Here is a 57,671-nt window from a genome sequence, read left to right as displayed (position 1 = left end):
GCAACGCGATATTCACCAACGTGCCATTGAGGGATGTTGTAGAAATTCCACTGCAATACTCGGTCTAGTGAACGACCTAAAGTAAGAAGCTTTTCTGGATTCTGTTGGTTACTCGCGATTTGTTCTGTTAACGCGTCAACCACTGGATCCATCACACCTGCAGTATTGTAAGTAGAATCAATGTAGTTAGAGTTCCAAACAATCATTAAGTTCGGGCTAGGATAAGGGTTTGCTGAAAATGACGAAGACACCATGTCGAAATCACGATCACGAAGACGCTTGATGTACTGAGTCGTATCGATGGTACGGATCTTCATCTCGATACCCATGCGCTTCAAGTTCTTCTGAACAGGCGTTGCAATACGCTCCGTGGTTGGGCTGTAAATCAACAACTCAAATGATAGCGGCTTGCCGGTCTTTTCGTTGGTCATCACTTTGTCTTTCAGAACCCAACCCGCCTCTTTCAGCAATTTGAAAGCTGTGCGCATTTGGCTACGAATACGACCGCTACCATCGGTGACTGGTGGTTGGAATTCTTCCGTAAACACTCTCGGTGGAATTTGATCTTTGTACTGAGACAGCAACTCAACTTCAGCTTCGCTTGGCAAGCCTTTCGCTTCATAGTCGGTGTTCTGGAAGTAACTGCGAGTGCGCTTGTACTGTCCGTAGAACATGTTCTTGTTCATCCACTCAAAGTCCATCGCGTAGGTTAACGCTTCACGAACCTTGGGATCTGAGAACACAGGAGATTGAATGTTGAAGACAAAACCTTGAGTCGTTTCTGGCTTCTCATGATTAATCTCTTCTTTGATGATATAGCCTTTATCGAAGTTCGCGCCTGTGTATGAGTTGGCCCAGAACTTAGCCGAGTTTTCCGTTCGAAGGTCGAACTCCCCTGCTTTAAAGGCTTCCAGCATTACTGTGTCGTCACGGTAGTAATCGTATTGTACTTCTTTGAAGTTATTACGACCGACGTTAACAGGCAGGTCGGCTGCCCAGTAATTTTCATCTAAACCGTAAGTCACGCTTTGACCCGATTTATAGCTGATGATCTTATAAGGGCCACTGCCTACCGGCGGCTCACTTAGAGGTTCAGACAGCTTCTTGTCTTTCCAATAATGCTCTGGCAGTACTCGAGTGCTTTGGGCAAAGCTAAACAACTTCTCGCGGTTTGGCTTCTCCATCTCAATACGAACCACTAAATCAGAAACCGCGGTGACTGACTTAATTTCTTTATAATAGACACGATATTGAGGCACACCCTCGGTCGAAAACTTGTTAAAGGTGAAGGCAACATCGTGAGCTGTGATTGGCTTGCCGTCTTGGAATTTAGCTTTTGGATTGATATCGATTTCCATCCAAGTGAAATCACTGGCGTAGCGAACCTTAGAGGCGATCAACGGATAATACGCATCAATCTCGTCGCTCGGAGAAAACATCAAGGTATCGTAAATCTCTCCGGTATAACTTGCAGCAACGCCGCGAGAACCGAATCGATTAAAGCTATCGTAGGTACCAATGCTGCCATAGGTTACTTTACCCAGTTTTGGCGCATCAGGATTAACGTAATCAAAGTGAGTAAAATCGACTGGATATTTCGCTTCACCAAAACCAACCAGTTGAGTGGTTTCAATAACGGTGACAGCAGGAGTTGATTCGGTATCAGAAGCGTGTGTAACAGAGGGATATAGAGCAATAAGCGGCAGCATGACTGCACATGAAGTTAAATTTAACCTGAAAAACTGAGTGCGCTGCGAGGCTTTGCTTCGGAAAACTGTTCCCATTTGACTCTCCCTTCAAATGTTATGGATTCGATATTCAACTTGATTAATCGGCTTTGAATGCACACCGCTAAAACAAGTATAGGTTCAAATCTAACATCATGTAATAACTAATAAAACCATCAGCACTCTATCTCTTACCGTTTATTTACAATTAACTCGTCACAGCTCGAAGTTATTAGATGCAGTTCGCTTTGATTGTTTTGATTAGTTTGGTGGCGTTGGAAAGTACGGGGTAAGGCAGAAGCACTAAGATTGCTCTCGCGTAAATGACATAAGCCTCCACGGCTTAGATTCCCTTTGATTCGCTTCTAAAGTGAAATTTAGGTTCTAAATAATCAACAAACTATACTTTTACTGGAGTATCCTTGCAGCCTAGGTCTAAATGGAATGACACTTTGAACAAACCAAACCAAATAACATTCGCAACGTTCAACCTTCTGAACTATCTCGAGCCACCGAATGCTTATTATGATTTTGAGAACATCTACAGCTTCGAGGAGTGGCAGAAGAAACAAGGCTGGATGGCTGAAGCGATTGGTTCATTAGATTGTGATGTGATTGGCTTCCAAGAGATATTTAGCCCGCAGTCTTTAGAGCAATTGATGAAGGAGCTTGGTTACCCGTACTTTGCTGTCGTCGATAGCGCGCATGTTGAAGATGATTACCTGTATACCTCGCCTGTCGTTGGTATTGCTTCCCGCTACCCGATTGAAAACGTGCAGCCTGTTACGCCAGATTCGAAGTTACTGACTGCATTCAACCTTGGCGACAAATTCTCATTCAACAGAACACCTGTTCACGCGACGATTACGTTACCTCATTTAGGTTCGACCGACTGTTATGTAGTGCACTTCAAATCACAACGTCCGACAGAACCAAAGGTTGAACCTGTCGATGCGGCCAACGCTCTGCAAGGTAAAAAACCATCAAGTGACACGCTCACCCGCTTCCACCAAGAACAGCTTGGCTCTTGGCTATCGAGTGTTCAACGCGGTCTAGAAGCTCAGATGCTGCATCAATACATTACCCATCAACGTTATCAGACCGATCAACCTGTCGTGTTGATGGGTGATTTTAATAAGCCTCTGTTTAATGATGAATTTAAAGGGCTGTTGAGTTACTCAATCAACCGAGACGAAAACAGCAAGCATTGGCTATCCCACTTTCGCTTAAAAGACAGCTGGGATCTTTACCATCAGCTACATGAAGAAGACTTGCTTCAACAGCGTAAGCCAACCCATTACTACGGCGCTTCTGGATCTGTACTGGACTACATTTTGATGTCGAATGAGTTTGATTGTCAGAACTCGTCTAGTTTGATGGAGATCTCTAGCTACACAGTGTTAGACCATCACCTCATCAATCCAAGCTTTGAACACGACCAATTCAGTACGGACCATGCCATCGTGTCTGTCACCGCTCATATTCGTGAAGCCTAGAGTTGAACATAAAAAAGCCGCAGTCAAAAACTGCGGCCTTCCACTTTAGCCAAACGGGTTGAGCCAACCGACGCCCCATTTAGAAACCGATTTACCGTTTAGCAAAGTGTGAAACTTAGAATGTGTACATTGCGCCTAAGTAAAAAGAATCCAGAACAACAGTATCTTCTGTCTTGTGTCCGTTTTCGTAATCTTCGATATCAAAAGCATCAGCTTCGTATGCTAGGCGAAAGCTCAACGAAGACATTGTAGGTGGCGTATATTCCACACCAACACCCATACGGATGCCATCTCCCGAATCATCAAAACCATCTCCTGAAGGGCGAGAGCCATCAGCAAACTTCATGTCTAGATCAATAGTCGATAGACCGATAGTGCCAAATGGACGAATGCCATTATCAAACGTGTAACCAAGGTTAGCCGTTACCGAAAAGATTTGAGGTGTCCAAGTGAAAACCTTATTACCAGATTTCGTTTTCAGGGCTATATCACCAAAATCTGTGTATTGAGCTTCAACCGAAACAATACGGTTAAATTTGTAACCAGCAATTAATCGGTAAGTATTGTCTTCGGCTTTAAAAGTAATAGGCTCATTGATCGTGTCAGTTAGCCCGCCATCATCAATACCAGATGTGCCGATTGCGCCGCCTAGGTAAAATCCACTGTCTGCTGCCATTACATTGCTTGCTGCCACTACTGACATCATCGCGATACTTAGAATAAATTTGTTGTTCATTACTGCTTGACCTTACTTATAGCAATCAAGATTGTTCCGCCTTCCTCTGCTGCACAATCTTGTTAGAGTTATCCAACACCCCGTCGAATTCGCAAGCAGGTTAATCTCACAGAAAACAAAAAAATAAATAGAAATATAATCACTTTGTAACTTCAGCCAACATAATCAGTAAAAACCTAATAAACCATTGAATAAGCTAGAAATAAAAAACTGTCATTTGTTCAGAATAATCTTCTTTCTATTTTTCAAACCATCCCATTTTTAGATTTTATTCTCATGAGCTTACGCAGGCTTACTTTCAAGCGTGGTGTGATTTTGCATAATCTGCGCGCTTTAACCATTAGTACACTTAAATAAGAACACTTAAATAGTTACCCGCTCCAAAAGCAGGCCAGTTCTGCTCAATCTCCACAATTCAGAATAAGACGAACAGAAAACACGATGACCCACACCATAGACCTCAACGGCTTAATCATTGATACCGACTCTCGAACCATTACTAATCAGCAGGGAAACAAAATCACCTTGCGCCCTCACCTATTAGCAGTGCTCTGTTTGTTATTGGATAATGTGGGAAGACCGATTTCAAGAGAGCATATTGTTGATGTGTGTTGGAACGGACAACTCTCGTCACCACATGTTCTTGCAAACGTCGTCTATAACCTACGCAATGTCTTCGCGCGATTGAGAGCACCCAACGTACAGATCATTACCATCAGTAAATTCGGATATGCGCTATCGATTGAACCCACATAAAAGGATTTATGCAATCAATGGCGGTGACTAAGATCACCAAAAAACGCCCCATCGAAACGTTTCGATGATCGTTATCACACTCTAAAACAAACAAACGTGCAAATGATAAATCAGACACTATTATCACTATCGAAACGTTTCGATGGCTTTTTCTTGAGTTGTTCTCAACCCATCAAACGTTATTTTTCGATAGGTCGTGATATGAAAAAAAGTACTCTAATAAACTCTGAACTCTCTTACCTAGTGGCGACTCTTGGCCACACAGATGAAATTACGATTTGTGACGCAGGCTTACCGATTCCAGACCACGTAACTCGTATTGATCTTGCTCTGACTCATGGTGTACCAAGCTTTCAGCAAACGGTAAAAACCATGCTGGATGAATCTCAAATCGAAGGCGTTGTGATTGCAGAAGAGTTTGCGAAAGTAAGCCCAGAGCACCACGCCGCGCTGATTGATTTGATCAAGACAGAAGAAGCACGTTGTGGCAAATCGCTTTCGATTACTTACATTACTCATGAAGAATTCAAAGAGCGCACGCATGAAAGCCGCGCGGTAATTCGCACGGGTGAATGCACACCATACGCAAATGTTATTTTTCAAGCTGGCGTAACGTTTTAGCTCAAGCGGAACGCAACGACAGTCCAGTGTCATCACTGAACCAAAAACAGTACATATACAGAACAATCAAATACAACTGGCCCCGAGTAAAGGAACCGACATGACTCAAGCCATTTTAGAACTTAGCTCAATTGAGAAAGCCTTCCCTGGTGTGAAAGCACTGGATAAGGCAAGCCTCAACGTTTACCCAGGACGCGTAATGGCGTTAATGGGTGAAAACGGTGCAGGTAAATCAACGCTCATGAAAGTGCTTACCGGCATTTACCACTTGGATGGCGGCACTATCGCCTACCAAGGTAAACCAGCAGCATTTAAAGGACCTCGTGATTCACAACAAGCTGGTATTAGTATCATTCACCAAGAATTGAACCTAATTCCAGAGCTAACCATCGCCGAGAACATCTTCTTAGGTCGTGAAATCACAGGGACTATGGGTCGCATCTTGTGGAACGAAATGTACCAAGAAGCGGACAAGCTACTTAAACGTCTTAATGTAAAACACAGCTCGAAAACACTTTTAGGTCAGTTAAGCCTTGGTGAGCAACAAATGGTAGAGATCGCGAAAGCCCTATCGTTTGAATCTAAGGTCATCATCATGGATGAGCCAACGGACGCACTAACCGATACCGAAACTGAGTCGCTATTTAAGGTGATTAACGAGCTGCGTTCTGAAGGCTGCGGCATTGTTTACATCTCTCACCGCTTGAAAGAGATCTTCGAGATTTGTGATGACATCACCGTGCTTCGTGACGGTAAATTCATTGGCCAGTGTGAAGTAAAAGACACCGATGAAGATGGCCTAATCGAAATGATGGTTGGCCGTAAGTTGGACGAACAATATCCACGTATCGGCCAAAGCCACGGTGAAACCTGCCTTGAAGTGATTGGCCTGACGGGTTCTGGTGTTCACGACGTGAGCTTTACCCTAAAGCGCGGCGAAATCCTGGGTGTATCTGGCTTGATGGGTGCAGGTCGTACTGAATTGATGAAAGTGATTTACGGTGCCCTTCCGAGTGAGCGCGGTGTCATCAACTTAGAAAACAAAACCATTAACCCTGTTAGTCCAAAAGATGGCCTTGCCAATGGCATTGCATACATCTCTGAAGACCGTAAAGGCGATGGCTTGGTTCTAGGGCTTTCAGTAAAAGAAAACATGTCTTTATGTTCACTTGACCTACTGACTAAGAAAGGTCAAATCCAACACAAAGACGAAGTAATGGCGGTTGATGACTTCATCAAGCTGTTCAACATCAAGACCCCGACTCGCGAACAAATCATTGGCAACCTTTCTGGTGGTAACCAACAGAAAGTGGCTATCGCTAAAGGCTTGATGACCAAACCCAAAGTACTGATTCTCGATGAACCCACTCGTGGTGTCGATGTCGGTGCTAAGAAAGAAATTTACCAACTCATTAATAAATTTAAAGCCGACGGCATGAGCATTATTTTAGTCTCATCTGAAATGCCAGAAGTGTTAGGAATGAGTGACCGCATCATGGTGATGCATGAAGGCCGTGTAAGCGGTGAATTTGATGCTAAAGAAGCAAACCAAGAATTATTACTGGCGTGTGCGGTCGGTAAAAAGATCAACGAGGACGCAGCATGAGTACTAAAACCATGAGCAAAACAACTGAAGCTCCAAAGAAAAAACCGTTAATCAGCAAAGAGTGGCTGATTGATCAAAAGTCATTGATTGCTTTGATCTTCCTGATTGTTGTCGTTTCTTTCTTAAACCCGAACTTCTTTACTGTCGACAACATCCTGAACATTCTGCGCCAAACCTCGGTTAACGCAATTATCGCTGTGGGTATGACGCTGGTTATCTTAACCGCGGGTATCGACTTGAGTGTCGGCTCTGTACTTGCACTTTGTGGTGCGTTCGCAGCCAGCATGATTGGTCTAGAGATCCCAGTGATGATCGCAGTGCCAACCGCTCTTGTAGCAGGTGCAGCATTAGGAGCTATCAGTGGTGTGATTATCGCTAAAGGTAAGGTTCAAGCCTTCATCGCAACACTTGTGACTATGACCCTACTTCGCGGCGTAACCATGGTTTACACAGATGGTCGTCCTATCTCAACTGGCTTCACAGACACAGCAGACGCATTCGCTTGGTTCGGTACAGGCTACGCAATGGGCATCCCAGTTCCAGTATGGATCATGGTCGTGGTATTCGCAGCGGTATGGTACCTACTTAACCACACTCGCTTTGGTCGCTACGTTTACGCTCTTGGTGGCAACGAATCAGCAACTCGCCTATCAGGCATCGACGTAGACAAAGTGAAAATCGGCGTTTACGCAATCTGTGGTCTACTAGCAGCAGTAGCTGGCACCATCGTGGCATCTCGTTTGTCATCAGCTCAACCTACTGCAGGTATGGGTTATGAATTAGACGCCATCGCAGCCGTAGTTCTTGGCGGCACAAGCTTAGCCGGCGGTCGTGGTCGCATCATGGGCACATTGATTGGTGCTCTGATTATCGGCTTCCTAAACAACGCCCTAAACCTATTAGACGTATCTTCTTACTACCAGATGATTGCAAAAGCAGTGGTTATTCTTCTGGCGGTATTGGTCGACAACAAAAACAAATAAAACCTATTCACACTCTAGGTTAATACAAGTAACACCCTGTTTTACCTTTAAATATTAGAATCTATAAATAATGTAACTACGAGCTAGGACTCACCTCCTAGCTCACCCTACACAAAGGACTTACACCATGAAAAAATTAGCGACTCTTATTTCTGCTGCTCTTCTTTCTACAACGGTATCTGTGTCTGCACAGGCGCAAGATACAATGGCAATCGTTCTGTCTACATTGAACAACCCATTCTTCGTAACCATGAAAGATGGCGCAGAAGCGAAAGCGGAAGAGCTAGGCTACAAGCTTATCGTTCTTGATTCTCAAAACGACCCAAGCAAAGAGCTTTCGAACATTGAAGATCTAACCATTCGTGGTGTTAAAGCAATCCTGATTAACCCAACGGATTCAGACGCTGTGTCTAACGCTATTCGTATTGCTAACCGCTCAGACATCCCAGTATTAACACTAGACCGTGGTGCAAGCCGTGGTGACGTAGTGAGCCACATTGCTTCTGATAACGTAATCGGCGGTGAAATGGCGGGTCACTACATCATGGAAAAAGTGGGCGAAAAAGCGAAAGTAATCCAACTGGAAGGTATCGCCGGTACTTCAGCAGCTCGTGAACGTGGTGAAGGCTTCATGAATGCAGTAAACGGCAGCGACCTTGAACTTCTTGCAAGCCAACCAGCTGATTTCGACCGTACTAAAGGTCTGAACGTAATGGAAAACTTGCTTGCAGCTAACCCAGACGTACAAGCAGTATTCGCTCAGAACGATGAAATGGCACTGGGTGCACTTCGCGCAGTTCAAGCTTCAGGTAAAGACGTAATGATCGTTGGCTTTGATGGCACTGACGATGGTATTGCTGCTGTTAATCGTGGTCTACTTGGTGCAACGGTTGCACAACAGCCTGACCTAATCGGTTCTCTAGGTATCGAAATGGCAGACAAAGTACTGAAAGGCGAAACAGTAGACGAGTACGTACCAGTACCTCTAAAAATTGTTGCTAAATAATTGAATCCAACATCGATTAAATAAAGAAAAAATAGAGCGACACATAGGCAGGGATTCCCCTATCCCTGCCTTATTTACCCAACCCAGACAGTGCATCGCTGTTTCTCAATAAGTCGTCTAAAAAGGCGTGTAATTAACGTAATGAGAAAGACCCATGCATTTTCAAATACGATATATCATAAGGCTCGTATCATGACTCAACTGATTGTTTTAGGCAGCGTTAACGCTGACCACGTACTGCAAGTTCCTTCGTTCCCTCGTCCGGGTGAAACCTTGATTGGCGGTAACTATCAGGTCATCCCTGGCGGAAAGGGCGCAAACCAAGCGGTAGCTGCAGCGCGATTAAACGCAGATATTGGCTTTATCGCGTGTGTTGGTGACGACCCATTTGGCATCAACATTCGTCAAGACTTTGCTAAAGATGGCATCAACATCGATGGTGTTATTGTTGCAGACAACACCCCTACCGGCATCGCTATGATTCAAGTATCGGCAACGGGTGAAAACAGTATTTGTCTATCGGCTGAAGCAAACAACAAATTGACTTGCGACCAAATAGAACCGCATTTGGCTAAAATTCGCGACGCTAAGTATTTGTTAACTCAACTTGAAACGCCAATCGAAGGCATTGAATACGCAGCGAAAATTGCAAAAGAAAATGGCACTAAAGTTATCTTAAATCCAGCCCCGGCTCGTCCACTCTCAGATGCGTTATTGGCTTGTGTTGATGTGATTACACCCAACGAAACAGAAGCGGAAGTGCTAACTGGTATTACAGTAACGGACAACGAATCGGCTCATACTGCAGCATTGGCTTTACATGCGAAAGGCATTGAAACGGTGATGATCACACTAGGCGCCAAAGGCGTTTGGGTGAGTAAAAATGGGGAGGGAGAGTTAATCGCTGGCTTCCAAGTTAAAGCGACAGACACAACCGCTGCGGGTGATACCTTCAATGGCGCATTAGTGACAGGCTTGCTTGAAGATATGCCACTAGAGCGTGCGATTAAGTTTGCTCACGCTGCGGCTGCAATTTCAGTGACTCGCTTTGGTGCTCAAACATCCATTCCAAGCCGTTCTGAAACCGATGTGTTTTTGGCAGAGCAACTGCCTGTTTAGCTTGATACCTATTTGAAGGCTTAACTCCTGAGCTAAACCGTGGTTAACGGATTTTGCCCTTCAAATTCGCTAACAACAAATAACAAGCATAAGCCCCTGTTTTCAGGCAGAATATCGCGCAACGTGGCAAGTTACTCCCACAAGGATTTTTTATGGCAACAATGAAAGACGTCGCACGGCTCGCAAAGGTTTCAACTTCAACCGTTAGCCATGTGATCAACAAGTCACGTTTTGTCAGTGAAGAGATAGCTGAGCGTGTTAACAGTGCGGCTAAAGAACTCAACTACGCGCCTTCTGCACTAGCTCGTAGCTTGAAAATGAAACAAACCAAAACCTTGGGAATGCTAGTGACCACATCCACCAACCCATTCTTTGGTGAAGTCGTAAAAGGTGTGGAACGTCGTTGCTATGAGAAAGGCTATAACCTTATCTTATGTAACACCGAAGGTGATAGCGAACGCATGAAGTCCTCTATCGATACTTTGCTACAAAAACGTGTCGATGGCTTAATGCTGATGTGCTCTACCCTTGAAGGCGAACATATCGATGTATTCGAGCGCTACCCAGAACTGCCTGTTGTGGCAATGGACTGGGGCCCTATGTTGTTTGCGAGTGATAAGATCCAAGACAACTCGCATCAAGGTGGCTACATGGCGACCAAGCATTTGATAGACAACGGTCACTCTCAGATTGGTTGTATCACCGGCCCTCTGCATCGCAATCAAGCTTCGTCTCGTTATCAAGGCTTCAAGCAAGCAATGGAAGAAGCGAATTTAGAGATCAACCCTAAGTGGATTGTTGAATCCAACTTTGAATGTGACGGTGGATTTGACTCTTATCAGGCTCTGAAAACTCGAGGCGAAATGCCGTCTGCCTTATTCGTCAGTAACGATATGATGGCAATGGGCGTGATTCACGCTGCGGCTCAAGATGGTACTTCGATTCCGAATGACCTATCTATCATTGGCTACGATGACATCCATCTGTCGAAGTACATGACACCCGCATTAAGCACTGTCCACCAGCCAAAACACCGTTTGGGTAAAGCGGCTGTGGATACACTTTTGAGCAGGTTACAAACGCCAGACGCTTACCCGCAGGTGGTTGAGCTGGAACCGACTCTTGTTGAACGAAGCAGCGTAAAAGCGATTTAGCGGCAATAAACATTTCCACACAGAAGCTAGCTGAACCAGTTAGCTTTTTTGTTCTCAAGATATCTGCCCTCTACACTTATGCTTTCAGAACAAAAATCTCGCATTTAAGAACATTGATCGCCTCTTTTTAACTGCACTCACTCGCAAAAATACGCATTCACGCGCTTAGCAACTACTTACACACGTAATGACTAATTATCATCTACACTAATAATAAACGGCACAGGCATGGAGAGCGTAGTTGTATGATCGTGGGTTGGTTTGACAATATATCCCTACAAAAAAAGCTATTGGTGAGTTTTTTAATTCCCATAACTTTGATGGTCATCGTCTCTTTCTCTGTGTATGAAAACACTCAATCTATTGTGAAAGATAACCATTGGGTTGTTCACACTCACAAAGCCATAGCCCGAGCTCAGGAACTACTCAACCTAGTTGTGGATATGGAAACCGGACAACGTGGCTATCTAATCACTGGCGATTCCGTATTTTTAGAGCCCTATCATCTAGCACTAGATGTTTGGCGCCAAAAAATGCAAAACCTCGCAACTCAAGTAAGTGACAGCCCCTCTCAAGTTGAACGCCTCAAAAAAATCGATGATATTCATAAGACATGGCTAAAGGAATCGGGTGAGAAAGAGATCATGCAACGCAACCTCGTCAATAAAGGCGAAGCGGACATGCAAAGTGTCGTCTACCTCACTCAACAGCAAACCGGAAAACAACTGATCGATAAAATCCGTAAAGAGATAGCTCAATTTATCGATATTGAACAGCAACTGATCAGAGTCAGAGTCGATAAATCCGTTAACTCCGCCAACCAAACTACTTACGTACTGGTTATCGGTACCCTGTTTTCAGCATTTATCTCATTGCTTGTGGCAGCATGGTCATCAAACCGTATTAAACGAAGAATAGACATACTGCTCGCAGCCGCAAACAAAGTTGCTGCCGGCCATTTAAAAGAAGGGGCATCGACCCTCAAACTTAGCTCAAACATTAACGCTCAAGACGAAGTTGCTCACCTTAGTCATAGCTTTCAAACAATGGCAACAAACCTGGTAAAAAACGACAATGAAATGCGAGCGAAAAACCAGGAGCTAATCGCTGAACGAACCAAAGCAGAAGCCGCAGTAAAAGCTAAGGGCGATTTTCTGTCTACCATGAGCCACGAGATCAGAACACCAATGAACGGCGTTCTTGGTATATCTCAGATCATTGCAAGCCAAACCCAAGAACCAGAGACAAAAGAGAACATCAACATCATTCTCGATTCTGGTCACCACTTAATGACGATACTCAACGACATTCTGGACTTCTCAAAAGTCGAAGAAAACAAGCTTGAGCTTGACGTGGCACCTTTTAATTTTGTTCAAGTCATGCAACCTGTATGCAGCGCACTAAAACCCTTAGCAGATGAAAAAGGCATTCGCTTGTTGATCGAAAATAACTTACCAAAAAACATCCAACTCGTCGGTGACTGTGCAAGGCTACGCCAAATCATGTTCAACTTAGGCGGCAATGCGACCAAGTTCACCAAAGAAGGTCATGTCTCCATACAAGCTGACCTCAACCGCCCCAACAACCAGCTGATTCTCACCGTAACAGACACCGGAGTTGGCATTCCTAAAGATAAGCACGAGCAAGTATTCAATTCGTTCGAACAAGCAGACACTTCGACAACAAGAAAGTTTGGCGGAACAGGGCTTGGCCTCGCAATCGTCAAGAACTTAGTCAAACTCATGAATGGGGATATCACATTAACCAGTGCTGTCGGGCTTGGCACAAAATTCCAAGTATCTCTACCTATGACATGGCAAGAAAGCAAAGCTAAGGACATCGCTATCCATGTAGTTGATGTAGAAACTCTCAGTTGTGACTCTTTAAACATCCTTTTGGTGGAAGATAACCGTATTAATGCAATTGTTGCACAAGGCTTCTGTGAAAAACTTGGCCATAGAGTCGATCATGCGGAGAACGGAAAATTGGCGATTGAACGTCTCAAAACCACTCAATATGACCTTATCTTGATGGACAATCATATGCCTGAAATGAACGGGGTCGAGACAACTAAGTACATCCGCGAAAAACTGAAACTCGATACCTTGATCTTCGCTTACACGGCCGATGTATTCCGCGAGGCTCATGACAACTTTATTCAGGCAGGTGTCGACCATATTCTGACTAAACCTCTACAGCAAGAGAGTTTTTTCGACGCCCTACAACAGTTCTCAAGTCGATTACCAAAACAAACAGCAGCCGAAGGTTCGAGTGAGAATGAAAATATTGTCGAGCTTCATCGTAAGCCTATTGAAACATTAAGGTTAACGGAAGAAGAGATCAGCCATTCAGAAGTGATACAAATACTCAAAGACGATACGGAAGGGTTCAGCTTACTCATTGACTCAACCATTATTGAGTTCGAACAGTCGGTTGACCGCGTCATCGAATACTATTTAGCGAAGGAGTTGGAGCCACTTTGCCGCACCCTGCACTCCATTAAAGGCATGTCGCTAAACTTAGGCCTTAACATGCTCTCTAAACAGGCATTGGAGCTAGAGGTACAGGCAAAAAATCAACAACTGCCTGATATTGAGTTACTCCAAAAACTGCTCAATCGCCTTATGGTCAATATCCATCAAGCTCAACGTATGAAAAACGCCCATTCAGTCGAGCATCGTAATCCAATGAACGATCAAGCTTAAGCACACTTCGTTCCCAAACTAAAACGCAAGGCTTAATCACCTTGCGTTTTTCGATCTTATACCGCGCTAGCCTTCATTCTAACGGTTTAACAGAGCGGTGATTTGCTGCATCTCATCTTCCATACCAATGCTTTTGTTTGTTTTTGTATTCAACTTCAAGCTGAATAAGCGTAATGCTGACATTATTCAAAATCGAATCCTTGTTAGGTATAGTATTCATCGCATTTTCACAATCAACAACACCTTCATCGGCCAACTCAAATAAACGAGATAACACTCAGATTTTGCTGGTAAAAACAGAAAACACATTATATTTATCAATAATTCATGCGCACATTCACACTATTTATTATCTCTATTGATACGTAATCGTTAACTTTATAAATTAAATCGAATGCTCACATAAATCGGTTACGCTTCTCCAACTATGGATATCAAGTACCAAAATTTTGCCAAGACTTCATTTTACTTTGCCATTTCTTTCTTATTTTCCATGGCAATGCTCATTCCTTTTACACCGTATCACCACCAAACGTTAACCGAAGACACATCAAGGTTAGTCGAAACCAGGTTAGAAGGCATCCAATCAAGATTCGACCGTTTTTTATCTGAAGTGAGACCTAAACAGTCTTGCGACGAGATCGTTAGACAGCTTCGACAAAACGTTTTTGAAGCCGATTGGGTAAAAGAAGCAGCGGTATTCAATAAACAGAACCAGTTTTACTGTTCAACCACCGATGGTGACGTTTCATTTCGCCTATACAGCACCATTAGGCAGCGACTCAACGACGACCCGAATTTAACGACCCTGTCGTATTCCAACTCGGCCATCACGCAAGTTCAGTCCATCATGCTCATTTTCTCAAACAAAGAAGATGCCGGAGTGAGCCTGATGATTCCGCCACATTTCATCTATGACCTTGTTGAAAAAAACCTTAACAGCCATGGAATACATGGCTAAAGTTGAAGTGATCAAAAGAGATATCCACCCTACCGATATCGACTCATCAATCGCCAAGGTGCGTATACAATCAAACAGTTACCCGTTGACCATCACCTCATACATTGGGTATCAGTTTTATCTTCATTTCATGTTGAGCTATTTATGGTTTGGCTTTTTGATGGCCGGAATCACCACCATTATTCTCCTTTCCATCAAACATAAAAAGCAGAGCCAACGCAGCTTAGAATATTCGCTTTCAAGTGCGCTAAAAAACCAGCACCTTCATGTTCACATGCAGCCTATCGTTAACCAAAACACCAACGAGATCGTCGGCTGTGAGTCACTATTACGATGGAACGACCCAATTGAAGGTAACGTCTCCCCTGCTATTTTCATTCCGCTTGCTGAAAGCTTAGGCTTGATCGAGGAGCTCACCTACTTCGTGCTACGCAAAGTATTAATGACGTTGAAAAGCAATCAAGATGTGTTCGACTCAAAGTACATCAGCGTTAACATCAGCCGCAACGTTGTGTCCAACAGTAACTTCTCTAACAAGGTGATCAGCATCTTTAAAAGACACCCTGAGATTCTCAAGCAGGTGGTATTTGAAGTAACCGAAGATGGTGAATGTTCTGATGCCGACATGGTCAAAATTAGAGACAACCTAACCAAGCTATCGAACATGGGCGTAAGAGTCGCGATTGATGATTTTGGTACAGGCTACGCAGGGTTAGATTTCGTAAGACAGTTCCCGTTCAGCATTCTCAAAATTGATCGCGTGTTCGTGAAAAACATATCCGACGAATCCAGCTTTGGTCTCCCTCTGCTAGAATCCATGCTTCAACTATCACGCACCTTAGGCATGCAAGTCATCGTCGAAGGTGTCGAGTACGAATCCCAAGTGAAAATCTTATCTAAGCTAGGGGTCGACTATATCCAAGGCTTCTATTTTTATAAGCCGATGCCGATAAACCTGACTATCAGCTTACTCAAGCAACAGCATTTTGAGTCCGATAACGTTGAGGAACAAACCAACTAGACATTTCCTGTTACATAAGCCTCTGAAAAACAGTGAAAGAAAACGCGAAGGCTATGGGTCTCCTTTGATGGACATTTAAATCATCGCATCATTGAATGCATCACAAGGGATATCATGGAAAAGACACTTCAAACCAAACTGGCGACTAGCCTACTACTGCTGAGAATCGGCATTTTTATCGTCTTCTTGTTCTGGGGCTTAGATAAGATTCTGGTGCCAGAGCACGCTACAAAGGTACTGTCTGGCTTTTACGGCATCGACATCTCGAATAATACGATGATGGCTATGGGTGTCGCGCAGCTCGGATTTTTAGGCGCATTCGTCGTAGGTATGTGGAAAAAATACACCTATGGTGCCATTTTAGTCCTTCATGCAGGCTCAACCTTTTCTTCTTTTGGAAAATACATGGACCCGTTCAACAACCTTCTATTCTTCGCTTCTTGGCCAATGCTCGCAGCTTGTATCGCACTCTTCTTACTGCGTGACTACGACACTTACAGCGTTTCCAACTAACACAAAGGGCGCCGTTATTGGCGCCCTTTGTGGTTTCTTTGATTCTTAAACGTTTATTATGGCGCTGAACTCGACGTTAGTTCTTGTATGTCAATTAGATCGACTTCCCTACCCAAGATTTGCTTGTACTCGACTAAGTGACGAACAGGGATTACTGGCAATATAATACCTTGATAGTCTTTTTCAACTGACGCTGAATAATCAATTTCAAGCTGGTACCATGAACCGTCTAAAGCCGATTGTATCTTTGTATTTTGAGATAAACCGATTTCAATTTTTTGATTTTGATAAACCAACTGGAAATACTCTAGATCCCAACCGTATTCAGTATAACGAGTTAACGGTTTAGATATAAATTGAGATACGTGAGCCAGTATCTTGCTTGCGTCAGAGTTGTGGATATAAAGGTCGATATCTGCAATTTCACGACTGCCACCATGAATAGTTGCAGCCAGTCCACCTACAATTTGGTACTCAATGCTTTCTGCATCCAAGAATTCTTTCAGCCACTTCAAGGCTACTTTCACTTTTTCACTCATCTAGTTCCCTTAGCTGAATTTTGCCCTGTGCCATAACGCATTAAGTGGTGAACAACGCGACCACCTGACCAAAAACCTTGCCACCTTAAACACTAAAGCTAACCCAAACTGAAAATGCCGAGCTTTGGGAGTCTGTCATGAACGCTTTGTTATATGCGTGGTGACATTGGCACGAAAGGTATTTCGCATATTTTTAAGTAAGGCTCCTCACCAAATGGAGACTCTGCTAATTCAATTTCTCCATGCGATGTATAAACGTCAAACAGCGCATTACTTTCCACTAAGTAACTTTCAAGTTCAGTGACTCTATCATTAGCACTACTGCACTCTCCGCGCTGCCCACCTTTGAAAGCTAAATAAATTTCATGCATCGACTTAACTGCAAGAGCACAATGAATCTGCTCATGTCGATAGAGCTTTTCTAGATATGGGCGAAACTCCTCCGCTGATTCAACTGAAGTCTTAGACATTTCGAACTTCGGAAGTGTATAGGTAACTTTCAGCTGAAATTCATTAATTTCGCAAGTTTCATCATTGGTATTGAAGTCATATTTCCACGCGGTGTACCCGTCAAAGCCTTCATTTACGAGAAACTCAGGTCTAGCGTTAAATGAGCGTTCAATTTCTTCAACACTATCCCCGCTAACCTCATACACTTCAAACTTTTTCTGGAAGGGAAAATCCACCTTGACGTCAGCATCAGCCTGACTGGACGCCATTAAGCAACATATTGAAAGTACTATTTTTTTCATCATCTTCCTTGAAGCATATAGCGCCCGCTTAAGTGGTGAGCAACGCTACCACGACACTAAATTATTACACCGTAAACACAAAAGCCGATTCAAACCAAAACCGCCGAGCGTTGTGAGTCCGTCTTAAAGCGTTTGTATGGTTTATAATATCAACCTCATGCCTTCCAACATTTCTTTGGCTCTAGGATAGCCACTTTTAGATGCTTCCTCTAACCAAAGAAGAGCATTCTGCTGCTCTCCAATTTCCATCAGTATCATAGCTAATTCCATTTGCGCCCGACCATATCCACCTATCGCAGACAAAGCTATAAAGTACAATGCATTTTCTTTATTCTTTTCTAAAATGTATCCATTTAAATACATTTTTCCGATGGCAAATTGCTCTACTGTACCACCTTGCTCCGACATGCTATTTATCCACGTAAATTCATCATCAGATAAGCCATTGCTACGCCAATTATCACTATCTCCATTCAGTATACTTAAACTGGATACAAAATAATTACTGACTTCTGATTCATCTGATTCGATGCAGTAATCATAATATAGCGTCGATATTTCTACATATTCGTAGTTATCGAGACCTGTTCTAAAATACTCAATAGCGTTAATGCAACTTTGTTCTTCTACCAAAACAGTGTAACCACGATAAAAACTACTGTTAAAAAAATCTAAACTGTACGGGGACTTTTTAACTTTGGTACTGACTCCACAACCGCTTAAAGCACACAGTAGTCCAATGAAAATTATTGTTTTTGTTATGGATTCCATCATTACTCCAATTTATAAACCTAACGAATGACATGGATTCCCCCTCCCGAGGATCTGCCACACTTATGTGGTACTTAAATGCATCGGAGGCACCATGTCTGATTATTCTTATTTCTGCAGTATCGACCTAGCCAAAAACCACTTTAGTCTTCATGCCGTAGACCAAAATGGTAAGGTCATACTTCATAAGTCGGTAACTCACTCTAAGCTACTGACTACAATAGCAAATATGTCACTCATGCGTATAGGCGTTGAAGCGTGTGGTGGTGCACATTATTAGGCAAGAACAGTGATTGCTGATGCTTATACCACCTTGGAGAATTGAATCAACGTATCGCCGATACTGAGCAAGTCTTCGATTCTTTTGCTAAGGTCAGCGCTAATGTTCAACGAGTAATGAAGGTTCGAGGTATCGGGCCGCAAACTGCAACAGCGATACTTGCTTCGATAGGTAATGGCTCTCAATTTGATAAAAGTCGCGATTTCTCTGCTTGGCTAGGCTTAGTACCAAAGCAATATTCGACAGGAGGAAAGCCTCGCTTAGGCCGGATAACCAAACACGGCGACAAATACTTACGAAAACTATTAGTTCACGGCGCAAGAACCGTGATTGCCAACCTTGGCGACAAGCAAGATAAGCTAAGTCAGTGGTGTCGAGGCGTTTTAGAACGAAGAGGAATGAACCGAGCGATAGTGGCACTTGCCGCGAAGAACGCACGAATTATATGGTCGCTTTTACACAATCAAACCGAATATGAAAACTATGCTGCTTAAGTAGAAACCTAAGCAGCATAAAGAGTTAAACCCACCGGGTCATTGCAGACGCTAATGATGGAGATAGGTTAAGACCACTTGCGGAGAGCCTGTTAATGCGGCGGACACACTAGATGTCATCTAACGAATAAGGCACCGCAGTCGCGTAAAGTCATCAGGGCCACGACGTATGCGAATCGTTGATAAGTAGGCCGAATGTAGAGCGGCAGTCCAAAACCCATCAACATAAGTTTAGCGGATGTTTGACAACCCGGGGAATCCATGTAGCCACATTAAGGTGTGAGTAACGCGACCACGAAACTCAACTATACCACTGTAAACACTGAACCCAAAGACGAAGCAAAAATGCCAAGCGTTAGGAATCACTCTTAAATGCTTTGTTAGGCTTTTTGTAGATGACGCCGTAGGTTTTTGTAATATATTTTAGTAAGTTACCATAATTTCCATTGATGTGTTCTTCGATGTTTTCTGCCGTTATGGCTAATGAATTTTCAACACTTTTAGCTACCATTGGGTTTTCCCAGTTCATATGTGGGCTACCCAAAGTCATAGCGAATGCTTGCATTCTGTCATGTTGCCAAACAATGTAATTACATGCGTGAATACAATCTTCGAAACCAATCGGTTGATGAAGTTGGATGCGAACAAGCAAAGATTTTATACGACTCGAATTCTGACCACATGGCTCAAGAGCCGCAATTAACTGTTTTGATAAGTCATTGCCAAACTCATTTATTACATAAACGACCTCAGGATGAGGGAGTGACTTGTCTAGTTCAATGTAGTCTTTATGTGACTCAAACCGAATATGGCTAAATTTCACAATCTGTGCAGGTACTACAGAATGACGAATAAATTCATTTACTTCAGTAATTAACTCATCAAATAAAGTGTTTACTTGCGCTGATTTTTGCTGAATTTTCCATGAAGAAAGAGCACAATAAGCAACAACAACAGTAAGTAGCCCCAAACCAGCTTGTACGATCCCACTCCAGTCCCATTTTGAAATCACCAACCAGATATCTTGCATATTTCTCCTAAAGCCTAACGCCTTGCTAAGGTGTGAGCAAAGCAATACCTTAGCCTCCGCATAATACCTTAAACACATAAACCAACGCATAGTAAAAATGCCACGCGTTGCGAATCACTCTTAAGCAACTTGTTATACCGCTTGGTTGAGGCTAAAATGACCAAAACAAAGACCACTTAAGAGACCTATTATATGACCGCTAGAATTTTAGCCGATGTTGCTGCAAGCATTACTGAGTTGAAAGCTAACCCTATGAAAGTTGCAACTAGTGCTTACGGTGAACCTGTTGCTGTACTGAACCGAAATGAGCCAGCATTTTATTGCGTACCAGCCGAAGCGTACGAAATGATGATGGACAGACTCGAAGATCTTGAACTACTAACTATTGCGAAAGAGCGTGAATCTGAAGAGAGCATTTCGGTAAATATTGATGACCTATAAACTCGACTTTAAAAAGAGCGCACTCAAAGAGTGGAAAAAGCTTGGCTCAACGCTTCAACAACAATTTAAGAAAAAGCTAATCGAGCGCTTAGATAACCCGCATGTTCCGGCTTCAAAACTCTCTGGAGCTGACAACATGTATAAGATTAAGCTTCGCCAATCGGGCTACCGTCTCGTCTACAAAGTTGAAGACGATGTCATCATTGTAACCGTCTTAGCAGTCGGAAAACGCGAACGTAGCGATGTTTACCGTAAAGCGATGAAAAGGTTAGATGATTGATTGCGGTATAACGCCTTGTTAAGGTGTGAGGCACGCAATGCCGAAGCTCCCGCATACCACCTTAATCACTAAAACCAACGCATAGTAAAAATGCCACGCGTGCCGAATCACTCTTGAACAATTTGTTATAACGCAATTTTTGACACATCTATAGATTTAAGCTCGTGTGCAACTGTATGTAAATGCGGTAGTTGATTAGTCAATGTTTTAATATGTTGATCAATAAACTGTTTATCTTTATCTGTTGAAAGCACTGCATCATACCACTCAACTACATAGTCGGCTTGCTCCCCAATTTCGCGTTGTTCTCGCATAGAAATTAAGCCGATAAGTTTTGAAAAGTGATCAAGTGTTTTTGCTGTATATGGACAACCTAAACTTGAAAAAGTAAGTTCACGCTTTGTTGTGTAAAGGAACAAGCTTCGTTCAAATGAAGACAGTTGATAATAAGTATCTAATATCTGACGTGCAGCCCCAGAGAACCGTTCCCTACTTTTCTGATTAAGTGAAATGGGTGTCTCGTCCTAAAATACGTTGACAGTATTTCTACTAAGCCAATAGCGCCAGCTGTTGGCTTTTTTCATGCACCTCATTTGGAGTTTTCATCCTAAGGCTAAGGTGCGGCCTCATGTTGTTATAGGTACTTATAGACTCTTTTACTAGTTGTTTAAGCTCTCCGAGGTTTCTACACTTATCAAGTAAGAACTCTTGTTTCAGTATTCCATTTACTCTCTCTGCTAATGCATTTTGGTAGCAGTCATAACCGTCTGTCATCGAGGGGATTATGCCGCTACTTTTCAACTTATCTTGATAAACACCTGAGCAGTACTGGAGACCACGATCAGAGTGATGGATACACGAACAATGATATTGACGTCCCTTAACAGCCATATCTAGCGCTTTCACAACATCCGTCGCCTTCATTTCGTTGCTCAGCTCGTAGCCCATAATTTTCCGACTAAACGCATCAGTTACCAATGAGAGATAGTGAACTCCTTCATCTGATTGGACATAGGTTATATCACTCACCAACACACTCTCTGGACTACATGGTTGGTAATCCTTTAATAAGTTCGGGTGTTTCTTCATCCAATGTCTACTGTTGGTCGTTTTTGTAAAACTACGTTTAGGTCTTACCAATAATCGTTCATCTCTTAAGTATTTGAAAAGCGCATCTCGACCTAGCTTTATACCCTGTGCTTGCAACTTTGGCTTTAGTAAAAAGTAGAGTTTTCTAGTACCTACCCGAGGCATATAACGTCTAATATCCAACACCATTTGTTTGATGGGTTTAAGTTCCAACTGGCGATTAACAGCTCGCTTTTCTCGTTGATAAACGCTTTGTCTCGTTATCCCGCATAGCTTACATACTCGAACTAAACTTAGTCCTTCCTGCTTTTGAAGGCTTCTTGCTCCTTGGCTAGATACTTTTTTCTGAGACTGGTTCCGTGCTCAGCATCAAGAATATCAACTACTCTATTTAAAAAGAGATTCTTGATTTTTTCGTCTTCTAACTCTTTCTCAAGACGTTTTATTTTCTGTGCAGGTGATTCTTCAGGTTTAGGTGATTTGTGCATGGCATTGATCCTTGGATTTTGCGCCCAATTCATCTTACCGTGCTTTCGAAGCCAGGTTAAAACGGTTGAGCGGCCTTGGATACCATAAATGGTTTGGGCTTGTTTATATGTCATATCGCCTCTTTCTACAGCGGCGACGACCTGTAATTTAAAGCCTAGTGTGTAATCACGCTGAGTGCGCTTAACGTAGGTATTATTTGAAGTAGTCATAATTCGTCCTCAATGTGTAAACACATTTCAGGACGGGACAGGGAATTAGATAAAGTAGCCCATTGCTATTACTTACTGCTTTTGCTAACTCCATAAGTTGATCATGCATCTCGTTGGCATGCCGATCTCGTTTCCAACGCAGAAATGCTGTTACCGCAAACAATGTACCAAAGATAGTTGCGACATTCGCCAATGCACCTAACACTGCCAATAAATCAGTGCCTAAGAAAACTAAAGAGAATGCAGAGCCACTCAAAAATATGGCAACTACACATACCCACATAATGTAACGATCACTTTCAAAAAACTTGAACAACTCGCTTATCTCTCCATTGCGTTATAACGCCGCGTTAAGTGGTGAGCAACGCTACCACCCTACCTAAACCATTGTGACATAAACACTTAACCCAAAGTAAGCCGAAAATGCCAAGCGTTGGGAATCCGTCTTAAACGCTTTGTTATAACCGTTTTTCCATATGTAGAAGACCCCACTCTTCACCTTCAAATGACCTAGTGCCAACTTCATATGAGGTTACTGAAAAACCCAATGACTCATAGCAGTTTCTAGCCACTGTATTTTGCTCAAATACGGCAAGCGACAATACGCTAATTGTGTATTTTTCTTTTGCTAGCTCGATTAACTGACCTAGCATTTGCTTAGAAATACCCCGACCACGAAAGTTATTTGATACAAATACGCGACAGATTCGGAAATGGGATTCAGCTACTTTGAAGAGTTCAACATAACCAGCGCTTTCCCCTGAAACGACAAAGATAAAAGGAAGCACTTCAGGCTGAGAGCAATGTCGACTAATTTGTTCGAAATCCAAAGGAAGCTGGAACCTTGGACCACCCCATAGGTAGTTCAATTTATCCGAGTCAATCCAGCCAATAAGTAGCTCGTAATCTTCCTTTCCGAATGCTCTCAGTTCCATTTTTTCCTCAAAGGTTATAACAGCTATATTAGACAGAATAATTCTGCATTTTGTCCCTGAAACAATTCTGTCTAATAATCTACACCGTTCAGGATCTGTCTAATAACCCATTTAATAACAGCACTTTACTTGCTTACTTCTCTCTCAAACATGACAAAAAGCAGAAAAATTCCATATAGTCTCGGCAAAATGTAGAAAGTGACCCAATGTGTGAGTTAGTCGTCATCTTCTTGGTTGATTTCTTCCCCGCAGCCTAAGCATTTTGGTTCTAGATCTGTAGGTAACATGATGATTAAGCCGCAGTGTGGGCACAGGTCGCCTTGGTTATACATAGTCACTCCTAAGCAGCGCTGAATTCGCCAGTATATGAGATAAGGCCGGTTTTCTTGCCTTTGAGTAGAATGGTTACGCCTTGGTCGTTCATTCCTGTGATTTGCCAACCGAGCTTTTCAGCCTTGGCTAATGTAGCAAGGGTTTTGGGCTTATCTTCTAGACTTTGCATAATCGCGACTACGTCGGTCTCTTCACCAATCGCTTCAATGAGTATTGGGTTATCGTAATCAACTTCGGCTAGCGTTTTGCCTTGCTCGTTCACAGTGAGAGATCGGATGCGAAATACCGCTTTATCGTTGTAGTCGACAATGTGAGATTTGCCTGCGTCATCAACGTATCCCTCAATGGCGACAATGTAACCCGGCTTGCCTTGAGCAATCGCTTTAACGTGTTTTGCGCGCTCTACTCCACCCGCTCGAGTTCTACCATCGTTGTCTGTTTCCATACCACTGTTGGCAATATCAAACTTCTCACCGATTTTAGTGCGGTTCCATGCGCGTAGGTAAATCCCTTTGGCGTTCTCACTTCCCCAAGACCACACGGTGTTGTGAAGCGGAGCCTCCAGTTTTTGTTCAAAGAATTTAGAAATGGCCAATTTAGACATCAATTTACCTCTACCTAGAAAATTATGGAACACCATACCAATTCGTGAAATGATATGTGAAACTTGTCATTTAATCAATCGGTATTACATACTTAAAAACAAACGCCGACGTGATTGTCGGCGCTTAACTTTAGGTATTAATAGGTTTGAGGTAGTCGGCTACTTCGCCATGGTACTCAAAAACTCGGCTTCGAACTCTTCATCGGCTTCTCGGGTTAAGCATTCCACCAGCCAGTCGATGCTTTCATTATCGAGCTTACTGTTCACCACGAAGGCTTGCTTTACGCCAGACTGACCCAGCTTGGCAGAGCCGTAGTTCTTGAAGGATTTATTGCCGTGGTAATGAAGTGACTTGATCGCCTCCGCGTTAGGTTCTGGCAAGGCATCAAGGGTATTGGCAAGCTGAATCACCAACTCCATTGGGTTCTTGGACGATGAGATACGATACAGAAAGCCGCCCTCGACTCTTTGGCGCACCCAATAATCAAAGCCGCTGCAATCCATCACTTTGTCACTGACCAATGCAGCTTCGCTGCGATAGCCACACGGCTCAACCACTACAGGTGTGTGTTTGAATTCTGGCTGACCAGAGGCTGCATCGGTATGAGGTAGGATCAGGTCACATGGTTTACTGTCTTTGGCGGTCGGGGCATTCCAATGGATAGGCATGAAGACTTGTTCGCGGCGCATCTCTTTGGTCACCACTAAGCGGGCTTGGCACTCCCCTTGTGCGCTGCGCACTTTCACCACTGGATTAATGGTGGCGTGGTTGAAGGCATCTAGCCCGAATTCATCCAAGTTCAGTTCTGAAACCGTATCTGGGTGCATGGCAACAAAAGGCTCTGGCGTGTGTTCACCCAAGCCTGCCGCTAAGCCTGTGCGGCTCATGGTGTGCCATTGGTCTCGGATTCGACCTGTGTTCATGATAAGTGGGAATTCAAGGCTGGTATCGGCAATCGGCTTGTCGTGCTCAACTGCGATAAACTGCGCTTTGCCTGATTCAGTAAAGAACTCGCCATTGGTGAACATGCGCTGCTCAATGATCTCTGGTTGATACTCTAATACTGGCCATTGCTGCGGAGTGAGTTCGCCATAGCCTTTCTCATCCAGTTGCGTGAGTCCAATTAAGCACAAGTCGCGCGTTTTACCTGTTTCATTGCCGAGTGCTGTCATCTCGCAATACTCTTTGAAGATCTCTCCTTCGTGGCGGTAATCAAACTGTTCATTGAATCCCATTTTTTGCGCGACTTCTTTTAATATCCACCAATCAGGTTTGGCTTCGCCTGGGCTTGGTAATATACGGCGCTGACGTGAGATGCGGCGCTCAGAGTTAGTCACGGTGCCCGACTTCTCGCTCCACCCTTGCGCGGGCAGTACCACATCAGCCAAGCGAGTGGTTTCCGTATCGGCAATACAATCAGATACCACCACAAATGGGCACTTCTCTAATGCCGCTTTAATCTTTTCGCTGTCAGGCAAGCTCACTACTGGGTTGGTCGCCATGATCCACACCGCTTTGATTTTGCCTTCATTCATAGCATCGAACAGGTCAATCGCTTTTAAACCTGCATGTGTGGCTAAGGTGTCGGTTTGCCAGAACTCGCTGACGGTTTGGTGTGATTGCGGGTCACCAAATTCAAAGTGCGCCGCTAGAGTATTAGCTAAACCGCCCACCTCACGTCCACCCATCGCATTTGGCTGACCCGTTACAGAAAATGGCCCCATGCCCGTCTTACCGATTTTACCGGTGGCTAAATGGCAGTTAATAATGGCGTTTACCTTATCGCACCCTTGTGTCGATTGGTTCACGCCTTGAGAGTAAATGGTCAGCACCTTCTCGTTCGATGCAAACAAACTGTAGAACTGTTTTAGCTGCTGCTCTGTTAACCCTGTGAGCTCAGGAACGCTTTTGTCACCCCAGCCTGATTCGGTATAACGGTATTGAGTCGCAGATCGAATAGATTCAGTAAAGCCTTGGGTGTGGTTTTCTATGTAGTCTGAATCTAGCTTGTCGTTATCGTCGAGATAGCCCAATAAACCATTGAACAGTGCAACGTCTGAGCCAGATTCCAATGCCAAGTGAATGTCTGCAATTTCACAGGTGTCGGTATAACGCGGGTCGATGACGATAACTTTCAATGCAGGGTTGGCTTGTTTCGCGGCTCTTAATCTTTGGAAAAGTACCGGGTGACACCATGCTAGGTTGGAACCTGTAATCACGACTAAATCGGCTTGCTCGAGATCTTCGTAGCAAACCGGTACTGTGTCTGCGCCAAATGCTCGCTTATGCCCGACCACGGTTGAAGCCATACATAACCTAGAATTACTGTCGATGTTGCCACTACCAATGAAGCCTTTCATCAGTTTATTGGCAACATAATAGTCTTCGGTAAGCAGTTGACCAGACACATAGAACGCAACCGAATCGGACCCAAACTCTTCGATGGCTTGATTGAATTTATCTGCGACTAACTGAGTGGCACTGTTCCAATCTAACTCTTGTTTTTGTTTATTCTGAATATAAGCAGGCTGTGTAAGACGACCTAAAGGCGTGACGGTGTCGCCTAGCGCAACCCCTTTAGTGCATAGCTTCCCATAGTTTGATGGATGATCTTTATCACCACGCACTTCTAGTTTTCCTAGCGATGTCGGTCTCGCTTCTATACCACAACCTACACCACAATAAGCACAGGTTGATTTTATCCAGCCGTTGTTTGAATCGGTCATCCGTTTCTCGCTCAATTATCCATAATTGTAATAACTTAAACCAAGCAAATAACACGCCACTTAATAACAGCCGATGGATTTGAAATATTTTCATTTAAAAACAACAGTTTAATAAAAACACAAATATCAACAATCAACCAATCAGGACTTAACCAGGATAGAAACTTAATTTTTGCACCATCTTGCAGAAAGTTGCACCACAAACGCCCATTTGTATAAATCTAACAAAAAATTTACATACCACTTTAGGGGTAATTGCGTGCTAGCCCTATTTTTTAAACCACTGAAAATTAAAAGTTATTTTTTATTTAAATGAACGAACCGTAATCTGGCATCCTCCTTGCTCCACTAAAAACCAAGACTTAGAAAAAACATTTTTGTTTTTCTTGATAATTATGAATTGAGTGGAATCTCAACCCGGTATTCATCTGCTAATTACTAGAAATTAGATGCTAGTGATGGTGACGCCGAGAATAAGGAATGGACTATGAGCAAGAAGAAAATCGTCGTTGTTGGTAACGGCATGGTTGGACACAAATTTATCGACAACATCCTGCAATCAGAGAGTGATGAGTTTGATGTTATTACTTTTAGTGAAGAACCAAGGCTGGCCTACGACCGTGTTCAGCTGACGGCTTACTTTAACGGTAAAAGCGCTGATGACCTGTCATTGACCAGTGAAGAATATTACCAAAGCAACGGCGTGAACTACTTGTTGAACCAAAAGGTTGCCAAGCTAGACACTGCCAATCAACAAGTCATCACTGAAAGTGGTCATGTTGAAAGTTACGACAAGCTAATCTTGGCGACGGGCTCTTTCCCTTTTGTTCCCCCTATTCCCGGTAACGACCAAGAACACTGTCACGTTTATCGCACCATCGAAGACTTAGACGCCATTGAGCTCTCAAGTAAAGGTAGCAAATCGGGCGTGGTGATTGGTGGTGGCCTGCTGGGCTTAGAAGCCGCAAACGCAGTCAAAAACCTTGGTTTGGAAACCCATGTGGTTGAATTCGCGCCTCGCCTAATGGCCGTTCAATTAGATGACGGTGGCGGTGCCCTACTGCGCAGAAAGATTGAAGACCTTGGCGTCCAAGTTCATACCGAGAAAGCGACCTCTGAAATAGTCGACGGTGAAAACGCTCGCTACCGTATGAACTTCGCAGACGGCACCCATTTAGAAACCGATATGATCGTATTCTCTGCCGGTATTCGCCCTCAAGATGAGCTAGCAAGAAGCTCTGATGTCGAGATTGGCGAACGTGGCGGTATCGTGATCAACAATCACTGCCAAACCAATATCGACAACGTCTATGCCATTGGTGAATGTGCACTTTGGGATAACAAGATTTTTGGCTTAGTCGCTCCCGGTTATTCGATGGCAAAAATTGCAGCTTCGCATATTGTCTCTGATGGTACTGACGACGCTGCATTCACGGGCGCTGACATGAGCACTAAGCTCAAGCTTCTTGGCGTCGATGTTGCCAGTATTGGCGAAGTACACGGCAAAACGGAAGGCGCTCAATCGTATACCTACAACGATGAAATTGAACAAGTTTATAAGCGCCTGATCATTTCGGCTGACGGCACAAAGATTGTTGGTGCAGTACTGGTTGGTGACGCAGAAGCCTACGGCTCGCTACTGCAAATCAAGCAAAACGATATGCCCCTTCCTGAAAACCCATCCGTGCTGATTTTACCTAACGTGGCCGATGATTCTGGCTCCGCAATGGGTGTTGAAGCTCTGCCTGATAGCGCTGTGATCTGTTCATGTTTTGATGTGACCAAAGGCGACATTAAAGACGCAGTATCTGCTGGCTGCACCACTATGGCGGCTCTAAAAGAAACCACCAACGCTTCAACAGGTTGTGGTGGTTGTTCTGCCCTTGCTAAACAAGTTCTCGATAGCGAACTGAGTAACCTAGGTGTGGAAGTCTCTAACGATATCTGTGAGCACTTTGCTTATTCTCGCCAAGAGCTGACTGACATCATCCGCGTCAACAAAATCAAGACTTTCGATGAGCTGTTAGATTCTCATGGAAACGGATTGGGTTGTACTGTGTGTAAACCCGCCGTCGGTTCGATTCTGGCTTCGTACTGGAACGATTACATCCTTGAAGATCAACATATCGAGCTACAAGACACCAACGACATCTATCTTGGCAACATGCAAAAAGACGGCACCTACTCTGTGGTTCCACGTATTGCTGGCGGTGAAATCACACCAGATAAATTGATCGTGCTTGGCGAAGTCGCTAAAGAGTTCGACCTGTATACCAAAATCACAGGTGGCCAACGTGTCGACTTGTTTGGCGCACAGCTTAACGAACTGCCTATCATCTGGAAAAAGCTGATTGACGCAGGTTTTGAAACGGGCCACGCCTACGGTAAATCGGTTCGTACCGTGAAATCGTGTGTCGGTAGCACTTGGTGTCGATACGGTGTCGACGACAGTGTCGGCTTAGCGATTCGACTTGAAAACCGCTACAAAGGCCTGCGTTCACCACACAAGATTAAGTTTGCGGTTTCAGGCTGTACTCGTGAATGTGCAGAAGCCCAATCAAAAGACTTTGGCATTATCGCTACCGACAAAGGTTGGAACCTCTATATCTGTGGTAACGGTGGTATGCGCCCTCGCCATGGTGACCTATTCGCCACTGATTTAGACGAAACCACCCTCCTTAAATACATCGACCGCGTTTTGATGTTCTACACCCGTACCGCAGACCGCCTACAGCGTACATCGGTATGGATGGAGAACCTCGAAGGCGGCATTGAATACCTCAAGCAAGTCGTGATTGAAGACAAGCTCAACGTAGCTGAAGAACTCGAAGCTGACATCGCACTCAATATCGAGAAGTATCAGTGTGAATGGAAAACCACCATTGAAAACCCTGAGAAGATGAAGCGCTTCCAGCACTACATCAACAGTGAAGAAATGGACACTAGCCTGTCATTCATCAAAGAGCGAGAGCAACGTTTTCCTAAGCCGAGCTTGAGTGATGCTTCGAATTCAAAACGCGATGAAAAGCTCGCTAAAGCAGACCAAATCGACGTGACTGAGGTTTCATAAATTTCATCAGGTTCATCAATAAAAAAATAAAAAACTCAATTTTAGACTAGGAGAAAGTCATGGAAAATTGGACAACCGTATGTAGCACCCGGGACTTAACCCCAAATGGGGGGATTTGCGCCAAAGTAGACGATAACCAAGTGGCTATTTTTTACTGCAAGCGCAGCGACACGCTTTATGGGCTCTCTAATTACGACCCTATCGGCAAAGCGAATGTGATGTCACGTGGTATAATTGGTTCATTAAGCGGTGAGCCTTACGTAGCCTCACCCTTATACAAGCAGCATTTCCACTTAGAAACTGGCGCGTGCCTTGAACAACCAGAACTCAAGCTCATGAAATTTGAAGTTCGCAAGCAAGGTGAACATGTACAAGTTCTCGCACCTCTTGCTATCGCCAGTTAATAAACAGCCGACATCATCCTGCAAACGCTTTAAAGCGTGAGCAATTTCGGCATAGGGTTTAGCCACATGAATGCGTTCGAATTTCGGAAGTAACGCACGAGCTAAAACCGGGTAATTTTCCAGATTTAAAGGATTTAAACCATGGATAACACAAAATTTTCGCTGCTTTCATTTACGGGTAAGATGAAAACCTTACACCTAAGTTGGATGGCATTTTTTATCACCTTTGTTGTATGGTTCAACTTTGCTCCACTACTGCAAATGGTAAAAACCTCGCTTGGTCTTTCCACTGAAGAGATCAAAACACTCCTTATTCTCAACGTTGCCTTAACCATTCCGGCACGTGTCGCAATAGGCATGCTAACCGACAGATACGGCCCAAGGTTGGTCTACTCTTCACTACTCGCGGTCTGTTCTATCCCTTGTTTTATGTTTGCTCTGGCAGACTCTTTCATTCAAGCGGCGATTGCACGTTTCCTATTAGGTTTCATCGGTGCTGGCTTCGTGGTTGGTATTCGTCTTGTGTCTGAGTGGTTCCCACACAATGAATTGGGTACAGCTGAAGGCATTTATGGTGGCTGGGGTAACTTCGGTTCAGCAGCTGCAGCATTCACGCTTCCAACTCTCGCTCTAGCTTTTGGTGGTGAAGACGGCTGGCGTTATGCGGTCGGTATTACTGGCGCAATGAGCTTAGCGTTCTCGTTTATCTTCTACAAAAACGTGTCAGATACACCAAAAGGTTCGACTTACTTCAAGCCTGCTCAAGTAACGGCGATGGAAGTGACATCAAAGGGTGACTTTTTCTTCCTACTTATTATGAAGATCCCAATGTATGCCGCTTTAGCACTACTGACTTGGAAGCTATCACCAAGCAACATCAACATGTTGTCTGACATGGCAGTTTACTCTGTGTATGCAGGTTTGGCTGCGCTTTACGTGTACGAAGTGTCGCAAGTTTGGAAAGTAAACAAGAACGTATTTAAAGAAGAAGTGCCAGAGATTCACCAGTACAAATTCAAGCAAGTTGCGGTACTTAACGTATTGTACTTCGCGACATTTGGTTCTGAGCTAGCGGTAGTTTCTATGTTGCCTCTGTTCTTCTCTGAAACCTTTGAATTAACACCAGTTCTTGCTGGTATGGTTGCGTCAGCTTATGCCTTTATGAACCTAATGTCTCGCCCAGGTGGTGGTTGGATTTCAGATAAATTCGGTCGTAAACCAACACTGCTTATTCTAACGATTGGTCTTGCTGTGGGTTACTTCGCAATGGGTCAAGTTGACAGCACATGGCCTGTATGGCTAGCGGTTGTCGCGGCGATGGCGTGTTCTTTCTTCGTACAAGCGGGTGAAGGTGCAGTATTCGCAACGGTACCTCTAATCAAGCGTCGTATGACAGGTCAGATTGCAGGTATGACGGGGGCTTACGGTAACGTGGGTGCGGTAGTTTACCTAACTGTGTTGTCATTCGTAAGTTACCAAACCTTCTTCTTAGTAATTGCAGGAACAGCGGTACTCGGCTTCGTTACTCTGATGTTCATGGAAGAGCCTAACGGCCAAATTGCTGAAGTGAATGACGATGGTAGCGTGACCTTGATCAGGGTCAGCTGACCTTTCGTGGTGAAGTTTTGTTCGAGATAGAATCGTTATAGGCGCGGCAAGAAGTATGTAGCCTAGTCATTCTAAGCAAATGCTTCTTAACAAAGCATAAAACGATTCTAGCCGAACCCTTCGGGCAGCCTTTGTGGTTCATTTCTACTGCGTTATCGGCTTCTCATGTAGGCTAGCTACACATCAAAGCCTCTGCCTGGTAGAAATTTCCCACAAAGCGCTGCAAAAATCAGCTCGAAAGGTCAACTGACCCTAACGTATCGAGCTAACCACTCATTGAATCGGGAGAAGCACCAAGGTTGGTATCACCGCTTTGGTGCTTCGTTCAGAGGCTCTACGTTCACTAGAGCTTTTGTTCTTCCGAGGATGTTCTGTCAAGGAAGCGAAAAGAAGAGCAGTTAAGAAGAAGACCAGTTATGACAATTTCATTCAGCCAAGGGCAAATCATCGCGCCAGAATCAAACAACCAGTTAACGCTTAAGTTTGGTGGTTATTCGAATCAAGGCGTACGTGATGAAAACCAAGATGCCATCATTGTAAAACACCCCAAAACTCGCGCGGAACAAGAGTTGAAAGGCAGTGTTGCCTGCATAGCAGACGGCGCAAGTTGCAGTGAGCATGGCCAGAAAGCCAGTCACACCAGCGTGATGCAGTTTATCGACGACTATTACGCCACTCCCCAAAGCTGGAGCATTCAACGCTCGGCACAGAAAGTCTTAACTTCACTCAATTCTTGGCTCTTCAACACGTCTGTTTCTAATATTCATCCCGCACAACAAGTGAACCACAATGCCCTCGTTTCGACGTTCAGCAGCGTGATACTTAAATCGAACACCGCACATATATTCCACGTTGGCGACAGCCGTATCTACTTATTAAGAGATGGAGAATTACGCCAACTGACACGCGATCACACGCGTAAAAATATGGGGCAGAAGCATTATCTAACACGTGCCTTAGGCATGGACAACCAACTCAACGTTGACTATCAAACCCTGCCTATCAAGAAAAACGACTGTTTTATCCTGACATCTGATGGGGTGCATGAGTTTGTCTCCCCCAACACCTTCAAGGAACACATCAATAAGCCTGGATCGGATTTCGAATACGCAGCACAAACCATCTGTAACACTGCTTTAAGCCACAATAGCTCAGACAACGTGAGCTGCTTGATTGTGCAAGTCAGTCATCTGCCTAAACCTTCGCTCATTGAATTCCATGAAAAGCTGGCTAAACGCGCGATTCCACCAGCGCTAAAACTTGGCCAAAGCATCGACAACTTTATGGTCCTTGAGGTGTTATATGCAGGCTCTAGAAGCCATGTGTATCGTGTGATGCAGAAAGAGACCCAAACCGAGTTCGTGCTGAAAGTCCCTTCCGTTCAGTATCACGATAGCCCTTCGCAACTTCGTGCCTTCTTTAATGAACAATGGGCGGGGATCTTGTTAAAAAATAAGAGAGTAATGAAGGTTTACCCGACGCCAGAGAACTCGCAATTCTTATATCAAATCTGTGAGTGGGTAGAAGGCATCACCCTGAGACAATGGATGTACGACAATCCAAAACCGTCACTCAATGAAGTGCGCGACATACTAGAAAAGATCACGCAAGGCATTCGAGTATTACAACGTGCAGATATGGTGCACCGAGACTTAAAGCCCGAGAACATCATGATTCAGCGTGATGGTGAGATCAAAATCATCGACCTTGGTGCGGTGTTAGTGAGAGGTATTGAAGAGGGAGAACAAACAGAACAAGACTCGACACCACTGGGCGCGGTGAATTACATCGCACCGGAAACCATTAAGCACAACACGGCCACCACAAGCTCGGATCTGTTCTCTATCGCAGTGATCGGCTATGAGATGCTGACAGGTACATTGCCCTACTCTGAAATGACTGCACAATCGCTTAAGCAATCTCGTCATCATCAGTGGGAATACCAACCACTCACACAAAAGCGTGCTGATATACCGGCTTGGGTGGATTTGGTGTTACAAAAAGCCTGCGCGGAATCGCCAAGCGAACGCCATCAAGTGTTGGGGGATTTTGTGGCAGACCTTTACACACCAAACCAAAGCTTGGTGAAAAGCAAAGCCAAACAACCTTTGATAAACCGAAACCCTATCCAGTTTTGGAAAGTGTTGGCTTTGTTGCTCGGCATTGTTGCCATTGTAGAAATGGGCTTATTGCTTGGTTCTAGTTAACGGTTAAGCTCTGACTAACTGTTAAATGAATGCTAGCCTCGTTTGACTAAGCTTCTCGGCACTAATTCAATACCAGCTTGATAGCGCTTAGCTGACGCGTTCAAAGCAAGTGCAAAAGCGCTGTCGGCAATCACTTCGAATTGCTGAGGCAGTGAATGGACTTTGAAAGGTAAGAAATCCAATAAACGGTTATCACCAAAGGTCGCCAGCTTCACTTGGTTGATCAGCTCTGGCTTTTCGACCATCACATCCAACACACCTTCTAACAAGGTGTAAGACATAGTCACGATCGCATCGGGAATTGTACCTTTCGCAATCCAACCCTCAAAAATCTCACGCCCTGATTCTCTATCAAAGTGTTCGCCATAACCCACAACCATCGGCTTGTTTTCTATTAGCCTTGTTTGTTGAGTATGTGCTTTATTCGCCGCTTCAAAACCCAGCTGACGTTCACGTGAAATGTTCAGATCAGGTAACGCACCAATTAAGCCAACACTATGAATACTGTCATCGAGAATCGAATGGGTCAGTTCAAACGCGGCTTCGAAATCTTCACTGATCACACAAGCAAAATGCTCATCATCCAACGGACGGTCTATCGCAATGACAGGTGTACCTGAATTTTGCAGCTTCAAGTAAAACTCATTGGCGTCTGGCATTGAACTCGCAACAAGCAAGGCATCGATACGACGGCTCACCAACGCTTCTGCTACTTTGCGTTCGGTTTCAGCATCATCATCAGAGCAACCAATCAGGATTTGATAGCCCACTTTACGTGAGTTCTGCTCGATCAGTTTTGCTAAACGCGCGTAACTGCTGTTTTCCAGATCGGGAATAATCAAACCAAATGAACGGCTATTACCAGCACGCAGCGACGAAGCAGCATGGTCTGGTCGGTAGTTATATTCTTCCACAACCGCCATGACTTTCTGCTGAGTCTTTTCACTGATTCTGTATTTCTGCGCCTTGCCGTTGATGACATAACTGGCCGTGGTTTTCGACACACCGGCTAGTTTGGCAATTTCATCTAGTGTCATATGGGTGACCTGTATTTTGTGCGTAGGATCATATAACCAATCTTCTGATCCTTGGATTAGTTGAATTATATGCTGAATCGATTCAGTATAAAAGCTGAAAGGATTCAGCAAAATCTGAAAAGTGACTTCAATCATCCTTTTGTATGGATTGAGCGTCATTTGTCGTGATTCGGCTTCTTGTTGTTAACGAAACTGGAATTACGACACGCAGCAAAACTATTTTGAAAACCAAAATCGGCTTTGCTGAATTTTTTTACACTGAATGCTGAACCGATTCAGCCAAGATAAAACAAAGAGCAAGCAACGAGTAAAGCTCAGTAACATTTGCTTTAGACTGAATCGTAGCGATACACAAATTCTCAAGCGATACGCTAAAGAGGCACCATGCTTAAACTATCAAAATCCGACATCACTCTTGGTCAAACGGCCGATGACAAATTCAAAGCTATCCAGAACATTGCTGGCGACCTAACCGCGAAAGGCTTAGTTGACTCTGGCTACGTTGAAGGAATGCTGAACCGTGAAAACCAGAACTCTACGTTCCTAGGTAACGGCATCGCGATTCCTCACGGCACCACTGACACGCGTAGCCTAGTAAAAGAGACAGGCGTAGCGGTTCACCACTTTCCTGAAGGTATTGATTGGGCAGACGGCAACCGTGTTTACGTAGCAATTGGTATTGCAGCGAAATCTGACGAGCACTTAGGCATCCTTAAGCAGCTAACAAAGGTTCTAGCGGCAGACGGTGTTGAAGAGAAATTAAAGCAGGCGAAATCAGAAGACGAAATCATCGCCCTACTTAATGGCGAAGTTCAACTAGAAGCAGACCTAGACGCTTCTTTGGTTCAGCTACTGTTCCCTGCAAGCGACATGGTTCAAATGTCTGCAGTTGCGGGCGGCCTACTTAAGAACACAGGTTGCACAGACAACGCATTCGTTGCTGACCTAGTAACAAAAACACCGACTCACCTAGGCCAAGGCCTGTGGTTATTGGGCAGCGATAAAGGCGTAACTCGCACTGGCGTATCGTTTGTTTCAACAGCAAACCATTGTGAGTACGAAGGCACACCAGTGAAAGCATTAGTCGCATTCGCAGCTTGTAACAGCGCACACCAATCTATTCTGGCAAACCTAAGCAAGATGGTTTTCGAAGGTAAACAGCAACAACTGTTAACCGCTGACATTGCACAAGTGATTGGCCTTCTAAAAGGTGAAGCGGTTTCTACAGCGTCTCAAGACGATGACAACTGCGCAGTCTTCAAAATCAAAAACGCGCACGGCCTACACGCTCGTCCGGGTGCAATGCTGGTTGCTGAAGCGAAGAAATTCGAATCAACAATCCGCGTTTCAAACCTAGATGGTGACGGAAAAGAAGTGAACGCGAAGAGCTTGATGAAAGTAATCGCACTTGGCGTTAAACACGGCCACCAGCTTCAGTTTGTTGCTGAAGGTGAAGATGCAGCACAAGCACTTGAATCGATTGGCAAAGCTATCGCTTCAGGCCTTGGCGAAGGTTAAGGAATCGATATGTCTGATAAACAAATCAAAGCCGTTACCGTTACGCTAAACCCTGCTCTCGACCTAACTGGCGCTATCAACGCACTTAACGTGGGTTCAGTGAGCCTAGTGAACAAAGGTTCACTTCATGCAGCGGGCAAAGGCGTAAACGTAGCAAAAGTGCTTTCAGAGCTTGGCGCGAAAGTGACCGTAACAGGTTTCCTTGGTCGCAATAACGAAGAAGCTTTCTGCCAACTGTTCGAACAGATGGGCGCAACTGACCGCTTCATCCGTGTCGACGGCGCAACTCGTATCAACGTGAAACTGGTTGAGAACTCAGGCCAAGTTAGCGACATCAACTTCCCAGGTGTTCTTGTTGATGCTGACGCTGTTAAAGCGTTTGAAGAAACCTTGTTAGAACTGGCTGAAACGCACGATTACTTCGTGATTGCAGGCAGCTTGCCACAAGGCGTGTCGCCAGAGCTTTGCGCTTCTTGGGTACAACGCTTGCGTGACCTAGGTAAAAAAGTGCTGTTCGACAGCAGCCGTGACGCACTTAAAGCCGGTATCAATGCACAACCTTGGCTGATTAAGCCAAACGATGAAGAGCTGTCTCAGCTGTTCAATGCCGAACTGACCACACGCGACCAATGCCAACACGCAGGCCAAGCCCTGAGTGAAAAAGGCATCGATAACATCGTGGTATCACTTGGCGCAGAAGGCGTGATGTGGCTTAACCAAGGTGAATGGCTACATGCTCAACCGCCGCGTATGCAAGTGGTAAGCACGGTAGGCGCAGGCGACACCTTAGTTGCTGGCCTATGTTGGGGTCACATGCAACAGATGCCAAAACCAGAACTTATTAAATTCGCAACCGCCCTATCTGCTCTAGCAGTTTCACAGGTAGGCGTGGGCATCACCAGCCAACAAGAGCTGGATTCAGTACTACAAAATATCCAATTACAGGCGCTTAGTGCTCCAACTAGCCAGTTAGACACAAGCAAATAGGACAAAAGGTTTATTATGAATATTACCATTATCACAGCTTGCCCTAGTGGCGTAGCAAACAGCATCATCGCCGCAGGCTTGTTAGAGCAAGCGACAAAAGCACTGGGTTGGAACGCCGCTATTGAATGTCAATCAAGCGTGCTACCTGACTCAACCGTATCGCAAGACACTATCGACAGCAGCGACGTTGTGGTTATCGCAGCCAACACCAACGTTAATAAAGCGCGCTTTGTCGGCAAGAAAGTGTACCAAGCGGCTATCTCTGAATGCACTGCAGATGCAAAAGCATTTCTTGAGAAAGCGGCAGCAGAAGCAACAGTATTAGACGCTTCTCAAGCTGAAAGCACTGTTGAAGTGACTGGTACGTCACCTGCTACAGGTAGCAAAAAAATCGTAGCGATTACCGCTTGCCCAACTGGTGTTGCACACACCTTTATGGCAGCTGAAGCGCTTGAAGCAGAAGGCAAACGCCTAGGTCACCAAATTAAAGTGGAAACTCGTGGCTCTGTAGGTGCGAAAAACCAACTGACAGACCAAGAAATCGCAGACGCTGATCTTGTTATCATCGCAGCCGACATTGACGTTCCTCTGGATCGTTTTAACGGCAAAGCCCTATACAAAACAACAACAAGTCCTGCTTTGAAGAAAACAAAGCAAGAAATGGAAAAAGCATTCGCAGAAGCTAAACCATACCAACACACAGCATCTTCTAATTCAGCACCTGCTGACGAGAAGAAAGGCGTGTACAAGCACCTAATGACAGGTGTATCGCACATGCTTCCTGTAGTTGTTGCGGGTGGTTTGATCATCGCTCTTTCTTTCGTATTCGGTATCGAAGCGTTTAAAGAAGAAGGCACATTAGCAGCAGCATTGATGACTATTGGTGGTGGTTCTGCATTCGCACTGATGATTCCTGTTCTTGCTGGTTTCATTGCATTCTCAATTGCTGACCGTCCAGGTCTGGCTCCAGGTCTAATCGGCGGTATGTTGGCTAGCTCAACGGGCGCAGGTTTCCTAGGTGGTATCGCAGCAGGTTTCATTGCCGGTTACGCAGCGAAATTCATTGCCGACAAGGTTCAACTTCCACAATCCATGGAAGCCCTCAAGCCAATCCTGATCATTCCGTTTATCGCGAGTTTGTTTACTGGTCTTGTGATGGTTTACATCGTAGGTGGCCCTGTTTCTGGCGTGATGAGCGCAATGACAACTTTCCTAAACAACATGGGAACGTCTAACGCGATTCTTCTGGGTGTGATTCTAGGCGCAATGATGTGTTTCGACCTTGGTGGCCCTGTAAACAAAGCCGCTTACACATTCGGTGTTGGTCTACTGGCTTCGCAAACTTACGCACCAATGGCTGCAATCATGGCAGCAGGTATGGTTCCAGCTCTAGGTATGGGCCTTGCGACTTTCCTAGTGAAAGACAAGTTTGAAGCAGGCGAGCGTGAAGCAGGTAAAGCATCATTCGTTCTTGGCCTATGTTTCATCTCTGAAGGTGCAATTCCATTCGCAGCGAAAGATCCAATGCGTGTTATCCCAGCTTGTATGGCAGGTGGCGCACTAACGGGCGCTCTATCAATGATGTTTGGTGCTCAGCTTATGGCTCCACACGGCGGCTTGTTCGTATTACTGATTCCTGGTGCTATCTCTCCTGTGCTTATGTACCTAGTGGCGATTGCAGCTGGTACGGCAGTAACAGGCTTCGGTTACGCCGCTCTTAAAAAGATGAGCAGCGATAAAGTAACAGCAGAGGCTTAATCCCCCCACTCTGTTTAGCGGTTAAAGCTGACGAACAGAGGCTCTGATAAACTATTCCTTGGTAAAACAGCTCCTTGAAATAAAACAAAGGCTCCTCATTTTAGGAGCCTTTTTATTATTCGCTGTCTTGCGTGGTTAAAATGGGTAACTGAAAAGAGAACGTCACGCCTTCCACATCATCCGTGTCGATCTGGCGAATCATCTCTACCAAATAACCTTGCACATCTAACTTCAAACCTTGTTGCTCAACCGCCTTAAACAGAGCTTCTAAGGCTGTGCTGTACGCCACATCCGAAACCAGATAAACGTCGCTGCATAAGTAGTAGCCTTCAGGAATGGTCATATCGTAGCGATCTTTCGCGACTTGCCAGTTTCCAATTTCAGCGTCGATGTCGTCCCACTTATTATTCATCTGCTTGATCGGCGTAGTGCCCATCAAATGCGTCGACTTCTGACCATATATCTCAAACACCGTGTCCCAATCAGGATCTTCCAACTTAAGCTTTTGCATACCGCGCTCTGGATACCAAACCAGCTCTATCGGCATAGACTTAACCAGTTCTTTCTCCATCGAAGACTGCACACCTGGGTGTGCCAATTTCTGGATAAAGTCAGCAGTATCTCTGGGAGTCGCGTTATAGCCCATTTCCCGAATATGTTTTGCCGTGACACCGAGTTCACGCTTAAGCGCCTTACCTAATGACTGCGATGATGAAAAGCCGCAATATTGAGCTATTTCAATCACACTCCACGGCTCATCATTGAGCAACAAACTGACCGCAATTTGCAGCCGAACTCGACCTAAATACTGGCCCGGTGTTTCGTTGAACAACTCTGTAAACTGACGATGGAAGTGGTATGGCGAAATCGCGCTCTCGGTTGCTATCTCTTCCCACGTACGGCGCTCACCCCACTCTTCATGCATCAAGGTCAATGCATGCGTAAAGCGTTTTTGAAGATGCTCTGGCAAAGATTCGATCAATGCAATCTCTGGCACCAGTTTAAAACCGGGCACCAATTGATAATCAGGTTTTTTCTCTTGCGTCATACGGTCTTTTTTCTCAGGCATAGAAGCTCTTGTATCTGTCGACTTGATTGAATTCGATCGCTTGGCTTCACTATCGTCTTTGTCCTTTATAAAATCAATCACGAGCGCTCCAAAGTGAGTTCTTCTAATGCATCTTGTTCATGTGGTTCTTGTGCAATTAGATTTTCAACCTGAGGCGGATTACGGCAAAACAGGCCAAGCAACACAGGTATCAAAATCAGCGTTACCGCAGTGGCAAACAACTCACCAAATACCAAAGATACTGCCGCTGGTTTCAAGTATTGCGCCTGTTCTGCGGTTTCGCTTAGCAATGGCAACAATCCACACACCGTTGTAATGGTCGTCAAGAAAATCGCCCTCAAACGGCTGGTACCCGCAATGACTAACGCTTGCTGTAACGGTACGCCTTGGCGATATTCACTATTAAAGCGCGTGATCAACACTAACGAGTCGTTAATCACAATGCCTGTCATGGCCATCATGCCGAACATCGAAAGAATGCTGATGGGTAAGTCCATCAAGTAGTGACCAAAAATCGCACCTGCAAAGCCAAACGGTATCACAGCCATGATGATCATCGGTTGCCAATAGGACTTCAAAGGCACCGCCAACAAAATGTAGATCATGATGAGCGTTAGTATCATCGCTGATTTGAAGCCGTTCGACACCTCACCGATCTCTTCAAATTCGCCGCCTGCTTTTATCGTCACGCTTGGAAACTGTAAGTGCAGAGATTCAATCGTATCTTCAAGTTGCTCACGTGTTTTTTCTGGTGATTGCAGGTCTCGGTTCTGCTTCCAATACAGGTTGATCACTTGTTCTCGGTCACGGCGGTAAACCACTTGTGGCTCTTGCTCATGACGAAACTCAGCAATATCCCCCATCATCACACTTCCGCCATTAGGTAACATGATAAGAGCATGTTGTAGCTGAGCTAAGGTTCTGCGCTCATCCCTTGGATACTGCAGCAGCACCTTGGTCTCTTGCCCATTTTCTAATAAACGATGCACTTCTCTTTCACCAAACGCTTCGCCTGCTAGCTGAGCCAGTTTCGCTTGAGTTAACCCAAGTTGCTGACCATATTGATTCAATACCAATCGAACTTGCGGCAAACCATCCTGACCATCGTCGTAGACATCCGATACGCCTTTCAACGAAGCCAAGGTATCCGCGAGCTCCTCGCTAACAAGAGAAGCAAGCTCACGATCATTGGAAGAGATCGTTAAGAATGTTCCACCAGCAGGCTCCTCTGCCGCACTGAACTTAACCGAATAAGCGCCTTCGATTTGCCCTGTATTTTCTCTCCATCGCTTCAACAATAAATTTCCCGGCAGTGAGCTTAAAGATTCGTTAGTAAGCTCAGCTGTGACTTCGATTTCGCCATAGCCATCAGACCAAGCAAGCAGATTCACAACCGGCTTCTCTTGTAATGGGTAATCGTCCATTAAGCCTTTTTCTACTTGTGTCATTGCTTGCTCTATTTGCAACAAGGCTTGGCGCTGTAAAGGCAACGGCGCACCATCTTCCAGTTCAATAACCGCGGTGATGTAACGCCCCGGGATTTCAGGAAACAACGCACTGCGAATCGCACCGTTAGACCACATACCATAAGCCAGTGAGATAACCGCCACAAACCCAAGCAGAGACGCGACTTTGTAACCAAGTGCAAACTCCAATACTGGCTTGTAGATGTTGAGATTAAACCACTGTAATCTACCTTGAGCAGCATTCTGAACCTTGGCGAACAAACCCGTTGATGGTTTTTTCACAGAAAGCTGAGCCAAGTGTGACGGTAAAATGAACTTGCTTTCGATAAGCGAGAATATCAGCGCAAAGATCACCACGGCTGAAAACCCTGCAAGCACTTTGGCTAGCTCGTTATTAATCCATAACATTGGAGAAAACGCAGCGATGGTTGTGAGCACACCAAACACGGTAGCCACTGATACTGAGTTAACGCCCTGCCAAGCGGCTGTCTTTCCGTTTAGATTTGAGGAGCCGTTTATATTTGATAAACCATTGATATTATGAGAATAGCCGACGTTCCCCGTCCGTTTTTCATGTATCGCTTCACCTACCACAACCGCATCGTCCACCAACACACCGAGAACCAAGATAAAGCCAAACAGAGTGATGTCGTTGATGCTGTAGTTGAACAACTGCATTGCTGCCAACGTTCCAGTCAGCGCAATTGGAATGCCCATCGCGACCCAAAAGGCGAGTCTAATTTCAAGAAAGATCCCAAGTAAAACTACGACGATCAATAACCCTTGCCATGCATTCTCACTCAAACGAAATAGCTGTTCTTCAATGTAAGGTGCCATGTCGGCCATGGTATTCAACTCAATATCCGACGGCAAAATCGCACGTTGTGCATCCAGTGTTTCACTGATCGCCTCGCTGACTTTAAGCAGGTTGTCGGTTTGGCTCGTACTGACCAATAATGCGATGGCGTTAGAGCCGTTGTTACGCACGATAGAACCACTGTATTGGTAGCCACGACTTAACTTGGCGATGTCTCCCAGTAGTATTTTTCCGTTGCTTCCTGAAATCACAACAAGCTGGTTTAACTTCTGTAGATCATCGGCGTATCCGTCACCACGAATCACCATTCGACCTTTGTCACTAATCAGCTCACCGCTGCGAGTCTCAAGCGAACGCTGCTCAACGAGCTCTGCGAGATCTTCTAAGCTCAACCCTAAGGCTTTCAGTTGGTCAGGATCGGGCTCGATAACTAATTGAGATGTGCGAGTTCCCCAATTTGATAGCTTCGAGATACGCGGATTCTTTTTCAGTGCTTGTTCAAGTTGCTTAGCGATAGGTTGCAACTCGTCATCGGTTCTTGGCCCCGACACCACCACAAACGCCGCTAAATTGGTAAATTCGTTTCGCACAACTTGCGGTCTTTCCGCTTGCACGGGAAAACCATTGATCGCGTTGACTTGATTACGAATATCATCCAGAAGCTTGTCTAAATCTGTACTACTGGTTTTACGGACCATGACCTGAGAAATCCCAGCACTCGACTGACTAGTGATCTGTTTGATGCCTGCAATACCACTGATTGACTCTTCGATTCGCTGGGTAACACTCTCATCGATCTGTTGCGCCGTACCGCCAGGATAAGTAACGCTGATACTGATGGAAGACGGTGCGATTTGTGGGAACGACTCGACACGTAATTGTCCGAACGCAAGCACACCACTGATAACAATCGCCATCATCAACAAATTGGCAGCAACCGGATTATTGATAAACCATTTGGTCATCCAACTCATTGGTTTGCCTCCTCAATCTGCTCATCATCAGATTGGCTCGCGATCATGGATTCTGAACTATCGTCTTGGTAGAAGTTAGGCTCGACTTGCTTACCAATTAACATTGAAGAAAGCGGATACTGCACCACTCTGCGAACCTGTTCACTTTGCTGATTAAACCGAATATCGAGCACCCGATTACCTTGCCCAATCAAGGATACCGACTCTTTACGTAGACGATCATTGCTGTCTAACGTCCACACATATCCGTCTCGCGTCATCGCACTTAAAGGCACGCTGACTACGTTATCCTTCAGCCCAAGATTAACCACAGCCTGAACCTGCTGATTTGGAAACAATCTTGGCTTGCTTTGATAAGGCGCCTCAACCGAAAGCACGACTTGTCTTTGGCGGGTGACCGAATCAACTTGAGGAGAGACATAACGCACCTTTGCAGGCCACAGATTCCCAGAGCGGTTCACCACCGTGATACTTGGCTCAGTCAGAGCGGCTTGAACTTGTTGCCAATGCATTTCAGAAATCGGCAACTCGATATCAATCGAATCACTGGCAGCCAATTCAAAGGTCACTTGCACCGCCTCTATCCACTCTCTCGGACTGATATGGCGTTTCATGATCACCGCATCAAAGGGCGCGGTAATCACTGATTCTTCCAACAATTTCTGTGCACTCAGGTAAGCCTGTTTCGCTTGTTTCAGATTAGCTTTCGCTGCAAGTAATTGAGGCTCTCTGCGAGCAAAAGACGAACTCGTTTTCGGGTTCAACATTTTTAACGCGACCGTTTGCTCATGCTTAGCCTGTTTCAACTCCAATTCCGCTTGTTTCAATGAGCTCAACGCCTGAGCCAAGTTCGCATCAACTGCGCTAGTATCTAACCTTGCCAACACATCGCCTTTGTTAACCAAATTCCCCGGTTCAACGCTTTCATCTAGCCATTTCAACTGTGCACTACTGGATGCTTTCAACTGCACAGGCCAACGAGCAGCAGTTACACCTAATACCGTTAGCGTTGATTGATGCTGTGATGGTGTTACCTCTAACACTGAAACTGGGGCAAGGACGGCTTCTTTCTTCACTGGCTGGGTAGCTTCAGGTTCCAATTCATCAACGACAACCAACGCGATAAAGATGGCTGCACAACCGACTAATACAGAAAGTGGCTTTTTAAATTTCATGAGGTATCTCCTTGGTAACCTGTTGAGTTGAGGTGTGATTAAGGCGCTGACTGATTTCAGTGAGACGAGAAAGGGTTTGTAATGTGATTGGTAACATCACTGCGGTTTCAACAAACTCCAGTGAATAGGTAACGATAGAAAAAACTTGCCCTGCGGTCGGCTCTATAAGCTGACTCACCATCCATAAATTGCCGATAACCGCGCCAAATAACACGATAAAAATCAGCCCATAGACAACAGCTTCGGTATCAGACAGCTTGATTTCACACTGTTTTAAGCGCTCAAAGTGCCAGCGGAGTGCAGATAAACGAACACCGCTCAGCAATTTCACCTGCTGTTCAACTTGGTCGTTAAATTGGCCATTGAGTCGTGTAAATGTTCGGTGGAATACGCCGTAGATAACCAACATCGACAGCCCTGCAAACAACATACAAAGCGCCAACGAGAAGTGGAACGTTGAGAGGATAACCACCGTCGCGACCAACTGAACTACCGCCGTCATCAAAGTAGGCAAATCATCTTCGAGAAAATCAACCAGCTCACGAGACATGGTTAGCCGCGCATCTTTGGTCGAAATTGATAAACCGCGCAGGTTGCGCTCAACAAGGTTTGCCAGTTTTACGCGAATAGCACCATACACACGGGTATCGTAAAAACGACGAACGACACTGATGATCACCAGTACAAAAAGAATCAGTGCCAACATCATCAAAGGCTGAAAGCTTTGGTTTAACACGCCGTCGATGGCGTAACCAATAAACAACGGCAACAGAATAAGCATCACGTTTTCAGCCAGTACCATTAACCAAGTCGTAGCGACCTTTAATGGATTAAGCCGAATAATCGTCAGCAGTGAGATGGGATATTTGAATAGCATTATTGAGCCCATAAATGAATATGGCGTCAGTATTACCAATCCGACATGGAAAAAAGTGTCCCAAATTGCTGTATTAACAAATTAGACGACAGACTCTCTTAGTCACTAGATCGGTTACCTTTTGTTTACCTCACCTCCTTTACTGTCCCTTATAAGAGAAATGACACACAAGGAAAGAGCATGAAATTATTCGCTTCACTACTCACGACAGTCGGTATTACTGGTGTTGTCTGGGGGGTATTACATATTCAGCCAGCGATTGCGGATGCTTCGACGGATCAGCCAATAACTGAGTCATCAACTAACAAGTCCTCAAAGAATCAGTCATCAATAAGTAAGCCCGTAGAGGTAAAACCACAGGCAACCGCAAACACGACTTACCTGCAAGGTTTGAGTAAGACAATTCCTTTAGAAAACGTGCCAAACCTATGGGTGGATTTCTATCAGAGCCTCGAAACCAATGAAAAAGAGAGCGCACAACAACAAGTCATCGTGATCTATCAAGACATCAGCTTAGATTTCAGCGAAGCAACAATCACGATTGGCTTCCCGACTCAGCAATCAAAATCAAATAAAAACAAGCCCTTAATTAAGATCCCAAACAAAGCCAAAGGCACGCTTCTACTAGGTAAAGGCGAACATACTGAACAGGAATTAGCACAAGCTTGGGAAGGTATCGCGATTTTAAAAGAAGTGGATATGGTCATTGAGTACCATCAGCTGAATCAGCATGGGTTGCCAGATTCTAGCGAGTTATACGTCTATTATAAGAACAACCAGTAAAGGATTTAGTTATGGATTTCACTATGGATCGCATTGGGAATTTTCTCTCTCAAAAATTCTCAGAAACGAGCATCATCCTTACCGAAACTTGGGTAGATGATAATTTTCTACTGCTTGCTCTGGCTCTGTTTATCTTTGAGCTTATCCGCTATGCCTTTAAGAAAAAGCTCAGCTGGGATATGTTGGGAGACAGCGCGACCAACTTAGTCACCTTGTTCTTCTTGTTGGTGACCCTTTTCTTTGTCGGGTTAGCCTATGTGGGCACGTTTGTTTACGCCTACGAGAATTTCAGCCTAACTCAGCTACCGATATCTGGTTGGACAATTCTGGGTTGCTTGATCTTGGCCGATCTCGCTTACTACTGGGAGCACCGATTCTTGCACAGCAACGGTTTAGCATGGGGAACGCACTCGGTTCACCATAGCTCGCCTTACTTTAATATTTCGGTTGCTTACCGGTTTGGACCTTTGGATTGGTTCTTCCCGTTCTTTTTCCATTTGCCGTTAATTCTGCTTGGCTTTAATCCGTTTGTGGTGCTGATGTGTGAAACCTTTGTGCAGCTATACCAAACGTTATTGCACACCGAAACGGTTAAGCGATTACCTCGTCCAGTTGAAGCCGTTTTCAATACGCCTTCGCACCACAGAGTGCATCACGCGATCAACAAACAGTATCTTGATAAGAACTACGCTGGGATCTTTATCATTTGGGATCGTATGTTCGGCACCTTCGCCAAAGAAGAGGAAGAAGTCAGATATGGCGTGTTCCCGAGAATCAACTCTGTGAACCCATTTAAGGTATATTTCCATGGCTACGTTAAACTGTGCCAACAATTATGGCACGCGCCAAATTGGAACTACCGACTACAGCTTCTTATTCAGCCACCTACCTGGGCTTGGAAAAGAGAACGAGAAACAAAGTAAGGACACTTATGAGCATTAACGCCCTGTTGATTGAAGACGACAGTGACTTAGCAGAAGCCATTGCAGACTATATGGAACTCGACGGTTTCGAATTCGATTTTGCTTACAATGGCAGTGCGGGTCTCAATCTTGCTCTAGAGGGGCGTTATGACATCATCTTAACGGACATCAACATGCCCAAAATGGACGGGCTTGATCTCTGCCAATCTCTTCGCCAACAAGGTGTTACCACTCCTATCCTGATGTTAACCGCAAGGGACACATTAGAAGACAAAATCGCAGGATTCGAGGTCGGTTCGGATGACTATCTAGTGAAGCCTTTTGCGATGGAAGAACTCAAAGTACGACTCATGGCGCTGATACGTCGCTCTCAAGGTTCGGTGACGTCTCTGTCTGTCGCAGATCTCAAACTGGACTTAGATAAGCACCAAGTCCATAGAGACGGCAAGCTATTGAAGCTCTCTCCGGTATGTTGGCGAATGCTCGTGATGTTAGTGCGAAACACCCCTAACGTGGTGAGTAAAGCCAAGCTTGAAGAAGCATGGGAAGATGAAATGCCAAGTTCGGATAGTATGAAAGCGCATTTGTTTAAGCTTCGACAAGTAGTCGATGCCCCCTTTGACTCAAAGTTAATCCACACGGTTCATGGCATTGGTGTTGTCTTGCATGAGGAACCATCATGAAACACGCGAACATGAATCGAGTCAGTATAAAGCGCGACATCTACCTCTATTTATTTGGCATCGTCGTGCTACTGACTGCCATCTACAGTTTGATGGTTTCACAGAGCTACCACATTGGCCTTAATGAATCGGCAAAATATGGATTCTTGTATGAATTGGAAGTCGCAGAGCAACGTTACATCGAAACAGGGCAATTACCAGACTATAAAAACCCGACATTCCAAGCCTTTCTAACCTATTCGGAACTGCCCGCTAAATTTCAACAAGCCTTTGATTGGAATACGTTTGATAACGACGCTATTTATGATCATTACCAACCTTCGCCTAACAATGAGTCAGGGCAATACCTCTATGCCGCCAAGCATCAAGTTTCTGGTAAAGACGAAGCCTTGTACATCATTTCTGAGTACGATGAAGCGATCTACTTGAATCTGTTCGAGCTCAACCCACCCGATTCCGTGAACCAAATTAACAATGCCTTCATTGCCATCGGCGCCCTATTACTCTTGGTGTTCTTGATCATTCGCCTTTTGATACACCGAGTCACCAAACCGATTATTACGCTATCAAAATGGTCTGAATCTCTGGATGTGGATGACACCCAAAGGCTGACTCAGTTTCGATATAAAGAGATCGATCAACTGGCGTCACAACTGGTTAAAAGCGTACAAGGTGAACGTCAAGCCAATGAACGTGAAAGCTTCTTCTTAAAAACTGCAAGCCACGAACTAAGAACACCAATTGCCACCATTTCAGCCAGTGGCGATATGTTGGTTCGCTTGTCTGAAAGCATTCCTAACAGTGGTCAACGTGCGGTCGCAAGAATCCAACGCTCAGCCACCAACATGAAAACCTTGGTGACGACTCTGCTATGGATGAGCCGCAATAACGAGATGGAAACCAACTATGAGCAAATCAAGATCGCTCCCCTACTCGACAGCATTATTGAAAGCCAACGTTACCTTTTGAAAAACAAAGACGTCGATATTCAAATCAAGGTTGTTCAAGAAAAACATAACCTTCCCCGAGAACTCACTGAAGTTGTGCTCACCAACTTAGTCCGAAATGCTTTCCAGCACGGCGGCAACGGAGGGATCCATATCAGCCTGTCACAAGCTCAGTTTGAGGTAACCAACCGCTTGGAAGATCAAAACTTAGCAAACGACTCTGAACAACAAACCTCTTTTGGTATCGGCCTAGAACTCATTGAACGCGTTTGTCAGAACCAAGGTTGGCAGTTTACTCATAAAACCAACAACAATGAGTTCATCGTTAAAGTCATACTGTAGCGGTTTTCTAGATGTTTAATTGATGGTGACCAAAAGTTTACCTTGGCTTGGTTATGCTAGTCGCACAATCTAGTTAGGAGTTATGTTATGGGCACTTGGATTTTAGAAACACTATTGTGGGCAGTGGTAACCGTGGCGGTTTGTGTCGCAATTTGGGGGCTTTACTTACCCAATATCTTAATCGCTTTAGGTGTGTCGGTAGCGGTATCTTTGTTACTAGGGAATAGCTGGAGAAGCTAGGTATTTAAGAAGGAAATGGTTCGAAAATTAGTGAGCTTTGATACACCCGACAGCAGCTATGTTTATTAAGAACGTTGATTAGCTAAAAACTGTCGGGCGCGAATTAAATTAGCTACTTAGTGTCTCTTCAAACACACCTAACTCACGACCAAGCCAAATCGCGCGTACTGTGTGATCCAAAGTTTCTTCACCGCCAGTTACCGGGTGAATAAGCACCGACATATCGCCACGTTCTTGCTCAAGCCATTCGACAATACCCGACTCTTTGTTTGCAAAGTGAATCTCAAACATCGGCATCTTATGTGGGCCAACCAAACGCTGTATTAATGGGAAAGTCTCTAACACATCTTTGCGTTCCGATAGAATTTTCTGACGCAGTGTTTCTGCCTGCTCTGCAAAGCGCAGAGGGAAATAGATATGACCGTGGTACATGGCACCATCCTTTAGAATTATGATGCGAACAGTTTAACCTGCTTTTTCGCATAGATCTCTTTTATGGCTGTAAAAACGCCACACTAAAGTGAAGTGTGGCGTTTGATTCAAGTAATAAGCAGTTTAAACAATTGTTGTCCCTGTTAGATAGAGTCGACCTTCAAAGGACTATCCTTTGGTTTCGGCAAGTTTAATTGCTCTACTAAACTACGACCTTTCTCGCTGATGCCTCCACTGTAAGACTTTGAATCATCAGCATTAGTCATTGAGGTTTCACCCACGTTCCAAGCTACAAAGAAGTCACTTAAGTCATAGTTCGAAACATAAGAAGCACACACCATCATTAGGTCTCCACCAGAAAGCCCAGTTTCGCTAGCACTACAATAGTTCGTATTCGAGTCACCTTCGCTATCGCCTCGCGCTTTGCGATGCATAAGCTTGAACATATTCCAACCTTCATCATCACCGTAAACCAAAGATTGGCTCGCCCCACGACCATACCAATCATCAATAGCAAAGTTCGATTTTGCCCAGATTTTCAGTTGCCCGAACATAACTAGACGCAAACCAGCATCACCATGTGACCAAGCGTGTCTATCGTTTTGCTCTAGCCATTTTGGTGCCTTCTTAATATCCGATTTTATGCGATCCATTTCAGGGTTTGCATTGCGACCATCTAACTCCTGCATATACAACGCAAGAAGGTTATTGGTCACTTCTGTACTGCCCGCTGCTGAGAACGGCGCAGATGCTAAGTTATGACCAACTTCATGCCACAATAGCCAATCATTCAAAGGGTTAGTTGGAATGTAGGTGCGGTTTGCATTAAAACTCGAATTCATCACTGGGTAACCAGAGTGAGCAGAGCCTATCGATATTTGCACGTCATTCACAAAACGATGACGGAACGCCTTTAGTTCTGGATAAGTGAACCTACGGTGTAAACCATCGCTTTGTTTGCCATCACGTCCGTAGAAGTCACTTGCAGCGTCAGCGAATCGATTCATATCTGTTGCGAATTGGTTCAAATCAGCGGATTCTAGATTCCTGATTGGGGTCGTATAAATAAATGAGCCCGTGTCGACTTCCGCAATAGGGGCGTCTACCGATTGAATAGAGTTAATCCACTCTCCCTCTTTCCACCAAGCCGCTTTTAATGCGCCATCAATGCTAAACGAGACTTCACCAAGCTCTTTTACTTTCGGTTGAATGTAAATCAAGCCACCATAAGGCGCTTTGAAATTTAAGCTAGAACCATTGTAGTCATAGCTGGTTTGCATACGTGGAGGGCGTTTCAAACTCGTTTCGTGATTCGGCTTACCGGTTAGGTCATCCGCCATCATCACGGTAATCGTAGCTGCCACGCCATCTTGAATGGTTACTTCTTGCAATTGAGGCGCCCATAAACCAGTCGATTGGTTGTTACCTGCCGAATACGTGACGCCCTTGCCATCTGTTTGGATAAGAACCGAACTCGACGAAGGTGCTCCCGAGGTTCGACCCGGATACATTGTGGTATCGACAACGATTTCATGATCCCAGAATGAGCGCCCCAACATGATACGAGTCAGTGGCTTTTCCATATAGTTCAACGGGTAACTAGGGTTTAACTGCCCCACTAAGTCACCTTCACCATAGATCATGTTATTGGCTACCAAAGAAGCTTTAAGATCAACAGGACATTGTGCTTCTACTGTATCTGTTTGATGTTGGCCATCGGTATAACAATTTAAGAATTGAACAGCCTGTTTAAAGCCTAGTTCATCTTGTATCTCACTTTCAAAGCGATAAGCGTTGTCGTTCCACATCCAAACTGACAGATTATCGAAAGCTTGATTCAATTCGCTGTTAGACAGGCGCTTGCCTTGAGTACCTTTCGTACGATAGTAGATTTCATGCTCATAAAGCGCCGTGAAGTTAGTGCCCAACTTCGCGGCTTTAACCATGCTACCAACAACAGCTTCACTCACTTCATAGCGATCAAAGTCTGCGCGATGATAAGCACCACGAACAGTAACACCGTCTCCAGAACGAGTCTCTATACAGTTAAATTCGTATTCATAATCGTTTGTACAAAGAGCAGTTCCAGCAAAAGCAGATTGCAGTTCTTTGATCGCCGCTTCACGCTCTTCTGCCGATTCAACAAAGATACGTGCGGATTTTGTCTCCATTACTGGAACACCAGCTGCATCAAGCACTGGTTTCCCTTCGGCGTCTAACTTAGTAACCTCATAAGTCGGGATTTCAAACTTAATCTTCGACTCATCTTTGATCCACTCAACCGTACCATCTTGATTGACCGTGAATGGGGGCTCTCCTTGGTTATCTTGAAAACGCTCTAGCACCACCATATCCTTTTCACTCTTCACGTGAAGATTAGGGTACGGTGCTTGGCAGTAATAAGAGCTACCGCAGAAAGCTTGGTTTGTCGGCGTAACGTTTTCACCACCAAGAGAGACACCTGCGGCATCCGCCAAGCGACCAATAGGTTCAGGGTTAGTCGTTTGAATCGCATCCATAAATAAGATATTGCCACCCTCATTAACATAGTTAATAAGAGCCGTAATATCGTCTTGGTTTAAGTTCGGGCTATCCAAGTCAGCAACAAACTGGTTAGTCATGCCATCTTGAACCAACTTAGGTGGATATGCTTGAAGGATCAAAATCGGCGTAGTGCGCGCATCCAAATCATCAAACTCACCTGAACCACGCTTTTCCACTGATGCAAAACCATACTGCGGACTCACAAAAAAAGTGTACTGCTTACCCATTGTGGAGTGGTGATAAGCCGAATAAGCTTGGTCAATATTGGTAACTGCATTCATCCCAGCAATAGGCAAGCCATTATTGAACCACTCAAACAAGTTCGAGAAAAACAACCTCATGCTGCCTTGGTCATCATGCTGTAGGTTTTCGAAAGTCGAAACAGTGCATTGTTGTTTATTGGTATCGATATGCAATGTGCGATTGGCCCAATAATTCTCTGGGCATGACAGAATACTTGGATATAAGCCATTGCCCATGAACACGACTTTACCTTTGCCTATCTCGCCTGCAGTAACGAATGGAAAACCATAAGTTGCGTTGTCGCCAGAGACTAAAGGAACCTGAGGCATCGAGATACTTGGGTGTTGCGCGATGTAAGGCTTGCCTTCACGAGTCCAGGCCTGTTGCTCGCCAAAATAAAGCTCACGGTTTTTATCAGTTCTTGGCATCATCACAGGGAATGCTCTGTTCGATATGTTCAGAGCTCGCATACCACGGGTATACCCCGTCGCACCGTAAAAACTACCATTGTCATTGAAAACATGGAATGTGGTGACGTTGTGGAAGATTTGCTGCAGAGACTCCGTAACATACTGACCAGAATCCATAGATAAAACGGCAGGTTGACGAACATAATCCATAAACAGAGGTGTTTGACGCAGCTGCTCATCGATTACTGCCGTTAACCCTTGGCTAAACTGACCAACAAACTCATTAGGAAGTTCGAAGTCTGTACCTTCTATCAGTCCCCCATTTGGCAGGTTTAGGTTTATCAGTTCATTTATAACGTTAGGGTACTTTGAAAAGGTATCTTGAACTTCTTCAGATATCTCATAATGACTTACATGATCAACCGCGTAGCGCTCTAGTAATGACTGGATATTCGCTTTCTCAACTACATTATTGGTCACGTCAGACAATTTATAAGCAATCTGATTACCCGTAATGGAGCCAAACTCAAACGTATCAATACCAAAAACGATTCTGTCGCCCCACAGGTACTCAAAGATTCCCTCTTCATCCGTCACGCCCGTCGCGTTAGCCGAAAAGAAGCTGATCCCAGAAATCGCTGTACCATTAGCGTCAGTAAGCTTACTGCGAGTTAACACCTTACCTTCTACAGTTGGCTTATAAGCATAGGTAGACTCTGCGTCCGCAGAAACAAAACCAGCGTTAAGGTTATTGTCCGCATTAGGATCAACCGCAGGAACAACAGTTGTGTCTACGTGTGAACTAGGAGCCTTACCGACTTCATCTGTAGACTCTTCTTCTTTCGATGAAAAGTACGCATCAATAGCATCTTGATCATCAAGTTGCGAGAACACATCTTCAATATCAAAAGCATCCAGTTCTTTTAAACAGATAGCACTTTCAGTCTCGCAAATATCAATTGATTCGAGTACTTTAGTAACGTTGTCTCCATGTAATTCTGTCAACTCAAATGCCGCATGAAGTGCGTCATTTGAAATCGTGCTTTCTGTAACTTCAGGGAAAGGGGCAGTGAAATCACCCAGAACAAGATGACCCAATGTACAACTAAAGCTTACGCCTTGTTTAACATTGAACGTTCCGTTTTCAAGATGAATGCCGTCACAGTACACATCTCCAGACACAAACGCCCCGCTCGACAACAGTGAACCGATGTAAGTTATCGGGGGGATAATATCTGTTGGTGGAATAATGTCTGTCGGCGGAAGGATATCCGTTGGTGGAATAATGTCTGTCGGCGGAAGGATATCCGTTGGTGGAACAATATCAGGGGTCTCATTGTAATTAGGGGAATCGTCATTACACCCGGAAAGAGCCGCGGATATGATAGCCAGCGCAATTAAGTTTTTTTTCATTGAGCGAAGTTAGTCGTAATTTTAAGTGGACCGTTATCTTATAGATTTACTCCATGTCGATGACTATTGTTTTTTGTCTTAACCACAAAGACCATTACTCATAAGCGATTGAATAAGATAAACAAAGTGGTAATTGAGACTCTCATTCCAATTGCAAAACCTCTCCCTACCTTAAAACGGAAAAACGCCATATCTCGATTGAAATATGGCGTTTACAATTGATCACTAATATTAAGCTAGTGAGAAGGTATCACCCAAGAGTAGCTATCAAATACAAGCTAAGGTTTAAGCTTCAACACCGCATCAATGTCTTCTGCAGAATGGCGCTCGGGTACTTGCTCCCACTCTTCGCCAAATGAACGGTTAACCACTCGGCCGCGTTGGAAACCTTCACGCGCTTCTAGTTGCTTCGCCCAGCGTACAACGTTGGTGTAAGACTCCACTTGTAGGAACTCGGCTGCATCGTAGATTTTGCCTAGCACAAGGTTGCCATACCAAGGCCAAATCGCGATATCAGCGATGCATAGCTCTTCACCCGCCACAAATGTGTTGTTTGCCAGTTGTTTATCTAACACGTCTAGCTGGCGCTTCGCTTCCATCGCAAAACGGTTAATTGGGTACTCTTGCTTTTCATCAGCGTAAGCGTAGAAGTGACCAAAACCACCGCCTAGGAATGGCGCAGAACCTTGTGCCCAGAACAACCAGTTAATGGTTTGTGTTCTTGCCGCCCCTTCTTTTGGTAAGAAGTGACCAAATTTTTCAGCTAAGTGCATCAAGATAGATGCCGATTCGAAAACATTAACGTCTTCATCTCCAGACTTGTCGACAAGTGCTGGTATTTTAGAATTTGGATTCACTCCAACAAAGCCAGAAGAGAATTGATCGGCCTCACCGATGTTGATCAAGTACGCATCATATTCAGCTTCTTTAACACCCGCCGCTAACAACTCTTCCAGCAAGATAGTGACTTTTTGACCGTTAGGTGTGCCAAGAGAATACAATTGAAAAGCATGGTCACCAACAGGAAGCTCTTTATCAAAGCGAGCTCCAGATTCAGGACTATTGATGTTTGCCCACTTGTTACCACCAGCAGTATCGTTAACCCAAACTTTTGGCGGAGTGTATTGTTCTGACATGATATTTCCTTATTAATATAGGGTCTCACAAACTGATATTAGGTCACATACCTGTGGTTAAAACCCCTAAATACGATTTATTTTCAAACTGTTAAGCATGGCTTATTCCAGAAAGACATAACCCGTTTAAGCGTTGGCGTGTGTATTTAAAGATAAGTCTGTATTCAAACCTCAATCTGATATCGATAAACCCACCGCATCATTTAGCAATTAGCAATTAGCAATTAGCAATTAGCAATGATTTACGAACGACATACCGACAGGTTCAAGAAAGCTGTGATAAAATCGGGATATTACAATTGATAAGGATTTGGCAATGTCTTCTGATTTCACAGGTTCGAGTGCAGCGTATGCTCGCCAAGAGAAAGGCTACCGCGAAAAAGCACTAAAACTGTACCCTTGGGTTTGTGGTAAATGTGCGCGAGAATTTGTTTACTCAAACCTCCGAGAACTTACCGTTCACCACGTGGATCACGACCATACAAACAACCCTGAAGATGGCAGCAACTGGGAGCTATTGTGCTTGTACTGTCACGATCATGAGCATTCTAAATACACTGACCATGAGCGTTATGGTGTGGATGCAAAAGCGAGCTTAGATGATCATCAGTCAGCGACACACAACCCGTTCGCCGATCTCGCTAAAATGATGAAGAAGTAACACGCTTTCAGAACTGTCTTTGGTAGATGGTAACTGCTTGATAATAGATAAATAACAAGAAACCCCAGTATGTCACCATACTGGGGTTTCTTTTATCTGCCGTCATAACCAGATAATAGAGTTCAGGTGGGCAAGATCAAAAAAGCCTTCCGAAGAAGGCTTTTTAAGAATCAAATCGAATTACGCTGCCGCTTGTTTACGAGACTCTTCTACCTGCTTAGCGCGCTGTTTTAGCGTCAATTTATCGCGGTATGCAAACCAAACGTAAGACACAACCACTAAGAAGAACAAGTATGATAATGAGAAAATGAACGGCGATTGAATGATATCGTTCGAGATACCCCAAGAAACACCGACAACAGTCACTGCGATTTTCGCAAAGAAGCCACACATCAATAGCACTAATGCCAACTGTGGGAAACGCGTACTGCGGAATGCAAGCCAGTAGCAACTACCAACGGCTAGTGCCGCAACATAGAAGCCGAATAGGAAAGAGTGAATATGGTCAGCTGCCGCTACACCACCAGAAATTGACATCAATAAAATTAAAAACAGTTTCATAATACTCGC

47 protein-coding genes and 2 pseudogenes (1 of these 49 cut by a window edge) are annotated in these 57,671 nt (G+C 44.6%); 27 read left to right on the top strand and 22 right to left on the bottom strand.

The window, feature by feature from the left end; all coding sequences use genetic code 11:
* Positions 1-1,784 carry the 5' portion of an ABC transporter substrate-binding protein gene (locus ITG09_16905; protein ID UPR54633.1) on the bottom strand. The gene continues 112 nt to the left of window position 1, outside the view, so 1,784 of the gene's 1,896 nt are visible here — the first part of the coding sequence; its start codon is at positions 1,782-1,784; its stop codon lies beyond the left edge, outside the window.
* Between the two features lie 395 nt (positions 1,785-2,179).
* Between ITG09_16905 and ITG09_16900 the strand changes: the two genes are divergently transcribed.
* On the top strand, positions 2,180-3,223 hold the full coding sequence (locus ITG09_16900; GenBank protein UPR54632.1) for an endonuclease/exonuclease/phosphatase family protein: 1,044 nt from the start codon (positions 2,180-2,182) through the stop codon (positions 3,221-3,223).
* Positions 3,224-3,338: 115 nt separating this feature from the next.
* Here the strand turns inward: ITG09_16900 and ITG09_16895 are convergent, their stop codons facing one another.
* Positions 3,339-3,959: a porin family protein gene (locus ITG09_16895; GenBank protein UPR54631.1), complete on the bottom strand. Its 621-nt coding sequence runs from the start codon at positions 3,957-3,959 to the stop codon at positions 3,339-3,341.
* A 441-nt stretch (positions 3,960-4,400) separates the two neighbouring features.
* Here ITG09_16895 and ITG09_16890 point away from each other — a divergent pair, with 441 nt between their 5' ends.
* The 10 genes and pseudogenes from ITG09_16890 to ITG09_16845 all read left to right on the top strand — a co-directional run bounded on the left by ITG09_16890 (position 4,401) and on the right by ITG09_16845 (position 16,404).
* Entirely contained in the window at positions 4,401-4,715 is a 315-nt protein-coding gene (locus ITG09_16890; GenBank protein ID UPR54630.1) for a response regulator transcription factor, read from the top strand.
* A gap of 201 nt (positions 4,716-4,916) precedes the next feature.
* Positions 4,917-5,336, top strand: coding sequence for a D-ribose pyranase (gene rbsD / locus ITG09_16885; GenBank protein ID UPR54629.1), 420 nt, complete (start codon positions 4,917-4,919; stop codon positions 5,334-5,336).
* Positions 5,337-5,436: 100 nt separating this feature from the next.
* A complete protein-coding gene (gene rbsA, locus ITG09_16880) occupies positions 5,437-6,942 on the top strand; it encodes a ribose ABC transporter ATP-binding protein RbsA (GenBank protein ID UPR54628.1) in 1,506 nt (501 codons plus the stop codon).
* Positions 6,939-7,925, top strand: a complete 987-nt coding sequence (gene rbsC, locus ITG09_16875; protein ID UPR54627.1) for a ribose ABC transporter permease — start codon at positions 6,939-6,941, stop codon at positions 7,923-7,925. Before rbsA ends, rbsC begins: the two co-directional genes overlap by 4 nt.
* A gap of 127 nt (positions 7,926-8,052) precedes the next feature.
* Positions 8,053-8,931, top strand: a complete 879-nt coding sequence (gene rbsB / locus ITG09_16870) for a ribose ABC transporter substrate-binding protein RbsB (GenBank protein ID UPR54626.1) — start codon at positions 8,053-8,055, stop codon at positions 8,929-8,931.
* Positions 8,932-9,123: 192 nt separating this feature from the next.
* Positions 9,124-10,050 (top strand): ribokinase, encoded by a 927-nt coding sequence (gene rbsK / locus ITG09_16865; protein ID UPR54625.1) that lies wholly within the window; start codon positions 9,124-9,126, stop codon positions 10,048-10,050.
* Positions 10,051-10,202: 152 nt separating this feature from the next.
* Positions 10,203-11,204: a substrate-binding domain-containing protein gene (locus tag ITG09_16860; protein UPR54624.1), complete on the top strand. Its 1,002-nt coding sequence runs from the start codon at positions 10,203-10,205 to the stop codon at positions 11,202-11,204.
* A 245-nt stretch (positions 11,205-11,449) separates the two neighbouring features.
* On the top strand, positions 11,450-13,909 hold the full coding sequence (locus ITG09_16855; protein ID UPR54623.1) for a CHASE3 domain-containing protein: 2,460 nt from the start codon (positions 11,450-11,452) through the stop codon (positions 13,907-13,909).
* A 427-nt stretch (positions 13,910-14,336) separates the two neighbouring features.
* A pseudogene (locus ITG09_16850) lies at positions 14,337-15,891 on the top strand (cyclic diguanylate phosphodiesterase).
* 114 nt (positions 15,892-16,005) lie between these two features.
* Complete coding sequence (locus tag ITG09_16845) at positions 16,006-16,404, top strand: hypothetical protein (protein ID UPR54622.1); 399 nt, start codon at positions 16,006-16,008, stop codon at positions 16,402-16,404.
* 56 nt (positions 16,405-16,460) lie between these two features.
* On the opposite strand, the gene ITG09_16840 is transcribed toward ITG09_16845, so the two are convergent.
* From ITG09_16840 to ITG09_16830, 3 genes are all read right to left on the bottom strand, one after another.
* Entirely contained in the window at positions 16,461-16,943 is a 483-nt protein-coding gene (locus ITG09_16840) for a MazG-related protein (GenBank protein UPR54621.1), read from the bottom strand.
* 149 nt (positions 16,944-17,092) lie between these two features.
* On the bottom strand, positions 17,093-17,695 hold the full coding sequence (locus ITG09_16835) for a DUF922 domain-containing protein (GenBank protein UPR54620.1): 603 nt from the start codon (positions 17,693-17,695) through the stop codon (positions 17,093-17,095).
* Between the two features lie 141 nt (positions 17,696-17,836).
* Positions 17,837-18,469 carry a sel1 repeat family protein gene (locus ITG09_16830; protein ID UPR54619.1) on the bottom strand — a complete coding sequence of 211 codons (633 nt, stop codon included), beginning with the start codon at positions 18,467-18,469 and terminating at the stop codon, positions 17,837-17,839.
* A gap of 91 nt (positions 18,470-18,560) precedes the next feature.
* Between ITG09_16830 and ITG09_16825 the strand changes: the two are divergent.
* Positions 18,561-19,240: pseudogene (locus ITG09_16825) on the top strand (IS110 family transposase).
* 355 nt (positions 19,241-19,595) lie between these two features.
* Here ITG09_16825 and ITG09_16820 read toward each other — a convergent pair.
* Entirely contained in the window at positions 19,596-20,270 is a 675-nt protein-coding gene (locus ITG09_16820; GenBank protein ID UPR54618.1) for a hypothetical protein, read from the bottom strand.
* Between the two features lie 49 nt (positions 20,271-20,319).
* Positions 20,320-20,388: a DUF3265 domain-containing protein gene (locus tag ITG09_16815; protein UPR55196.1), complete on the bottom strand. Its 69-nt coding sequence runs from the start codon at positions 20,386-20,388 to the stop codon at positions 20,320-20,322.
* Positions 20,389-20,462: 74 nt separating this feature from the next.
* Here ITG09_16815 and ITG09_16810 point away from each other — a divergent pair, with 74 nt between their 5' ends.
* Complete coding sequence (locus ITG09_16810) at positions 20,463-20,711, top strand: type II toxin-antitoxin system Phd/YefM family antitoxin (GenBank protein UPR54617.1); 249 nt, start codon at positions 20,463-20,465, stop codon at positions 20,709-20,711.
* The gene (locus ITG09_16805; GenBank protein ID UPR54616.1) at positions 20,701-20,991 is read left to right on the top strand and encodes a type II toxin-antitoxin system RelE/ParE family toxin; all 291 of its coding nucleotides are present in this window, start codon (positions 20,701-20,703) and stop codon (positions 20,989-20,991) included. Before ITG09_16810 ends, ITG09_16805 begins: the two co-directional genes overlap by 11 nt.
* Positions 20,992-21,009: 18 nt before the next feature.
* Here ITG09_16805 and ITG09_16800 read toward each other — a convergent pair whose 3' ends face one another.
* From ITG09_16800 to ITG09_16775, 6 genes are all read right to left on the bottom strand, one after another.
* A complete protein-coding gene (locus tag ITG09_16800) occupies positions 21,010-21,102 on the bottom strand; it encodes a DUF3265 domain-containing protein (protein UPR54615.1) in 93 nt (30 codons plus the stop codon).
* A 14-nt stretch (positions 21,103-21,116) separates the two neighbouring features.
* Positions 21,117-21,410 carry a hypothetical protein gene (locus ITG09_16795; GenBank protein ID UPR54614.1) on the bottom strand — a complete coding sequence of 98 codons (294 nt, stop codon included), beginning with the start codon at positions 21,408-21,410 and terminating at the stop codon, positions 21,117-21,119.
* 130 nt (positions 21,411-21,540) lie between these two features.
* A protein-coding gene (locus ITG09_16790) for an IS3 family transposase (protein ID UPR54613.1) occupies positions 21,541-22,778 on the bottom strand; the annotation gives its coding sequence in 2 pieces (ribosomal slippage) (positions 21,541-22,406 and positions 22,406-22,778; 1,239 coding nt in all).
* Positions 22,779-23,236: 458 nt separating this feature from the next.
* Positions 23,237-23,713 carry a GNAT family N-acetyltransferase gene (locus ITG09_16785; protein ID UPR54612.1) on the bottom strand — a complete coding sequence of 159 codons (477 nt, stop codon included), beginning with the start codon at positions 23,711-23,713 and terminating at the stop codon, positions 23,237-23,239.
* Positions 23,714-24,053: 340 nt separating this feature from the next.
* Positions 24,054-24,650, bottom strand: a complete 597-nt coding sequence (locus ITG09_16780) for a hypothetical protein (GenBank protein ID UPR54611.1) — start codon at positions 24,648-24,650, stop codon at positions 24,054-24,056.
* Positions 24,651-24,809: 159 nt separating this feature from the next.
* Positions 24,810-27,392 (bottom strand): nitrate reductase, encoded by a 2,583-nt coding sequence (locus ITG09_16775; protein ID UPR54610.1) that lies wholly within the window; start codon positions 27,390-27,392, stop codon positions 24,810-24,812.
* Between the two features lie 472 nt (positions 27,393-27,864).
* Between ITG09_16775 and nirB the strand changes: the two genes are divergently transcribed.
* The 4 genes from nirB (at position 27,865) to ITG09_16755 (ending at position 34,666) form a co-directional block, all read left to right on the top strand.
* Positions 27,865-30,447 (top strand): nitrite reductase large subunit, encoded by a 2,583-nt coding sequence (gene nirB / locus ITG09_16770; protein UPR54609.1) that lies wholly within the window; start codon positions 27,865-27,867, stop codon positions 30,445-30,447.
* A 59-nt stretch (positions 30,448-30,506) separates the two neighbouring features.
* Positions 30,507-30,851, top strand: a complete 345-nt coding sequence (nirD, locus tag ITG09_16765) for a nitrite reductase small subunit NirD (GenBank protein UPR54608.1) — start codon at positions 30,507-30,509, stop codon at positions 30,849-30,851.
* 141 nt (positions 30,852-30,992) lie between these two features.
* On the top strand, positions 30,993-32,459 hold the full coding sequence (locus ITG09_16760; protein UPR54607.1) for a NarK family nitrate/nitrite MFS transporter: 1,467 nt from the start codon (positions 30,993-30,995) through the stop codon (positions 32,457-32,459).
* Between the two features lie 416 nt (positions 32,460-32,875).
* Positions 32,876-34,666, top strand: a complete 1,791-nt coding sequence (locus ITG09_16755; GenBank protein ID UPR54606.1) for a bifunctional protein-serine/threonine kinase/phosphatase — start codon at positions 32,876-32,878, stop codon at positions 34,664-34,666.
* 32 nt (positions 34,667-34,698) lie between these two features.
* Here the strand turns inward: ITG09_16755 and cra are convergent, their stop codons facing one another.
* Complete coding sequence (gene cra, locus ITG09_16750) at positions 34,699-35,703, bottom strand: catabolite repressor/activator (GenBank protein ID UPR54605.1); 1,005 nt, start codon at positions 35,701-35,703, stop codon at positions 34,699-34,701.
* Between the two features lie 384 nt (positions 35,704-36,087).
* Here cra and fruB point away from each other — a divergent pair, with 384 nt between their 5' ends.
* Genes fruB through fruA form a run of 3 tightly spaced genes read left to right on the top strand, consistent with a single transcriptional unit; the run spans position 36,088 to position 39,966 of the window.
* On the top strand, positions 36,088-37,221 hold the full coding sequence (gene fruB / locus ITG09_16745; protein ID UPR54604.1) for a fused PTS fructose transporter subunit IIA/HPr protein: 1,134 nt from the start codon (positions 36,088-36,090) through the stop codon (positions 37,219-37,221).
* Positions 37,222-37,230: 9 nt separating this feature from the next.
* Positions 37,231-38,208: a 1-phosphofructokinase gene (gene pfkB / locus ITG09_16740; GenBank protein UPR54603.1), complete on the top strand. Its 978-nt coding sequence runs from the start codon at positions 37,231-37,233 to the stop codon at positions 38,206-38,208.
* Positions 38,209-38,223: 15 nt separating this feature from the next.
* Complete coding sequence (gene fruA / locus ITG09_16735; GenBank protein ID UPR54602.1) at positions 38,224-39,966, top strand: PTS fructose transporter subunit IIBC; 1,743 nt, start codon at positions 38,224-38,226, stop codon at positions 39,964-39,966.
* Positions 39,967-40,081: 115 nt separating this feature from the next.
* Here the strand turns inward: fruA and ITG09_16730 are convergent, their stop codons facing one another.
* The 4 genes from ITG09_16730 to ITG09_16715 are packed head-to-tail and all read right to left on the bottom strand — an operon-like array spanning position 40,082 to position 46,383.
* Entirely contained in the window at positions 40,082-41,116 is a 1,035-nt protein-coding gene (locus tag ITG09_16730) for a helix-turn-helix transcriptional regulator (protein ID UPR54601.1), read from the bottom strand.
* Positions 41,113-44,292 (bottom strand): efflux RND transporter permease subunit, encoded by a 3,180-nt coding sequence (locus ITG09_16725; protein ID UPR54600.1) that lies wholly within the window; start codon positions 44,290-44,292, stop codon positions 41,113-41,115. Before ITG09_16725 ends, ITG09_16730 begins: the two co-directional genes overlap by 4 nt.
* Entirely contained in the window at positions 44,289-45,467 is a 1,179-nt protein-coding gene (locus tag ITG09_16720; protein ID UPR54599.1) for an efflux RND transporter periplasmic adaptor subunit, read from the bottom strand. Before ITG09_16720 ends, ITG09_16725 begins: the two co-directional genes overlap by 4 nt.
* Positions 45,457-46,383, bottom strand: a complete 927-nt coding sequence (locus ITG09_16715) for an ABC transporter six-transmembrane domain-containing protein (protein ID UPR54598.1) — start codon at positions 46,381-46,383, stop codon at positions 45,457-45,459. Before ITG09_16715 ends, ITG09_16720 begins: the two co-directional genes overlap by 11 nt.
* Before the next feature lie 141 nt (positions 46,384-46,524).
* Between ITG09_16715 and ITG09_16710 the strand changes: the two genes are divergently transcribed.
* The 5 genes from ITG09_16710 to ITG09_16690 all read left to right on the top strand — a co-directional run bounded on the left by ITG09_16710 (position 46,525) and on the right by ITG09_16690 (position 50,262).
* The gene (locus ITG09_16710) at positions 46,525-47,127 is read left to right on the top strand and encodes a hypothetical protein (GenBank protein ID UPR54597.1); all 603 of its coding nucleotides are present in this window, start codon (positions 46,525-46,527) and stop codon (positions 47,125-47,127) included.
* Between the two features lie 11 nt (positions 47,128-47,138).
* Positions 47,139-48,050, top strand: coding sequence for a sterol desaturase family protein (locus ITG09_16705; GenBank protein ID UPR54596.1), 912 nt, complete (start codon positions 47,139-47,141; stop codon positions 48,048-48,050).
* Positions 48,051-48,058: 8 nt separating this feature from the next.
* Positions 48,059-48,733 carry a response regulator transcription factor gene (locus ITG09_16700; GenBank protein ID UPR54595.1) on the top strand — a complete coding sequence of 225 codons (675 nt, stop codon included), beginning with the start codon at positions 48,059-48,061 and terminating at the stop codon, positions 48,731-48,733.
* A complete protein-coding gene (locus ITG09_16695; protein ID UPR54594.1) occupies positions 48,730-50,022 on the top strand; it encodes a HAMP domain-containing histidine kinase in 1,293 nt (430 codons plus the stop codon). The genes ITG09_16700 and ITG09_16695 overlap by 4 nt, the downstream gene beginning before the upstream one ends.
* 87 nt (positions 50,023-50,109) lie before the next feature.
* Complete coding sequence (locus ITG09_16690) at positions 50,110-50,262, top strand: hypothetical protein (GenBank protein ID UPR54593.1); 153 nt, start codon at positions 50,110-50,112, stop codon at positions 50,260-50,262.
* Positions 50,263-50,370: 108 nt separating this feature from the next.
* Here ITG09_16690 and ITG09_16685 read toward each other — a convergent pair whose 3' ends face one another.
* The 3 genes from ITG09_16685 to yghU all read right to left on the bottom strand — a co-directional run bounded on the left by ITG09_16685 (position 50,371) and on the right by yghU (position 56,440).
* Positions 50,371-50,694 carry a DOPA 4,5-dioxygenase family protein gene (locus ITG09_16685; protein ID UPR54592.1) on the bottom strand — a complete coding sequence of 108 codons (324 nt, stop codon included), beginning with the start codon at positions 50,692-50,694 and terminating at the stop codon, positions 50,371-50,373.
* A 143-nt stretch (positions 50,695-50,837) separates the two neighbouring features.
* Positions 50,838-55,304: an SslE/AcfD family lipoprotein zinc metalloprotease gene (locus ITG09_16680; GenBank protein ID UPR54591.1), complete on the bottom strand. Its 4,467-nt coding sequence runs from the start codon at positions 55,302-55,304 to the stop codon at positions 50,838-50,840.
* 278 nt (positions 55,305-55,582) lie between these two features.
* Entirely contained in the window at positions 55,583-56,440 is an 858-nt protein-coding gene (yghU, locus tag ITG09_16675) for a glutathione-dependent disulfide-bond oxidoreductase (GenBank protein ID UPR54590.1), read from the bottom strand.
* 316 nt (positions 56,441-56,756) lie between these two features.
* Between yghU and ITG09_16670 the strand changes: the two genes are divergently transcribed.
* Positions 56,757-57,101 (top strand): HNH nuclease family protein, encoded by a 345-nt coding sequence (locus ITG09_16670; protein UPR54589.1) that lies wholly within the window; start codon positions 56,757-56,759, stop codon positions 57,099-57,101.
* Between the two features lie 180 nt (positions 57,102-57,281).
* On the opposite strand, the gene ITG09_16665 is transcribed toward ITG09_16670, so the two are convergent.
* Positions 57,282-57,662, bottom strand: coding sequence for an NADH:ubiquinone oxidoreductase (locus ITG09_16665; protein UPR54588.1), 381 nt, complete (start codon positions 57,660-57,662; stop codon positions 57,282-57,284).
* Positions 57,663-57,671: the final 9 nt, after the last annotated feature.

The sequence above is a fragment of the Vibrio cyclitrophicus genome (assembly GCA_023206055.1).
Lineage (GTDB): Bacteria > Pseudomonadota > Gammaproteobacteria > Enterobacterales > Vibrionaceae > Vibrio > Vibrio cyclitrophicus_A.
This window is presented reverse-complemented; position numbering and strand designations above follow the sequence as displayed.

Bases quoted from the DNA above. Each gene is read 5' to 3' on its own strand.
- ITG09_16895 (UPR54631.1), bottom strand. From the start codon at position 3,959: ATGAACAACAAATTTATTCTAAGTATCGCGATGATGTCAGTAGTGGCA.
- ITG09_16890 (UPR54630.1), top strand. From the start codon at position 4,401: ATGACCCACACCATAGACCTCAACGGCTTAATCATTGATACCGACTCT.
- rbsD (UPR54629.1), top strand. From the start codon at position 4,917: ATGAAAAAAAGTACTCTAATAAACTCTGAACTCTCTTACCTAGTGGCG.
- rbsA (UPR54628.1), top strand. From the start codon at position 5,437: ATGACTCAAGCCATTTTAGAACTTAGCTCAATTGAGAAAGCCTTCCCT.
- rbsC (UPR54627.1), top strand. From the start codon at position 6,939: ATGAGTACTAAAACCATGAGCAAAACAACTGAAGCTCCAAAGAAAAAA.
- rbsB (UPR54626.1), top strand. From the start codon at position 8,053: ATGAAAAAATTAGCGACTCTTATTTCTGCTGCTCTTCTTTCTACAACG.
- rbsK (UPR54625.1), top strand. From the start codon at position 9,124: ATGACTCAACTGATTGTTTTAGGCAGCGTTAACGCTGACCACGTACTG.
- ITG09_16860 (UPR54624.1), top strand. From the start codon at position 10,203: ATGGCAACAATGAAAGACGTCGCACGGCTCGCAAAGGTTTCAACTTCA.
- ITG09_16855 (UPR54623.1), top strand. From the start codon at position 11,450: ATGATCGTGGGTTGGTTTGACAATATATCCCTACAAAAAAAGCTATTG.
- ITG09_16845 (UPR54622.1), top strand. From the start codon at position 16,006: ATGGAAAAGACACTTCAAACCAAACTGGCGACTAGCCTACTACTGCTG.
- ITG09_16840 (UPR54621.1), bottom strand. From the start codon at position 16,943: ATGAGTGAAAAAGTGAAAGTAGCCTTGAAGTGGCTGAAAGAATTCTTG.
- ITG09_16835 (UPR54620.1), bottom strand. From the start codon at position 17,695: ATGAAAAAAATAGTACTTTCAATATGTTGCTTAATGGCGTCCAGTCAG.
- ITG09_16830 (UPR54619.1), bottom strand. From the start codon at position 18,469: ATGATGGAATCCATAACAAAAACAATAATTTTCATTGGACTACTGTGT.
- ITG09_16820 (UPR54618.1), bottom strand. From the start codon at position 20,270: ATGCAAGATATCTGGTTGGTGATTTCAAAATGGGACTGGAGTGGGATC.
- ITG09_16810 (UPR54617.1), top strand. From the start codon at position 20,463: ATGACCGCTAGAATTTTAGCCGATGTTGCTGCAAGCATTACTGAGTTG.
- ITG09_16805 (UPR54616.1), top strand. From the start codon at position 20,701: ATGACCTATAAACTCGACTTTAAAAAGAGCGCACTCAAAGAGTGGAAA.
- ITG09_16785 (UPR54612.1), bottom strand. From the start codon at position 23,713: ATGGAACTGAGAGCATTCGGAAAGGAAGATTACGAGCTACTTATTGGC.
- ITG09_16780 (UPR54611.1), bottom strand. From the start codon at position 24,650: ATGTCTAAATTGGCCATTTCTAAATTCTTTGAACAAAAACTGGAGGCT.
- nirB (UPR54609.1), top strand. From the start codon at position 27,865: ATGAGCAAGAAGAAAATCGTCGTTGTTGGTAACGGCATGGTTGGACAC.
- nirD (UPR54608.1), top strand. From the start codon at position 30,507: ATGGAAAATTGGACAACCGTATGTAGCACCCGGGACTTAACCCCAAAT.
- ITG09_16760 (UPR54607.1), top strand. From the start codon at position 30,993: ATGGATAACACAAAATTTTCGCTGCTTTCATTTACGGGTAAGATGAAA.
- ITG09_16755 (UPR54606.1), top strand. From the start codon at position 32,876: ATGACAATTTCATTCAGCCAAGGGCAAATCATCGCGCCAGAATCAAAC.
- cra (UPR54605.1), bottom strand. From the start codon at position 35,703: ATGACACTAGATGAAATTGCCAAACTAGCCGGTGTGTCGAAAACCACG.
- fruB (UPR54604.1), top strand. From the start codon at position 36,088: ATGCTTAAACTATCAAAATCCGACATCACTCTTGGTCAAACGGCCGAT.
- pfkB (UPR54603.1), top strand. From the start codon at position 37,231: ATGTCTGATAAACAAATCAAAGCCGTTACCGTTACGCTAAACCCTGCT.
- fruA (UPR54602.1), top strand. From the start codon at position 38,224: ATGAATATTACCATTATCACAGCTTGCCCTAGTGGCGTAGCAAACAGC.
- ITG09_16725 (UPR54600.1), bottom strand. From the start codon at position 44,292: ATGAGTTGGATGACCAAATGGTTTATCAATAATCCGGTTGCTGCCAAT.
- ITG09_16720 (UPR54599.1), bottom strand. From the start codon at position 45,467: ATGAAATTTAAAAAGCCACTTTCTGTATTAGTCGGTTGTGCAGCCATC.
- ITG09_16710 (UPR54597.1), top strand. From the start codon at position 46,525: ATGAAATTATTCGCTTCACTACTCACGACAGTCGGTATTACTGGTGTT.
- ITG09_16705 (UPR54596.1), top strand. From the start codon at position 47,139: ATGGATTTCACTATGGATCGCATTGGGAATTTTCTCTCTCAAAAATTC.
- ITG09_16700 (UPR54595.1), top strand. From the start codon at position 48,059: ATGAGCATTAACGCCCTGTTGATTGAAGACGACAGTGACTTAGCAGAA.
- ITG09_16695 (UPR54594.1), top strand. From the start codon at position 48,730: ATGAAACACGCGAACATGAATCGAGTCAGTATAAAGCGCGACATCTAC.
- ITG09_16690 (UPR54593.1), top strand. From the start codon at position 50,110: ATGGGCACTTGGATTTTAGAAACACTATTGTGGGCAGTGGTAACCGTG.
- ITG09_16685 (UPR54592.1), bottom strand. From the start codon at position 50,694: ATGTACCACGGTCATATCTATTTCCCTCTGCGCTTTGCAGAGCAGGCA.
- ITG09_16680 (UPR54591.1), bottom strand. From the start codon at position 55,304: ATGAAAAAAAACTTAATTGCGCTGGCTATCATATCCGCGGCTCTTTCC.
- yghU (UPR54590.1), bottom strand. From the start codon at position 56,440: ATGTCAGAACAATACACTCCGCCAAAAGTTTGGGTTAACGATACTGCT.
- ITG09_16670 (UPR54589.1), top strand. From the start codon at position 56,757: ATGTCTTCTGATTTCACAGGTTCGAGTGCAGCGTATGCTCGCCAAGAG.
- ITG09_16665 (UPR54588.1), bottom strand. From the start codon at position 57,662: ATGAAACTGTTTTTAATTTTATTGATGTCAATTTCTGGTGGTGTAGCG.